Annotated in this window: 49 protein-coding genes and 1 other RNA gene (2 of these 50 cut by a window edge); 32 read left to right on the forward strand and 18 right to left on the reverse strand. The window is 45.9% G+C overall.

Annotation, left to right across the window (positions count from 1 at the left end; translation table 11 throughout):
* Positions 1–562 carry the start of a 2-isopropylmalate synthase gene (gene leuA, locus OCU60_RS02345; RefSeq protein ID WP_074372691.1) on the reverse strand. The gene continues 986 nt to the left of window position 1, outside the view, so only the first 562 of its 1,548 coding nucleotides appear in the window; the start codon lies at positions 560–562; the stop codon falls past the left edge of the window.
* Positions 563–1,022: 460 nt separating this feature from the next.
* Here leuA and OCU60_RS02350 point away from each other — a divergent pair, with 460 nt between their 5' ends.
* The 5 genes from OCU60_RS02350 (at position 1,023) to ilvN (ending at position 6,694) form a co-directional block, all read left to right on the forward strand.
* Positions 1,023–1,556 carry a phosphatase PAP2 family protein gene (locus OCU60_RS02350; RefSeq protein ID WP_074372692.1) on the forward strand — a complete coding sequence of 178 codons (534 nt, stop codon included), beginning with the start codon at positions 1,023–1,025 and terminating at the stop codon, positions 1,554–1,556.
* On the forward strand, positions 1,553–2,596 hold the full coding sequence (locus tag OCU60_RS02355; protein WP_074372886.1) for an MJ1255/VC2487 family glycosyltransferase: 1,044 nt from the start codon (positions 1,553–1,555) through the stop codon (positions 2,594–2,596). Before OCU60_RS02350 ends, OCU60_RS02355 begins: the two co-directional genes overlap by 4 nt.
* 421 nt (positions 2,597–3,017) lie before the next feature.
* Positions 3,018–3,986, forward strand: coding sequence for a transcriptional regulator LeuO (gene leuO / locus OCU60_RS02360; protein WP_074372693.1), 969 nt, complete (start codon positions 3,018–3,020; stop codon positions 3,984–3,986).
* 492 nt (positions 3,987–4,478) lie between these two features.
* A complete protein-coding gene (locus tag OCU60_RS02365; protein WP_074372694.1) occupies positions 4,479–6,200 on the forward strand; it encodes an acetolactate synthase 3 large subunit in 1,722 nt (573 codons plus the stop codon).
* The gene (gene ilvN, locus OCU60_RS02370) at positions 6,200–6,694 is read left to right on the forward strand and encodes an acetolactate synthase small subunit (RefSeq protein WP_074372695.1); all 495 of its coding nucleotides are present in this window, start codon (positions 6,200–6,202) and stop codon (positions 6,692–6,694) included. Before OCU60_RS02365 ends, ilvN begins: the two co-directional genes overlap by 1 nt.
* A gap of 53 nt (positions 6,695–6,747) precedes the next feature.
* Here the strand turns inward: ilvN and pdxR are convergent, their stop codons facing one another.
* The 3 genes from pdxR to OCU60_RS02385 all read right to left on the reverse strand — a co-directional run bounded on the left by pdxR (position 6,748) and on the right by OCU60_RS02385 (position 11,439).
* Positions 6,748–8,547: a MocR-like pyridoxine biosynthesis transcription factor PdxR gene (gene pdxR, locus OCU60_RS02375; protein WP_074372696.1), complete on the reverse strand. Its 1,800-nt coding sequence runs from the start codon at positions 8,545–8,547 to the stop codon at positions 6,748–6,750.
* Positions 8,548–8,690: 143 nt separating this feature from the next.
* Complete coding sequence (gene gabT / locus OCU60_RS02380; protein WP_074372697.1) at positions 8,691–9,968, reverse strand: 4-aminobutyrate--2-oxoglutarate transaminase; 1,278 nt, start codon at positions 9,966–9,968, stop codon at positions 8,691–8,693.
* A gap of 43 nt (positions 9,969–10,011) precedes the next feature.
* Entirely contained in the window at positions 10,012–11,439 is a 1,428-nt protein-coding gene (locus OCU60_RS02385) for an NAD-dependent succinate-semialdehyde dehydrogenase (protein ID WP_074372887.1), read from the reverse strand.
* 219 nt (positions 11,440–11,658) lie between these two features.
* Between OCU60_RS02385 and OCU60_RS02390 the strand changes: the two genes are divergently transcribed.
* Genes OCU60_RS02390 through OCU60_RS02400 form a run of 3 tightly spaced genes read left to right on the forward strand, consistent with a single transcriptional unit; the run spans position 11,659 to position 14,690 of the window.
* Positions 11,659–12,678 (forward strand): TRAP transporter substrate-binding protein, encoded by a 1,020-nt coding sequence (locus OCU60_RS02390; protein ID WP_074372698.1) that lies wholly within the window; start codon positions 11,659–11,661, stop codon positions 12,676–12,678.
* Between the two features lie 55 nt (positions 12,679–12,733).
* A complete protein-coding gene (locus OCU60_RS02395; RefSeq protein ID WP_074372699.1) occupies positions 12,734–13,381 on the forward strand; it encodes a TRAP transporter small permease subunit in 648 nt (215 codons plus the stop codon).
* Entirely contained in the window at positions 13,371–14,690 is a 1,320-nt protein-coding gene (locus OCU60_RS02400; protein ID WP_074372700.1) for a TRAP transporter large permease, read from the forward strand. The genes OCU60_RS02395 and OCU60_RS02400 overlap by 11 nt, the downstream gene beginning before the upstream one ends.
* Positions 14,691–14,866: 176 nt before the next feature.
* Here OCU60_RS02400 and serA read toward each other — a convergent pair whose 3' ends face one another.
* The 5 genes from serA to OCU60_RS02425 all read right to left on the reverse strand — a co-directional run bounded on the left by serA (position 14,867) and on the right by OCU60_RS02425 (position 18,262).
* Positions 14,867–16,096, reverse strand: coding sequence for a phosphoglycerate dehydrogenase (serA, locus tag OCU60_RS02405; protein ID WP_074372701.1), 1,230 nt, complete (start codon positions 16,094–16,096; stop codon positions 14,867–14,869).
* Positions 16,097–16,345: 249 nt separating this feature from the next.
* The gene (gene rpiA, locus OCU60_RS02410) at positions 16,346–17,002 is read right to left on the reverse strand and encodes a ribose-5-phosphate isomerase RpiA (protein ID WP_074372702.1); all 657 of its coding nucleotides are present in this window, start codon (positions 17,000–17,002) and stop codon (positions 16,346–16,348) included.
* Between the two features lie 154 nt (positions 17,003–17,156).
* A complete protein-coding gene (locus OCU60_RS02415) occupies positions 17,157–17,753 on the reverse strand; it encodes a 5-formyltetrahydrofolate cyclo-ligase (protein WP_205410484.1) in 597 nt (198 codons plus the stop codon).
* Position 17,754: 1 nt separating this feature from the next.
* Positions 17,755–17,938, reverse strand: a non-coding RNA gene (gene ssrS / locus OCU60_RS02420) — 6S RNA.
* Between the two features lie 15 nt (positions 17,939–17,953).
* Positions 17,954–18,262 (reverse strand): cell division protein ZapA, encoded by a 309-nt coding sequence (locus tag OCU60_RS02425; protein ID WP_074372703.1) that lies wholly within the window; start codon positions 18,260–18,262, stop codon positions 17,954–17,956.
* Positions 18,263–18,521: 259 nt separating this feature from the next.
* On the opposite strand from OCU60_RS02425, the gene OCU60_RS02430 reads away from it, so the two are divergent.
* From OCU60_RS02430 to OCU60_RS02440, 3 genes are all read left to right on the forward strand, one after another.
* Positions 18,522–19,100, forward strand: a complete 579-nt coding sequence (locus tag OCU60_RS02430) for a YecA/YgfB family protein (protein ID WP_074372704.1) — start codon at positions 18,522–18,524, stop codon at positions 19,098–19,100.
* A gap of 173 nt (positions 19,101–19,273) precedes the next feature.
* Positions 19,274–20,452, forward strand: a complete 1,179-nt coding sequence (ubiH, locus tag OCU60_RS02435; protein ID WP_074372705.1) for a 2-octaprenyl-6-methoxyphenyl hydroxylase — start codon at positions 19,274–19,276, stop codon at positions 20,450–20,452.
* An 11-nt stretch (positions 20,453–20,463) separates the two neighbouring features.
* Positions 20,464–21,684 (forward strand): FAD-dependent 2-octaprenylphenol hydroxylase, encoded by a 1,221-nt coding sequence (locus tag OCU60_RS02440; protein ID WP_074372706.1) that lies wholly within the window; start codon positions 20,464–20,466, stop codon positions 21,682–21,684.
* 42 nt (positions 21,685–21,726) lie between these two features.
* Here the strand turns inward: OCU60_RS02440 and OCU60_RS02445 are convergent, their stop codons facing one another.
* The 3 genes from OCU60_RS02445 to ygfZ all read right to left on the reverse strand — a co-directional run bounded on the left by OCU60_RS02445 (position 21,727) and on the right by ygfZ (position 24,064).
* Entirely contained in the window at positions 21,727–21,933 is a 207-nt protein-coding gene (locus OCU60_RS02445) for a DUF1107 domain-containing protein (RefSeq protein WP_074372707.1), read from the reverse strand.
* A gap of 678 nt (positions 21,934–22,611) precedes the next feature.
* Positions 22,612–23,103 carry an aminoacyl-tRNA deacylase gene (locus tag OCU60_RS02450; RefSeq protein WP_370738672.1) on the reverse strand — a complete coding sequence of 164 codons (492 nt, stop codon included), beginning with the start codon at positions 23,101–23,103 and terminating at the stop codon, positions 22,612–22,614.
* Positions 23,090–24,064: a tRNA-modifying protein YgfZ gene (ygfZ, locus tag OCU60_RS02455; protein WP_074372709.1), complete on the reverse strand. Its 975-nt coding sequence runs from the start codon at positions 24,062–24,064 to the stop codon at positions 23,090–23,092. The genes OCU60_RS02450 and ygfZ overlap by 14 nt, the downstream gene beginning before the upstream one ends.
* Positions 24,065–24,390: 326 nt before the next feature.
* On the opposite strand from ygfZ, the gene OCU60_RS02460 reads away from it, so the two are divergent.
* Positions 24,391–24,651, forward strand: coding sequence for an FAD assembly factor SdhE (locus OCU60_RS02460; protein ID WP_074372710.1), 261 nt, complete (start codon positions 24,391–24,393; stop codon positions 24,649–24,651).
* A 31-nt stretch (positions 24,652–24,682) separates the two neighbouring features.
* Positions 24,683–25,030 carry a hypothetical protein gene (locus OCU60_RS02465; protein ID WP_074372711.1) on the forward strand — a complete coding sequence of 116 codons (348 nt, stop codon included), beginning with the start codon at positions 24,683–24,685 and terminating at the stop codon, positions 25,028–25,030.
* A gap of 56 nt (positions 25,031–25,086) precedes the next feature.
* Here the strand turns inward: OCU60_RS02465 and nadB are convergent, their stop codons facing one another.
* Positions 25,087–26,700 (reverse strand): L-aspartate oxidase, encoded by a 1,614-nt coding sequence (gene nadB, locus OCU60_RS02470; protein ID WP_074372712.1) that lies wholly within the window; start codon positions 26,698–26,700, stop codon positions 25,087–25,089.
* 448 nt (positions 26,701–27,148) lie between these two features.
* Here nadB and rpoE point away from each other — a divergent pair, with 448 nt between their 5' ends.
* The 11 genes from rpoE to acpS all read left to right on the forward strand — a co-directional run bounded on the left by rpoE (position 27,149) and on the right by acpS (position 36,500).
* Positions 27,149–27,721, forward strand: coding sequence for an RNA polymerase sigma factor RpoE (rpoE, locus tag OCU60_RS02475; RefSeq protein WP_072960220.1), 573 nt, complete (start codon positions 27,149–27,151; stop codon positions 27,719–27,721).
* A gap of 32 nt (positions 27,722–27,753) precedes the next feature.
* Positions 27,754–28,416, forward strand: a complete 663-nt coding sequence (locus OCU60_RS02480; protein ID WP_074372889.1) for an RseA family anti-sigma factor — start codon at positions 27,754–27,756, stop codon at positions 28,414–28,416.
* Positions 28,413–29,396: a sigma-E factor regulatory protein RseB gene (gene rseB, locus OCU60_RS02485; protein WP_074372714.1), complete on the forward strand. Its 984-nt coding sequence runs from the start codon at positions 28,413–28,415 to the stop codon at positions 29,394–29,396. Before OCU60_RS02480 ends, rseB begins: the two co-directional genes overlap by 4 nt.
* Complete coding sequence (locus tag OCU60_RS02490) at positions 29,393–29,881, forward strand: SoxR reducing system RseC family protein (protein ID WP_074372715.1); 489 nt, start codon at positions 29,393–29,395, stop codon at positions 29,879–29,881. The genes rseB and OCU60_RS02490 overlap by 4 nt, the downstream gene beginning before the upstream one ends.
* A 125-nt stretch (positions 29,882–30,006) precedes the next feature.
* Positions 30,007–31,800, forward strand: a complete 1,794-nt coding sequence (lepA, locus tag OCU60_RS02495; RefSeq protein ID WP_074372716.1) for a translation elongation factor 4 — start codon at positions 30,007–30,009, stop codon at positions 31,798–31,800.
* A 139-nt stretch (positions 31,801–31,939) separates the two neighbouring features.
* The gene (gene lepB / locus OCU60_RS02500) at positions 31,940–32,836 is read left to right on the forward strand and encodes a signal peptidase I (protein ID WP_074372717.1); all 897 of its coding nucleotides are present in this window, start codon (positions 31,940–31,942) and stop codon (positions 32,834–32,836) included.
* 82 nt (positions 32,837–32,918) lie between these two features.
* The gene (rnc, locus tag OCU60_RS02505) at positions 32,919–33,596 is read left to right on the forward strand and encodes a ribonuclease III (RefSeq protein ID WP_074372718.1); all 678 of its coding nucleotides are present in this window, start codon (positions 32,919–32,921) and stop codon (positions 33,594–33,596) included.
* Positions 33,589–34,554, forward strand: coding sequence for a GTPase Era (gene era, locus OCU60_RS02510; RefSeq protein WP_074372719.1), 966 nt, complete (start codon positions 33,589–33,591; stop codon positions 34,552–34,554). Before rnc ends, era begins: the two co-directional genes overlap by 8 nt.
* Positions 34,555–34,644: 90 nt before the next feature.
* Entirely contained in the window at positions 34,645–35,376 is a 732-nt protein-coding gene (gene recO, locus OCU60_RS02515; protein WP_074372720.1) for a DNA repair protein RecO, read from the forward strand.
* Positions 35,373–36,104, forward strand: coding sequence for a pyridoxine 5'-phosphate synthase (pdxJ, locus tag OCU60_RS02520; RefSeq protein WP_074372721.1), 732 nt, complete (start codon positions 35,373–35,375; stop codon positions 36,102–36,104). Before recO ends, pdxJ begins: the two co-directional genes overlap by 4 nt.
* Positions 36,105–36,107: 3 nt before the next feature.
* A complete protein-coding gene (gene acpS, locus OCU60_RS02525) occupies positions 36,108–36,500 on the forward strand; it encodes a holo-ACP synthase (protein WP_074372722.1) in 393 nt (130 codons plus the stop codon).
* 2 nt (positions 36,501–36,502) lie between these two features.
* Here acpS and barA read toward each other — a convergent pair whose 3' ends face one another.
* Positions 36,503–39,283 (reverse strand): two-component sensor histidine kinase BarA, encoded by a 2,781-nt coding sequence (gene barA / locus OCU60_RS02530; RefSeq protein ID WP_074372723.1) that lies wholly within the window; start codon positions 39,281–39,283, stop codon positions 36,503–36,505.
* A gap of 346 nt (positions 39,284–39,629) precedes the next feature.
* Here barA and rlmD point away from each other — a divergent pair, with 346 nt between their 5' ends.
* The 5 genes from rlmD to eno all read left to right on the forward strand — a co-directional run bounded on the left by rlmD (position 39,630) and on the right by eno (position 47,385).
* Entirely contained in the window at positions 39,630–40,949 is a 1,320-nt protein-coding gene (gene rlmD, locus OCU60_RS02535) for a 23S rRNA (uracil(1939)-C(5))-methyltransferase RlmD (RefSeq protein ID WP_074372724.1), read from the forward strand.
* A 110-nt stretch (positions 40,950–41,059) separates the two neighbouring features.
* Positions 41,060–43,279 (forward strand): GTP diphosphokinase, encoded by a 2,220-nt coding sequence (gene relA / locus OCU60_RS02540; RefSeq protein WP_074372725.1) that lies wholly within the window; start codon positions 41,060–41,062, stop codon positions 43,277–43,279.
* A gap of 85 nt (positions 43,280–43,364) precedes the next feature.
* Positions 43,365–44,174 (forward strand): nucleoside triphosphate pyrophosphohydrolase, encoded by an 810-nt coding sequence (gene mazG, locus OCU60_RS02545; protein WP_074372726.1) that lies wholly within the window; start codon positions 43,365–43,367, stop codon positions 44,172–44,174.
* Between the two features lie 201 nt (positions 44,175–44,375).
* Positions 44,376–46,016 (forward strand): CTP synthase, encoded by a 1,641-nt coding sequence (locus OCU60_RS02550; protein WP_074372727.1) that lies wholly within the window; start codon positions 44,376–44,378, stop codon positions 46,014–46,016.
* Between the two features lie 73 nt (positions 46,017–46,089).
* A complete protein-coding gene (gene eno / locus OCU60_RS02555; protein WP_074372728.1) occupies positions 46,090–47,385 on the forward strand; it encodes a phosphopyruvate hydratase in 1,296 nt (431 codons plus the stop codon).
* Positions 47,386–47,458: 73 nt separating this feature from the next.
* Here the strand turns inward: eno and OCU60_RS02560 are convergent, their stop codons facing one another.
* The 4 genes from OCU60_RS02560 to OCU60_RS02575 form a co-directional block, all read right to left on the reverse strand.
* Complete coding sequence (locus tag OCU60_RS02560) at positions 47,459–48,673, reverse strand: multifunctional CCA addition/repair protein (RefSeq protein ID WP_205410486.1); 1,215 nt, start codon at positions 48,671–48,673, stop codon at positions 47,459–47,461.
* Positions 48,674–48,742: 69 nt separating this feature from the next.
* On the reverse strand, positions 48,743–49,351 hold the full coding sequence (locus OCU60_RS02565) for a TIGR04211 family SH3 domain-containing protein (protein WP_074372729.1): 609 nt from the start codon (positions 49,349–49,351) through the stop codon (positions 48,743–48,745).
* 156 nt (positions 49,352–49,507) lie between these two features.
* Positions 49,508–50,767, reverse strand: a complete 1,260-nt coding sequence (locus OCU60_RS02570; RefSeq protein ID WP_074372730.1) for an inorganic phosphate transporter — start codon at positions 50,765–50,767, stop codon at positions 49,508–49,510.
* Positions 50,768–50,898: 131 nt separating this feature from the next.
* Positions 50,899–51,579, reverse strand: a complete 681-nt coding sequence (locus OCU60_RS02575; RefSeq protein WP_074372731.1) for a TIGR00153 family protein — start codon at positions 51,577–51,579, stop codon at positions 50,899–50,901.
* 223 nt (positions 51,580–51,802) lie between these two features.
* Between OCU60_RS02575 and OCU60_RS02580 the strand changes: the two genes are divergently transcribed.
* From OCU60_RS02580 to glnE, 3 genes are all read left to right on the forward strand, one after another.
* Complete coding sequence (locus OCU60_RS02580; RefSeq protein ID WP_074372732.1) at positions 51,803–53,323, forward strand: CYTH and CHAD domain-containing protein; 1,521 nt, start codon at positions 51,803–51,805, stop codon at positions 53,321–53,323.
* Positions 53,324–53,651: 328 nt separating this feature from the next.
* Positions 53,652–54,908, forward strand: a complete 1,257-nt coding sequence (locus OCU60_RS02585; protein WP_074372733.1) for a methyl-accepting chemotaxis protein — start codon at positions 53,652–53,654, stop codon at positions 54,906–54,908.
* 164 nt (positions 54,909–55,072) lie between these two features.
* Positions 55,073–57,671, forward strand: partial view of a bifunctional [glutamate--ammonia ligase]-adenylyl-L-tyrosine phosphorylase/[glutamate--ammonia-ligase] adenylyltransferase gene (glnE, locus tag OCU60_RS02590; RefSeq protein WP_074372734.1) — the 5' portion only. The gene runs 248 nt beyond the window's last position; 2,599 of the gene's 2,847 nt are visible here — the first part of the coding sequence; the start codon lies at positions 55,073–55,075; its stop codon lies beyond the right edge, outside the window.

Here is a 57,671-nt window from a genome sequence, read left to right on the forward strand (position 1 = left end):
ATAATGTCTGAATGATACCACCGAATTCTCCCGGGACAGTATAACCAACTGTGTCGGGGATATTAATTGTTCTGGCACCAGCCTCAATTGCGGCTTCAACCATCCGGCATAAGTTGTCGATTGGTGTCCGACCAGCGTCTTCACAAGAGAATTCAACATCATCGGTATAACGACGTGCATGTTTGATCGCTTTGACCCCCATCTCTACCACTTGGTCATAGCTACGACGAAGCTTGTCCTGAACATGAACGGTTGAGGTTGAAATAAACGTGTGAATTCTGAATGCTTCAGCAACTTTCAAGGCTTCTGCTGCAGCATCAATGTCTTTTTCTACTGCGCGGGCAAGCGCACAAACTTGGCTGTTTTTGATGTTTTTCGCGATGGTTTGTACCGATTCGAAATCACCTGGCGAGGAGACCGGAAACCCTGCTTCAATCACATCCACGCCCAGTCGTTCCAGAGCGTAAGCAATTTGTAATTTCTCTCTCTCCGTTAAACTAGCAGATAATGCTTGTTCTCCGTCCCGTAAGGTTGTATCGAAGATAATGACCTGATCGTTCATATTGGCTGGCTCCTAGATCGATAAGTGGTTGTGTTTGCTCACTTGATGTTTTCTTTTGTAAGTGTTTTTAGCTATAAAAAAACCCGCATTTCGATGCGGGTTTTTGTGATTCTTTGTGGTGTTTTCTATCCACTGGCTACCCGCGCGATTGATACACGATAAGGAGGAGGCCTAGTAGGAGAGAAGTTTTCAATGTCATATTCATTTACTTTCCACAAAATTCAATAACAAATTAGTACCGCACCTGATACATCACGTCAACCCAAAATTGTATATTTATTGGTAGTACCTCTTTCATTATGCCCATCGGCTTACTAGCCGAGGGTATTTATTAGTTCAATAGCTTTCATATTTCCGACAACAACAATCTTCATACTTTCGACAACAAATAGTCACACCGCTGTCATCTGGACTGATTAGTGTCTTGGATATAAAGGGGTTGAACTACAGGAATGCAGTCATGAGAGTTATTGAACCGATTGTGAAATTTGATCTGGCCTTGTCACTGTTCTGTCTGCAACATAGATTCAGTTATCCATTGGCACGTATCAGCCGAGCGGTATCCCATACTGGAGACGGTCATTTATATGTTGTCATCGGTGGTGCTGCTTTTTTGGTTGATGAGATTGCAGGTCAGGCATTACTCGTCACTGGATTGATCTCCTTTCTGATTGAGCTGCCGCTTTACTGGTTATTGAAAAACCTTTTTCAACGGCGTCGTCCTCAAGAGTTCTCCTCAAGAGTCATTGCTTATATTACGCCTTCTGATCGGTTTAGCTTACCCTCCGGGCATACAAGTGCCGCTTTTCTGATGGCAACACTCATTGCTTCCTTTTATCCATCATTGTCAGTGATGGTGTTTCTCTGGGCGGGGTGTATTGGCGCTGCTCGTATTTTGTTGGGGGTTCATTTTTTCACGGATGTACTGATTGGTGCCTTACTTGGTATGAGCTGCGCACAAGCTGGCCAACTGGTCATGGAGTGGATGATTTGAAAATTCTCTATGGTGTTCAGGGAACCGGAAACGGTCATACAGCACGAGCCAGAGCGATGAGCCATGCACTCCGGCAATATCATGTTGATGTCGATTTTATTTTCAGCGGCAGAGAGCAAGATAAATATTTTTCAATGGATAGCTTTGGCAATTATCAAACCCGCCGTGGGTTGACGTTTATGACTGAAAAAGGACGGGTTAATTATTTAAAAACCGCCAGAGAGAATCGTTTCGGTCAATTGATTTCCGATATCCGCCAGCTTGATCTCAGCACTTATGATTTAGTGATCAGTGATTTTGAACCGATTACGTCGTGGGCCGCAAAATTACAGCACAAACCCTGTATCAGTCTTAGTCATCAGAATGCTTTTCGTTATCCGGTACCGTTAAAGGGGGCCAACTGGCTCGATAAGAAGATTATTACCAATTTCGCGCCTGCAGATCATTATCTTGGGTTGCACTGGTATCACTTCGAACATCCGATTTTACCGCCGATTATCCATACCGGAGGGGCGGCAGCAGAAAACCAACCTTTCGTTTTAGTCTATCTCCCATTCGAATCTCTGGAATCCATTATGGATCTGTTCTTTCGTTTCGGTCACTATCAGTTTGTCTGTTATCACCCCATGGTTGATGAAATGAAACAGACAGAGAACATGACATTTCATCCATTATGCCATGAGCTCTTCCAAGAGCATTTACGTTGCTGTGCCGGCGTGATTGCCAATGGTGGATTTGAGCTCCCTTCTGAAGCCATGTCATATGGCAAAAAATTACTACTCAAACCTTTGATTGGCCAATTTGAGCAGCAGAGTAACGTGGCAACACTTGAAATTCTGGGGCTCGCTTCTGCGATGGAATCGCTTGATGTCGCCGTGATTCGGCAGTGGCTCGATGAACCGAATGCCGAGCGAGTCGTTTATCCCGATGTTGCTCAAGCCATTGCTGAATGGGTGGTTCAGGGGCGTTGGGATAGTCATCAGCAACTGTGTCAGTCACTCTGGAAACAGGTCAACTTTCCTGACTATGTCATGGTGTAACCCGCATAAAAGTGTAACCCGCATAAAATCATTGATCACAATTAATCTATTTTGCTTGTCATATATGAGATGAATGATTATAGGTTTTCTGTCGCAAACCTATAACTCACGTCAATTAATTTTGTGAATACGATAAAAACCGCGGTTTTATCTTTTTTGATGTTTTTTTAACGACATGATTTTTAAGTATATTTTTAAAAATGAGGTAAAATAAACTGACTTTTTATCAATCTAGTTGCCTTTTGTACATCAATTAAAAGATAGTGAATTGCACAGCCTACTTATACGAACTATCAATAGGTTGTTCAAAATAGAATCACGTTGAGTCACTTTATCTGATGTATGTCACGTCGCCTGACAAGAGTGCTATTCCGAGAGGGATAACGAAAGTGATGACTGAAGCAAAATAAGAGGCATTTTAATGTTAGAAAAAAAAGAAGTTATCCAACCAGTCGCCAGCTATCGGATGGAAAGTACGCTACGAGGCGTTGATTTGAATTTGCTCACCGTGTTTGATGCGGTCATGCAAGAACAAAATATTACTCGGGCAGCTCATAATTTAGGAATGTCTCAGCCAGCAGTAAGTAACGCTGTGGCACGTTTGAAAGTGATGTTTAATGATGAACTGTTCATGCGGCAAGGGCGAGGCATTCAGCCGACTCAGCGCGCCCGACAGCTTTTTGGCCCGATTCGCCAAGCATTACAGTTAATTCGTAATGAACTACCGAATTCTGTCTTTACACCTGAATCTTCAACCAGGCAGTTTAACTTAGCGATTTGTAGTCCGAATGATTTGCGCTTCGCACCGAAGGTTTTCTCTTCAATTCACGATCAGGCGCCTCAAGTGCAACTCCATTTGGAAGCGGATTCGAACCAACAACTTGCTGAGCGGTTGCGTTATCAGGAAGTCGATTTTGTGATTGACTATGCGCGTTTTGAAGAATCCGGTTTCTGTAGTACCGAAATTTTCCAAGATGAGCTGGTGATTGTTGCCTCTAAACAACACCCTCGAATTCAAGGCTCGATTACCCCAGCACAGGTCATAGAAGAGCAACACGCGAAGCTATCTCAGGCACATGGTATCCGGAGTTTCAGTGAACAGGCTTACCGAGATATCGATTGCCATTCCCACTATGAGGGGACAAGCTTAAGCAATGTGCTTTATGTTGTCAGTCAGTCAGAACTGATTACCATCGCACCACGTTGGTTGGTGGAAGCGTCACCTAACAGAGAGCAACTTCAAACGATTGCTTCACCATTTGAACGTAAACAGATCAGTGGTTACCTGAGCTGGCACGAATCGAATGAAAAAGATAAGGGACACGGTTGGCTGAGAGAGCAGCTCATGATGATTTGTGGTGAAATTGTCAGTGCTTCTGTAACCCATTAATATTGTGTTTCATCCTGATGTTGCCGACCCGATGAAAATCAGGGAAGGCAACATCTGTTTATTTCTGCCTTTCTCTTTTCTCTTCCTGCTCCGAATTTTCCCTGATAATCATCATTGGTTAGAACACTTACCTAATATCAACAGATTCGCTTCTTATTTAGCATTTTGATGACCTTTGTTACATAAAATAAATATTTTATGTCTTTTTTATTCTTGGATTTAACATGGTCATCTGTATTTAAATGTTTTTTTCATATATAGTTCTGAATAAATGCCTGTGTACAACATATTCGGTAAATTGCAGTCAGAAACTGAATAGACCAATCTTTCTGAAGCGAGTAAAGTTGCTCTATCCCTTGCGGTGTTATGACTCTGCAAGGACATAGCCATTAGCGAATCGATTTCGATTAGGCTACGAATAAGCCCTAGACTATGTAACCAACCAGACTGTTGAACTGACCTCGGGATACAGTGACTGGTAAGGAGAATAATATGGTAATGCTATCCGGTGCAGAGATGGTTGTTCAGTCTCTGATCGAAGAAGGTGTCGAGCAGATTTTTGGTTACCCCGGTGGATCCGTGCTTGATATCTATGATGCCCTTCATGAAAAAACCGACCAAATCAAACATGTCCTTGTTCGTCATGAACAGGCGGCAACTCATATGGCTGACGGTTATGCCCGCTCGACCGGTAAACCCGGTGTCGTGCTGGTTTGCTCTGGCCCGGGGGCAACCAATACCGTGACCGGTATTGCGACAGCCTATATGGATTCCATTCCGATGATCGTTATATCAGGCAACGTCCCTAACAGCTTGATTGGCAATGATGCATTTCAAGAGTGTGATATCGTTGGGGTTTCCCGGCCGATTGTGAAACATAGCTTTTTGGTTAAAAAAGCTGAAGATATTCCCGAAACGATTAAAAAAGCATTCTATATTGCTTCGACCGGTCGTCCTGGCCCTGTGGTCATTGATTTGCCGAAGGATATCATGAATCCTCAGGTTAAATTGCCTTATCAATATCCGAAAACCATCAAGATGCGCTCTTATAATCCGACAACAAGTGGACATAAAGGGCAGATAAAGAAAGCACTCAAAGCGCTGTTAGATGCGAAAAAACCAGTTTTATATGTTGGTGGTGGTGCGGTTATTTCTGAGGCGGATAAGCAGATTATTCAGTTAGCGGAAACCTTGAATTTACCGGTGGTCAGTACCCTGATGGGATTAGGCGCTTTTCCCGGCACTCACGCAAATGCGCTGGGGATGTTGGGAATGCACGGTGTTTATGAAGCCAATATGGCGATGCATCATGCCGATTTGATTTTTGGTATCGGTGTCCGGTTTGATGACCGCACGACGAATAATCTGGAAAAATACTGCCCTAACGCCAAAATCATGCACATTGATATTGACCCGTCTTCCATTTCAAAGAATGTCCCAGCGGATTTACCCATCGTCGGCTCAGCAGAAAAAGTTTTGGAAACCATGTTGAAGTTGCTGGTTGAGCAGGGGGGCTCGAATGATGCCAACGCGTTGGAACAATGGTGGCAAGAGATTCAAGTGTGGCGGGAGCGTCAGTGCCTTGCTTATCAGAAATCCAATGATCGGATCAAACCGCAGCAAGTGATCGAAACGCTCCATCGGTTGACCGAAGGGAATGCCTATGTCGCTTCTGATGTCGGGCAACACCAAATGTTCGCGGCACTTTATTACCCGTTTAACAAGCCGCGTCGCTGGATCAATTCAGGTGGCCTTGGCACGATGGGATTTGGTTTACCTGCCGGGATGGGGGTCAAATTCTCTCATCCGGAAGAAGAAGTGGTTGTGGTGACTGGAGACGGGAGTATTCAGATGAATATTCAAGAGCTGTCAACCGCACTTCAATATGATATTCCAGTCAAGATCATCAACCTGAATAACCGTTTCTTGGGGATGGTCAAACAGTGGCAGGATATTATTTATCAGGGACGTCACTCGAATTCATATATGAGTTCTGTGCCGGACTTTGCTGCAATCGCAGAAGCTTATGGGCATGTCGGTATCCGTATCTCGACACCGGATGAATTAGAAGCCGGATTGAAGAAAGCACTGGATCTGAAAGATCGTCTGGTGTTTGTGGATATCAATGTCGATGAAACAGAGCACGTTTACCCGATGCAGATTAAAGGCGAAGGGATGGACAAAATGTGGTTGAGCAAAACGGAGAGAACCTGATGAGACACATTATTTCAGTATTAATGGAGAACCAACCCGGTGCTTTGTCTCGTGTGGTCGGATTGTTCTCCCAGCGTGGTTTCAATATCGAAACGTTGAATGTATCCCCGACTGACGATGAGACGTTATCTCGTCTTAACATCACGACGAAAACCAACGCGATGGAGCTGGAGCAGATTCAGAAGCAGCTTCACAAGTTGATTGATGTATTGAAAGTTCAGGAAGTATCAGAGTTTGAACATATAGAACGGGAGTTGATGCTGGTGAAAGTGAGAGCCAGTGGTGCAGTCCGGGCTGAGGTGCAACGGACGACGGACATTTTCAGAGGTCAAATCGTCGATGTTACCAGTAGTCAGTATACCATTCAGATGGGTGGAACAACCGATAAACTGGATGCATTTATCGAGGCGATCTCAGAAGTGACGGAAGTGCTAGAGGTTGCTCGCAGTGGTGTTGTGGGGATCGCCCGCCGTGAACGGGCACTGCGCGCGTAATATCTTGTATCTCGTGGCAAAACGCAATAAAAAACCGGCATCAGCCGGTTTTTTTACGGGTATCCAATTTGATTGGATATCAGCTGCGCCTCGCCAATAAAGTAGCCATCTTCATCAAATCGTTTCACTGCTCCGTTCTCTACAACGATGGTGATTTTTCGGATATCTGAAAACTGCCAATTACGCCATTGGTAAACAAACTGATCGTGTTCAACCCACCAATAGCCCTCATCCATATCATTAGGGCGGTCAGAAACCCCCGTCATTTTGCCATCGGCCTGAAAGGTGATTCGGTAAGGAATATTAAAACAGTCTTTGGTTAAGAGGGTCTGATTTTTCAGCAGATGACGAATCGCTTTACTACGGAGTGGCGGTTGCTGACATTCCTGAAGGGTTTCGATTGGCATGACTTGTTTAGCGATTTGGGAAAGAAGCGCAATCCCTTCCCGAATCTGTTCCGTTCTGATAGATTGGAAACACAGCCGGAAGCTATTGGTCCGTTCATCACAGTAATAGTATTTGGCGCCATTGTTAATCAGAATACCATGTTGTTCGGCCAGTTCTTCAAATCTCCCGGCATCGAATCCCTGTTTATAGTCGATCCAGAAAGCCGTCCCTGCCAATGAAGGTGTCACACCTGACTGCGGAAAATAGTAATTCAGTGCCTTCTCCATCGTCAGCCATTTTTCCCGATAACGTTTGAGCATTCTTTGAGCCAGCGCATCGTAATATCCAAGGCTGAGAAACAACGCAAGGGTTTGACAATTATTCTTCGGAGGTAAGCTATGTGTTCTGAACTGAAGGGCCTTTATTTGTGAGATCAAGGGGGCGGGAGCAACGATATACCCGAGTCGTAACCCCGGAGCAATTGTCGAAGAAAAACTGGAGATATAGATAATACGCTCACTGGATGATTCACTTTTCAGTGGCGGACAAGTGTCTTCGATAAAATTAATATCATGTTCAAAGTCATCTTCAATGATCAAGAAGTCATGTTCCTCAGCCAGCGTAAGGAGCTTCTGGCGACGACTGGCAGACAGACGTACAGTCGTCGGAAATTGATTGCTTGGCGTGGTATAAACCAGTTGGCAGTCGGTCAGTCGTTCATCAATCATCATCCCTTCTTGATCCACATTGATCGGCACGATCTCTGCGCGTCTGGCCTGAAACTGGTGTAATGCCTCGGGATAACCGGGATTTTCAACCGCAATTGAGGAGTCAGCCGAGAGGAGCAGTTTTGACAGATAATAGAGGCTGTTCTGACACCCGAGTGTGATAGCGATATTGTCTCGATTGACGAATATGCCACGCTTGGTCAACACGCGGATGCGGATCTGTTCAATCAGCTCATCATAGTCTGAGTCATTTGATGTCCAAGTACGATGATTGATGCGATTGAGAGACTGAATACTGCATTTGCGCCATTCAGAAACTGGGAATAAGTCCTCATCAACAACGCCACTGACAAAGAGATAAGCATAATTTTTGAGCGCTTTGGCTTCGCGTTCCGAAACACTGTTTTCAGAGATCAGATAACGGCTCCAATCAAGCTGGGTTGATTGTTCTTGTGGGGTTGTCGAAGCGAGTGGTGTGACGGAGATGTCCAGAGCTGGGTTGACAAAATAGCCTTTGCGCTCAATGGAGACAAGGATCCCTTCTTCGGTCAGTAGCTCGTAAACGCGCAAAATTGTGTTTCTGGAAACATTGAGATCTTTTGCTAACTTCCGTGAAGAGGCAAGGGGAGATTGCTTAGGAATGAAGCCATCGAAGATTGCTTTGGCAAGACTGCTTTTGATTTGATCTTGCAGGGTTTTGGAATCCTGCGGATCAAGGTGGATATACTGGCTTAGCATACGGCTCCTACAACTGTTTCTTGTGCCGCTGACTAATCCGAGTGAAGCAACGAAGATACGGACATGCAACGTGACCGCATCTTCGCTGGAGGTACTTTTCTCTGGATGTACCTTTCTCTGAATGTACCTTTCTCTGAATGTACTTAGTGAGCGAGCAACGCTTGTAATTCTGCTTTGATGATTTCAAGGCCTTTGACGATCAGTTCTGGCTCAATCGTCAATGGTGGCAGGAAGCGAATCACATTTCCTTTTACCCCACAAGATAACAAAATCACACCGGCATGGTTACTTTTTACCACAAGCTGTTTGGTCAGATCAGCAAGCGGTGCACCATTGTCAGGATCATTGAACTCGATTGCAATCATGGCACCGACTTGGCGAATATCACCAATTTGGGGAATCTCTTTTTGCAATTCAGTCAATTGTTCCTTAAATTGCAAGCCAATATGTTGCGCTCTTTCACAGAGATTTTCTTTTTCAATGATATCGAGCACTTCTAACGCCGCAACACAAGCAAGCGGTGAGCCTGCATAAGTTCCGCCGACGCCCCCGGGATTGGCTGAATCCATAATTTCTGCTTTACCGACAACCCCGGACAGTGGGAATCCCCCTGCAATACCTTTGGCCATGGTGAACAGATCTGCCTCAATGCCTAGGTATTCTGTTGCAAACATTTTGCCAGTTCGGGCAAAGCCGGTCTGAATTTCGTCACAAATTAAAACGATACCGTGTTTATCACATATTTCGCGGATTTTCTGTGCCCAGGATGCGGGAGCCTGATAGAAACCACCTTCTCCCTGAATCGGTTCGAAAATGATTGCCGCGATACGGCTTGGCTCGATATCACAGGTGAACAAATCGTCCAAAGCACTCAGGCTTTGCGCTTCAGTGACCCCATGATAATCATTCGGGAATGGCAAGTGATAGATTTCGTTTGGAAACGGCCCAAAACCAGCTTTGTAGGGTGCGACTTTTCCGGTGAGTCCCATACACATGTTTGTCCGTCCATGGAAGCCGCCTTTAAAGGCAATGACGCCTGAACGGCCCGTATGTGCCCGTGCAATTTTCACCGCATTTTCTACCGCTTCAGCACCGGTGGTCACGAATGCCGCTTTTTTCTCAAAATTTCCCGGTGTTTTCGCCACGATTTTTTCAGCCAGTTCAACAAAGCTCGTATAAGGCGTGACCATTGAACAGGTATGACTGAAGCTGTCTAACTGCTTTTTCACGGCTTCAATAATCTGTGGGTGAGAGTGCCCGGTATTATTCACGGCAATCCCAGCGGCAAAGTCGATATACGTTTTGCCTTCAATATCTGTGATCATCGCATTTTTCGCACTTACTGCATAAACTGGCGCCAGATTAGCCATCCCTTTTGCGACGACTTTTTCCTTACGGGCTTGCCATTCCATATTTGTCATGAGTTTTATTCCTTCACATTCAAACAGTCGTTATTGTGAGATATCAGAAGCCGCCGAAGCAGAGATATTTGACATTGAGGTATTCATCAATCCCTTGTTTGGCACCTTCCCGGCCAAAGCCGGATTGTTTTACACCACCGAATGGTGCGACTTCATTGGAGATAATGCCTTCATTGATCCCAACCATGCCGTATTCAAGCTGTTCGGCAATACGGAATGCACGATTCAGCGTACTGGTGTAGAAGTAACTGGCTAATCCGTAAATCGTATCGTTGGCCTTTTCGACCAAGTCATCATCGTTGGAAAAGCGAACAATCGGAGCGACCGGACCGAATAGTTCGGTATGTACAATCTCCATATCTTGAGTGACTTCAGTCAGAATGGTCGGTTCAACGAAGAGACCTTCCAGAGAGCGGCCGCCAAATGCGATTTTTGCGCCTTGTTCGACGGCTGTATTGATATAGCCCAACACACTGTTTTTCGCTTTCATATCGATCAGCGGACCGATAATCACACCGGGTTCCACGCCATTACCGACTTTCAGATCTGCCGCGGCTTCGGCAAATTTTTCAACGAATTGGTCGTAAACGCTGTCCTGAACATAGAAGCGGTTTGCGCACACACAGGTCTGCCCGGCATTACGGAATTTTGAGGCGATGGCACCTTTGACTGCTTCATCGATATCTGCATCATCAAAGACGATAAATGGTGCGTTGCCGCCTAATTCCATTGAGGTACGCTTGATCGTTTCTGCACACTGTTTGATCAGGTGACTACCAACTTGAGTCGAGCCTGTGAAAGACAACTTCTTGATATCATCGTGACTACAGAAAATATCACCAACGGCCACTGAAGAGTGGTTGTTCACCACGATTAAGAGCTCTTTTGGCAATCCTGCTGCGTACGCTAATTCTGCAATGGCATAGGCAGAAAGCGGGGTTTGGTTGGCGGGTTTGACGATAAAGCTACACCCTGCCGCCAGCGCGGGGGCTGCTTTACGGGTGATCATTGCGATAGGAAAATTCCAAGGCGTGATCGCCGCTGCCACACCAACCGGTTGTTTAATCGTCATTAAACGTTTGTTTGACGCCGGTGCCGGAATTGTATCACCGTAGGTGCGTTTCCCTTCTTCTGCAAACCACTGAATGAAAGAGGCACCATACATGACTTCCCCTTTGGCTTCCGCTAAGGGCTTGCCTTGTTCGAGGGTCATAATCCGGGCGAGATCATCACTGTTTTCAACCACGAGATCATACCAGCGCTTTAAGATGGTCGAGCGTTCTGCGGCTGAACGTTGTTGCCAAGCTTGTTGAGCCTGCTTTGATTTCTCAATCAAAGTGAGGATATCCGTTGTCTGAACCGAAGGAATATAAGTTAGCGTTTCATCGGTTGCCGGATTGAGGATTGCAATCGCATCTTCACTGAAAGGACACGTTGCTTTGAGTAGGTTTTTGTTAACAATTTGGTCCATCATTGTGTCTCTTTTGTTAGCTGTAAGGAGAATGGTAGATCTAAAAATGACACCACCCGAAGTACCAGTTAGATCAATTATGTGGTACCAGCGATAAGTTGCTGGCTGGTACCATACAAATTGTCTTTCTGGTTCTATTGCTTTGGTTTTGCTTTCTTCATATTAACCTGTGAAACAAATCAGTAACAAACAAGTAACGACACAGGAAGAGGAATTTCTATGTTTGGGTTAAAGGGAAAGAAGCTTGCGAAGACATTACTGGCAGTCACGCTGGGTGTCAGCGCACTTGCGAGTTCTACGGTCAGTTTTGCCGCTGAATATAATTGGCGTTTTGCAAATTTATACGGCCGCGGTACTGCATTTGGTGCCGTTTATGAAGACTTGGCAAAAAATATTCAAATCATGTCCAATGGCCGCATTGCGGTGCAAGTTCTGTACTCCGGAGAAGGCGTAGGTACCAGTGGTATCTTAGGTGCTGTACGTTCCGGTCTGATTACAATGGGAGCCCCTTTCCAACCGATGCATGCGGGTGAGTTTCCGGCTGGGGTTGTGGAGGTCGGTTTGCCTGGTGGCACATCGGATGCCAGTGAACTCATGACATTATTTCATGAGCGGGGCTGGGGCGATGTGTTGAAAAAAGCCTATGCCTCTCAAGGGATCGTCTGGCTGGAACCTTATATTCAGCCCCCGGTTTATATCATTACCAAAAAACCAATTAACTCGATTGCTGACTTTAAAGGCATGAAAATTCGTGCACCGGGTGCCTATGGTAAGTTCCTGCGTAACCTCGGTGCGGCACCTGTTTCTCTGTCTTGGAGTGAAATCTATACTTCACTGGCAACCGGTGTCATCGATGGTTCTATCGGTTCAAATATGATTGATCACCGCGATGGTAACCATGTGGAAGTTGCAAAATACATGTATCCTCTACCCATTGCCGGTGCTCAGGTGTTACCGATTATTGTGAACCAAAAAGCATGGAATAAATTGCCGAAAGATCTGCAAGCGATTGTGAAAGGTGCGACGGCTGAACATGCGATTGAGCAGTTGACGAAGTCAAAACTGTGGGAGTCACAGGCTGTGGCGGAAATGGAAGCAAAAGGACTGAAATGGAGTCCTGAGCCATCTGAAGCAGACAAAAAAGCCTGGAAAGCCGCTGGGGTGTCACTTGCACAGGAATATGCCAGTGCCGACCCTTATTCAAAACAGCTTGTTGAGATCCTCAATAAGAAGCAGTAACAAGGAATAATCAAGGTGAGTCTGATGACTCACCTTGATTGGTTTGGGAGTATATATGGTTGAACCAATTCTAAGAGGATATTGCCAGTTTGTCAGATATGTTGTTGGCCTAATCGGGCGTTCGGTATCATATCTGCTTCCTGTACTAGCCACGATTGTTGCCTACGAAGTCTTTGCTCGTTATGTGATAGATAAACCCACCATTTGGGGGTATGACACTTCGCTGTTTCTGTTTGGATATATTGCCGCCTTAGGCGGTGCATATGCGCAGCAACGTGAAGCACACATTAACGTCGACATCGTACACGGTAAAGTCTCGGAAAAGACTCGCCGGATTTTTGACCTGATCACTGCGATTCTGGCGATAGGATTTTTAGTGGTCATGATCAAAACTTGCTATGGCATGTTTCTGGAAAGCCTTCAATATCATTACAGAACCAAGAGTGAATGGGCCCCGCCGATGCATCACTTTTGGCTGATGATCACCGTCTCTGCGAGTATTTTTGTTGCCCAATATTCAACTGAATTGATCAGTAATCTATTTTTCCTTTTCACCGGACGTGAATTGAGCGGAACGGTGCATCCGCATGTCAGCTTAGATGAGCAGCCTTTCCATGTCAGTTTAGATGATGAGCCGTTTCGGGCTGAGGATCATCCCGTAGAGAAGTCCGTTTTTGACAAGGAGAATTCAAATGGGAATTGAGATGTTAACCCTTGTTTTGCTGGCATGTATTCTGACCGCTTTTGTGTTAGGTGCGCAGGTGGGACTGGCATTGGGTGGCATTGCCATGGGCGTCGGTTACTTGGTTTGGGGAGAGACGCTGTTTAATATTGTGCCGACCACCGTTGAGAGCACATTTTTCAATTTTATTCTGTTAGCGATTCCGCTTTATATTTATATGGGACAGATCCTCACCCGGTCCGGGATTGGGGATGCCATGTTTAATGCCAGTCAACTGCTGATCGGCCGGTTGCGCGGTTCTTTGGCCATTAGTGTCATTGGGGTTTGCTCCATGATCGGAGCCATGGTTGGCATCATCGGTGCCGGTATCATGACTTCCAGTAGTATTGCACTCAAACCAATGCTTGATCGTGGCTATGACAAGAAGCTTGCGCTTGGGGTCATTATGGCTGGTGGCTCTTTGGGAATTCTTATTCCACCGAGTATTCCAATGATTATGTTTGCTTCTGCGACCCAAAACTCAGTTGGCAAAATGTTCTTGGGAGCCATGATTCCAGCATTGATTACGATAGTTCTGTTGATCACTTACGTGGTGATCTCTTGTAAATTGAATCCGGAACGCGCCCCGCTTGATTCTGACAACGATATTCAGGTGCCGAAAGGATACGAGCGGTTTAAAACCATCCGAGACGGTGCGTCGTCACTTGCTCTGATTGTGGTGGTTCTCGGCAGTATTATCGCCGGGATTGCAACACCGACTGAATCTGGTGCTTTGGGGGTGATGGGGGCGATCCTGTTATCGATCCTGTTTAAGCGATTTAAACCGGAGATGTTAAGACGTTCGGGAATGCAAACCGCGCTGCTGGTGAGTGTAGCAATGTGGATTATTCTCGGTGCATCGGTTTTCAGTAATTTCCATTTATTGATGGGAATTCAAGGGATGGTGTCCGGGTTTGCCCAAGGGTTGGATTTACCACCGATCATGATCATTATTATGTTCCAATTGATCATGCTGTTACTGGGATTCATCATCGATGAATTTATCATTGTGCTGATGTGTGCACCCATATTTACGCCGGTTGCGGTGTCACTTGGCTACGATCCGATTTGGTTCGGTGTGTTGATGATCCTGAATATTGTGATTGCTGTTCAGACACCGCCTTACGGTTTTGCGTTGTTCTATCTGAAAGGGATTGCCCCGAAAGGTGTGACAATGTTGGATCTGTATAAATCGGTATTACCGTTTATTACCGTACAGTTTATTGTGCTGGTTATTTGTATGGTTTTCCCGGATCTGGTGACTTGGTTACCGAATCTGGTCATTCATTAGAGGTCTGTATCACGGACGATTGTTTACCCGTGTTAGTCGTTTAATAAAAACCTGCCTGAGGCAGGTTTTTTTACCGTGTTTTTGGCTGTCAGTATCGGTTTGCGTAATGGCGACGGCCAAAAAGAAAAGCCCTTTCCACAGAGAAAGGGCTTTGAACCTGAGATACTAAGATGGGATTAATGCAGAATCCGAGCGCGGATAGTCCCTTCGATTTTCTTCAGTTTACGCAGCGCTTCTTCTGAGCGGGCTGTTTCAACGTCAATGACCACATAACCGACATCAGCAGATGTTTGCAGATACTGTGCGGCAATGTTGATACTATCCTCAGCGAAAATCGTGTTGATTTGATTGAGGATACCCGGACGGTTTTGGTGAATGTGAAGCAGACGAGAACATTCTCTGAGTTCTGGCAGTGATACTTCTGGCAGGTTGACGCTGGATACTGTCGAGCCATTATCAGAGTATTTGACAATCTTGCCTGCCACTTCGATCCCGATATTTTCTTGCGCTTCTTGCGTTGATCCACCGACATGTGGTGTTAGGATAACGTTGTCGAACTGAAGCAGTGGCGATTCGAACGGGTCTGCATTGGTTTTTGGCTCAACTGGGAATACGTCAATTGCAGCCCCTGTTACTTGTTTTGATTCCAATGCACCACATAGGGCATCAATATCGACGACGGTTCCCCGTGCCGCATTGATGAAGATTGAATTCGGTCTCATTTGAGAGAATTCTTTACTGGAAATCATATTCTTGGTGTCTGCTGTTTCAGGCACATGCAGAGAGATGACATCACATTTGCCTAGCAGTTCTGCCAGAGAGGCGACTTGAATGGCATTGCCCAGAGAGAGTTTGTTCTCGATATCGTAGTAATAAACCCGCATCCCCAAGTTTTCAGCAATAATCCCCAACTGAGTACCGATATGGCCATAACCGATGATCCCGAGGTTTTTCCCGCGAGCTTCGAAGCTCTGGTCTGCACTTTTTTTCCAGATACCGCGGTGCGCAAATGCATTTTTTTCAGGCACGCCCCGTAGTAGCAGCAAAATTTCACCCATAACCAGTTCGGCAACACTACGGGTATTGGAGAAGGGAGCATTGAAGACCGGAATCCCGCGTTTTGCTGTCGCACTTAAATCAACTTGATTGGTCCCGATACAAAAACAACCGACACCAACCAGTTTCTTCGCTGCGTTGATAACATTCTCCGTCAGGTTGGTGCGGGAACGAATACCGACAAAATGAGCATCCTGAATGGATTCTAATAGTTCTGCTTCGGATAATGAACCTTTGTGATATTCGATATTGGTATAGCCAGCTTCCTGAAGCACTTCTACTGCAGAGTTATGCACACCTTCAAGAAGTAAAATTTTAATTTTGTTTTTTTCCAATGAAACCTTGGCCATTATTTTTGTCCTTAACGATGGAAAGATGAAGAAATGAGGTGCACGGTGGCCAAAACAGAGAATTTAGCATTTTATTAACAAGCAAACGTTTGCCTAGTGCATCATCTCACCATAAAGTAACAAAAAAAATCTCCAATTGGTAAGAAATTTCCGTCATAAGGAATAATTTTTCTATAGCTAATAAAAAAACGGCACGCAATGTACCGTTTTTCACGATTTATCCATATTGGTGCAAATGATTTTAATGAGTTACTCAATAAATTGGGGGCCTTCTGGCGTCCCGATAATCACAATATCTGCTCCACGATGTGCAAATAAGCCATTGGTGACGACACCGGGAATATTATTGAGGGTTGATTCCATGGCTTTGGGCTCAGTAATCTGCATATTGTGTACATCGAGGATGATATTGCCATTATCTGTCAGCACTCCGTCACGATAAACCGGTTCTCCCCCAAGTTCTTTCAGCGCTCGGGAAACCTGCTCCCGGGCCATTGGAATGACCTCGATAGGCAGCGGGAATTTACCCAACACATCAACGGTTTTGGTGCCGTCAACAATACACACGAATGTATCGGAGATTGCAGCAACGATTTTTTCCCGTGTGAGGGCTGCACCACCGCCTTTGATCATATCCCGCGTTGGATTGATTTCATCGGCACCATCAATATAGACATCCAGTTTTTCAACATCATTACAGTCGTATACCTGAATCCCTAATGCTTCAAGTTTCTCTGTCGATGCTTTTGAGCTGGAGACCGCACCTTGAATATCATCTTTGACTGACCCTAAAGCGTCGATAAAGTGATTGACGGTTGAGCCGGTGCCTACTCCGATAATGCCACCTTTGACGACATATTTGAGTGCTGCCCATCCCGCCTCTTTTTTCATTTCGTCCTGGGTCATGTATTGATCTCCTGCTGATTGCGCGTAAATGCCATCTGAATATGTAATCGATATTTCCGCGAAGGATTATATACTCATCTTCACAGGAGTTGCAGCGTCAATCTTTCTTTTCCTCTGTCTTGCATCACATCGTGTTGCACCGTTATATGCCCGTTTATTCCCATGACCATATTTTGTCGGGCGTAACGATCTTTGGCAGTGGCACATCCCAGGATTCAACCGGAAGTCGTTCGACAAACTGACACGAGTGGGCAAGCCCGAGCGGTTTGGCACCGCTTCGGCTTTTAAACCAAGGTTCTAACGTTCGATCATAATAGCCGCCTCCCATACCGAGACGGTGTCCTGATGCATCGAAGCCAACCAATGGGGTAAAAATAAGATCAAGCTGCCGCGTCGGAAGAATCAGCTGTTGATTCAGTCGTGGTTCGGCAATACCGTAATGGTTCTGAACCATGGCTGTATCTGGTGTATAGCGTAAGAAAAGAAGTTGCCCTGTTGAAAAAGGGTGAATCACGGGGAGATAAACTGACTTGTCTTGTTGCCAGAGCCATTCGATCAATGCATGGGTTGAGAGCTCCCCGTCGGTTGATAAATAAATGGCAATATGTTGGCTGGTATCCAGTTCGGGTAAGTGGGAAAGCTGACGAATTATCTGCTCACTGGCAGCTTGCTGAAACGCGTCAGAGAGTTGTTTTCTTCTGGCGCGGATCTGCTTTCTGAAATCAGCGCGAGTCATGTTGTTTTGGTGCATAGGGAACCCCAAAGTGCCGTTGCAGATGTTTGACCCTTGAACCAGCTGGTTCAAGGCGGATTAGTAATGTTGACCGTAGGCTTCTCGGTGCGTGCCGAGCTTGCTCAATAGCCAACAAATACCAACCCTTATGTATTGCTTATCGGCTCAGGGACGTAATCCGCTGACGAACACTTCAGGGTAAATTTTGTGGCGCTGAGTTACAACTTCTCTTGCTCGACTTGATGAATCACCTGATCCAGCGATGTGGAGAGGCGCTCTATCCGTGTCGCCAGATGAGACGTCGTCTGTTGATTCTCTTTTATCTGGCTTTGTAACTCATAACAAATATTTAAAGCAGCAATCGTGAGTAACTTCACTTCATTTGTCACCTTAGTTCTTTCCGTCATTTCTTTCAAACGATTATCAAGCTCTTTTGCCGCCTGAATCAGAGAGTCTTCTTGACCCGGGGGGCAATTCACTCGTGTTATTTTTCCTAGAATCTCAACATCAACCGCTTGGTTACTCATGACTTATGAACTCGCAACATGCCACTGTGAATGATACGTTGACGGTATCATCAAGACGGAAACTATAGGAAAAGCATCGATAAGATTCAAGTCTTTCCCTTGATATCAAGGTCAATGATTGGTTAAAAACACAGATCTTAGACAATTCGGACAAAACCTAGGCTATTGTTCGGGACTGTTTAACAGATTTGATGTTTTGAATATTTCAGCAATGAGACTGAGGTGGTAGGATTAGTTTTATTTTTCTTTAGGCAGCCCTATGAGTGACAATAAGTTTCCTAAATATGAGTCTTTTGCTGAGACGCTAAAGTCTGTTTCCCTCTCTGTAACACCAGCAGAACTACATGGACTGTTAACCGGTATGTTATCTGGTGGTTTGAGCCCGGAAGATGGGCGTTGGCAGCCGCTCTTATTTGATTATACCAATGATGGCATGGGCTGGCCGATGGCAGCATTAGGTTTGGCTGGTGAGCTGATGGCCCATACAGCGGAAGAAATCACCCAGAATCATTTTCAGTTGTGGCTGTTTCTACCGACAGGCGATGGTGAACATGGTCTGTTTGAATTAGCCGATGCCGTTTCTGAATGGATTAATCACTTTATCTCCGGTCTGGGATTAGCGCATCCAAATGTCAATAAGTTATCGAATGACGCCAAAGAAGCTTTGGCTGATTTGGAAGAGATGGCTCGGCTCGGGATTGATGAAGATGATGATCTTGAGGAACAGGCGCTACTACTTGAGCAGGTCATCGAGCATGTGAAAGCTTGTGTCTTGGCGATCCATGCTGAATATGGCATTCAAATCAAAACCGAAAACAAGCGTCCCACAATTCACTAAATCGGTTTGATTGTCGGACGTTGGGTTGATACCGATAATCATATATCAGTGATTCAGCCCACGTTATGAGGTGTGAATGTCTCACTCTGCAACTGTCTTACTGAGGCGAGCTTGATTGCTGAAGGTTTTATGGCAGAGTCATACCGGAACCTATACAAACGGAAAGCAGTTGAATGAAAATGTTTGATGTCATTATCTCTGGTGGTGCAATGGCTGGCGCGACACTGGCACTGGCATTAGATGCCAGTTTTGGTGGAAAACTTCGGATCGCTGTGGTTGAATCGTGTGATTTTTCGACGCAAGCGCATCCCGGATTTGATGCACGCTCAATTGCACTTTCTGACGGAACTGTTCAAATACTTCAGGCATATCAGCTCTGGGATGCTATCCAACCTTATGCGACACCGATTTCTAGCATTCATATCTCTGATCGGGGACATGCCGGGATGACGGACCTCGAAGCCAACCGCCTTGGGATGTCTGCACTGGGGTATGTGGTTGAGTTGGCTGATGTTGGTCAGGTTTATCATCGTTTGTTGCAGGAACGTGCCGCGATTTCTCTGTTTTGTCCGGCAACGATCCAAAGCGTTGAGCGAACCACTGATGAAGTGCAAGTGCAGCTCGCTGATCAATCAACGCTCCGTGGTAAATTATTGATTGCCGCCGATGGCAATACATCGACCTGTTGCCATCAGCTCGGAATCACTTCTGAGGTGCGTGACTTTGAACAGGTTGCGGTGATTGCGAATGTTGAGTTGGATCAGCCTCATCAGGGGCAGGCTTTTGAACGTTTCACGACTTCCGGACCATTGGCCCTGCTGCCCATGTCGCGTCAACGGATGGCAATGGCGTGGTGTGTCAGACCTGATTCCTGGGCCGAAATGCTCTCTCAAGACGATGATACATTCTTAGCCAAGCTTCAGCAGACATTTGGCTGGCGGTTGGGCAAAATGAACCGTGTCGGAACACGGGCGGCTTATCCGCTCAAGCTGACTTATCGCTCTCGCGCGGTGTCTCATCGGTTTGCCATTATCGGTAATGCAGCTCAAACGCTTCACCCGATTGCCGGTCAGGGATTTAATCTGGGCATTCGGGATATCGCAACCTTGGTTGAAGAAGTGCGACGCCATCCGGATGACGTCGGATGTTATGCTGCGCTCTCTGCATTCCAACAACGTCGCACCCCCGATCGACAAAAGACGATGATAATGACTTCCACTCTGGTCCACACGTTCTCTAATGCGTGGTTTCCTGCGGTTGTGGGAAGAAATTTAGGATTGATGGCCATTGATAACCTCCCTGTGCTCAAACAACCCTTGTTGACTCGGACACTGGGATACGTATCTCGTTAGAAGGTTTTTATATGATGCAAAGTTTTGATATAGCCATTATCGGTGGTGGTATGGTTGGGTTGACATTGGCCGCAGCACTGAAAAATACAGATTTGAGAATCGCTGTGATTGAAGGACATACACCGGATTCAACATTAGGTGACATGCCGGATGTCCGCGTGTCAGCCTTGAGTCGGGCCAGTGAGCATATTTTAAAGAATGTTGGGATCTGGGAAGGTATTGTCCGACGTCGAGCATCGCCTTATAGTGAAATGCATGTTTGGGAAAAAGACAGCTTTGCCCGGATTGAGTTTGACTGTCAACAGCTTGCTCAGCCAGATTTAGGTCATATCGTTGAGAATCGAGTGATTCAGCTGGCGGCTTTGGATGTCGTTCAATCTCAGCAAAATGTCACCTTTTTTATGCCGACGCATTGCCAGAGTTTGGTTGTGGGTGAAAGTGAAGCTTGGTTGACTCTGGATAATGGCAGTGCTTTGACCGCGAAGCTGGTTGTGGGAACGGACGGTGCAAACTCTTGGGTTCGTCAGCAGCAGGATATTCCGTTAACGCATTGGGATTATGGCCATACTGCTTTGGTCGCGAATGTCATGACGGAAGAACCCCACCAGCACATTGCACGGCAGATTTTTACACCACAGGGGCCGCTGGCATTTTTGCCGCTGGCTGATCCGCATATGTGTTCGATTGTCTGGTCTACAGATCCTGAGCGAGCAGAAGCATTGCTAAATATGACAGCAGAGCAGTTCAACCGCTCACTCTGTACTGAATTTGACCGGCATCTTGGTTTATGTAAATTGGTCAGCGAACGAGCGGTCTTCCCTTTGAAAATGCGTTATGCCCGAAACTTCGTCTGTGAGCGTATTGCATTAGCTGGGGATGCAGCCCATACCATTCATCCACTGGCAGGGCAGGGGGTCAATCTTGGACTGCTTGATGCAGCATCATTAGCTCAGGAAATCAAGATGTTATGGCAGCAAGGGAAAGACATTGGATACCAGCGAAACCTGCGCCAATATGAACGCTGGAGAAAAGCTGAAGCTGCTAAGATGATTGCGGCAATGCAGGGATTTAAGACATTGTTTTCCGGAGATTTTCCGGTGAAAAAATTAGTTCGGGGGATGGGCATGTCGGTGTTAAATCAAGTACCGAATGTCAAAAATGACATGATGCTACGGGCTTTGGGGATTCGGGGTCACTTACCGGAGCTTGCCAAAACAGGGATTATTGAGTGACACCTATGAAGGGCAACGAATTTCGTTGCCCTATGATTCTGCTTATGCACATACGCATTTTAGCCGCATGATTTCCTGATTAATTTCTTTGACCGTTCGATAATGACGTTGTTCTGCTTGTTCCGGAAGCATCAGTTTTCCCTGATCGAACTCAAACTTACCAATACCGTCAATGTAGATTCTACCTTTAAATAGCCGACTAATATGTTTAGCAATCATACTCGGTGTATAGCGCTTAAACAGTCTCATATTATCGTCCTTTTCTGAATATCTGAGGTGATTATTAACCTGATGACTTCACAGCCAGCAAACCTCAACATCAACCTTGTGAGAACTCAACTCGCTCTAACGATTCTATTTTATTTCGTTCTTCATGTTGTGATATTTGTAGTGAAATAATCATGACATGATGAGTCAATTGAATTTTTGTGCTGTCATCTACATATTTAACAGAATGAACTGCATCGTTTGTATCGGTTCTGTTAACTTTGAGACAGCTTACACACATCATTGCAACGATGTGTAGCCCCGTTCTCGGTGGACCATTAGGCCCGAACATTGTGACACTTTTATAACAAAATTGCTGAGCTATTGTTAAATTTTATGATGCTTATCCATCACTATAGTTTTTGACCGATGGCTGTCAAAAAAAATCCCTGACTTTGATGAAAAAAAGCCCGCATCTGTTTAGATACGGGCGAAATAGTCACAGATGCATTACACAAAAAGTGGATGTACTGACTTGAATCAGTGTCACTTTTTAGTCGATCCAGGTGCGATTTCTGGTGAAAATGCATGACTGAACCAACATCAACAGATTACGTGAAAAAACAGCAAATGACTATTTATGTTTTATTTTTGCTTAATAATTCACTCATTGGTTTGCTTATATTTGAAATTGATCACACATTTTTGCAATAGATTACACTAACAGGCAGAAGGTTCGCGATGAATGGAGAGGATGGCGGGCTGAACAAGCTTAAGTAAGTCTTTGACTTGCATTGCGATACCGGCATGCAGGTCACCGCTACTGATAGTAATTTCTGATTGTTGGGAGATTTCAGGATCAAACAGAATCGGCATATTGGTTTTAAGTCGTAAGGGGGGAACCGCGCCAACAGGATAGCCTGTTACCTGCAAAACTTGCTCGCTTGTTGCACATGTCATTCTTCGCCACCCGAGGTAGGATCTGACTTTTTTAGGGTCGACGGACAGGTGGCCCGGCACACAAGCCAATGCATAACGCTCGCTCATATCTCTCAGTAGGACACACTTGACCATTTGAGCTGGGCGAATCCCACGTAAAATCGCCACTGCTTCAATCGTGACGGCTGCTTCTTGTTGCAACAGCAGCCGGTGTGGTACCTGCTGCTGTCGAAGGCATTCAAGGACTTGAGTATCGAGTTTAGGATTCATCATCCAGACTATAAGGAAGTGGTTGTATCGTCCACTCGGTTTGTGGTGCTCCCACGATTCTGAAGCGGGTATCTTCTTCCAGATTGTTTGGCAGGATCATGAGACCGATTGCGGAATGATCACTGAATGGATAGACCGCAAGAAAGCGGCCGACGCTGCGCCAGTTTTCCCCGACGGAACGTTCCAATTCAAGTGGTTGTTCGCTGTTGAGTGGCGCGTCGATGTTTCCTTTGAGGATGCACATGGCGCGCTTGTTGGTGCCACGATATTTTGCTCGCGCGACAATTTCCTGCCCTGTATAACAGCCTTTGCTAAAGCTAATTCCACCGAGAGCCTGAAGATTCAGCGCTTGAGGAATGTGTTGCTCTTGCTCATCTGCCGTCACAATCGGTAGGGCTTCTTCAATGTCAAAGCAGGTCCATAAGCTTTCGGTGACTTTCTCACCCTGAAAAGCGGCTATGAATGATTGGGCTGCCGGTTGGTTGATGATAAATAGCCAGCGTTGTGCAGAAATTTTGACTGCGGTGCCCCCCTCAATCTCTCGGACATCGCCACGAGTATCACTGAGAGTATTGATATAATTTTCAGCATCTTTTCCCATCACACCGAGGAGTACGTCATCGCCTTGTGTAAGCTCGATCTTGGAAAATACCGCATACTTCTTGAGAGCTTTGAGTTCGGCATCAATTGCACTGGTTGGTTGGAACATGGCGTAGCCATGGTTGTGTCGGAAAATTCGAAATACCGACCAGACTTTTCCTTTCGGATCACAATGCGCCCCGAACGTTGATTGATCTTTCGCGAGCGAAACGATGTCACAGGTAATCTGACCCTGCAGATAAGATTTCTGATCCGCGCCGATGGTGGCAATATATCCCCATGACGAGAGATGCGTGAGGAGTAAATTCGGTAATGGGGTCTCTGGCGTATGTTCGAAAGGGTGAAAGTTGTTTTCTTGTGTCATGTCTGTATCACCTTGTGCCGATTGAATGGAGATATTCTATACATAAATCTTTTGATTCCCAAATCACTGTTGGGGCGAGCTTTCCTGTGTTGCAAGGATGACACGCGATACTATTTCATGATAGATATTTATTCATGATAGATATTTACCGACAAATACGGGCGAGTTCAAATCATGCTATCGTTTTCAGATAAATGGTTTGCTAATCGTCAGAAAGGTATGTTAGATCGGATAAGTTTTGTCGCTGACTGGACTGTGACCCACTTAGTAGCGGGTTGAGTGCTCCCTTGATACACTAATAAAAATTAAATCAATGAGGTTTTAGAATGTATACCGACGAAGAGAAAGCCCGTATTAAGTGGGCATGCCGACGTGGTATGTTGGAACTAGATGTGGTGATTATGTCATTCTTTGAAGAATGTTTTGAGCAATTGAGTGAATCCGATCAGCAGGATTTTGTTTCGCTACTGGAATGTGATGATCCGGATCTCTTTTCTTGGCTGATGGGGCACAAACGGAGTGAAAATCTCAGTCATGCATCGATGGTTGATAAAATAGTCGCTTATAACCTTGGTAAAGTTCGTTAATCTTTACGCCTCAGTCTCTTTGAATGCCTATATGGTTCAAGGGTTGATTGTTCAACTTTCCATCTGGGCATTAATTTCTACCAATTTTCCCCTGATTCCCTCCATTATTTGTATCGGCTGGCTGTTGAATCTCTGGCATGAACAAAGACTCTTATTGCCTGTGATTTCTGAACCATGCCGATATACGGATACGGGCATGTTGATCGCTGGCGGTCAGCAGCAGAGGATTGAGCAAGTTCAACTCTCATTTGCAATCTGGTTCGTGATTTTCGTCGGAGAACATGGCAAGCGGCAGATTCTGTGGCGTGATAGCTGCCGGGATCATGCATATCGGCAGCTTTTGGTGATGGAAAAACGAAGGCGTTATCACCTCCGTTGACAAGCAGCGCGCCGAAACGCGTTCTAGACATTACTCAGACTCAGGAAAACTCAGACTCAGGAAAAATCTTTAGGATCAAGGATGCTTGGACCACTATTCTCTAATGGCTCAGGATAATCCAGCGTGTAATGCAATCCGCGGCTCTCCTTGCGTTGCATTGCGCAACAGATCATCAATTCGGCAACCTGAAGTAAGTTTCTGAGCTCGATGAGATTATTGGAAACTCGGAAATTACTATAATATTCATGTGTTTCCTGTTGAAGCAGGTGAATCCTTCTCAAAGCGCGTTCTAAACGTTTATCTGTGCGAACGATGCCCATATAATCCCACATAAAGAGCCGCAGCTCATGCCAGTTATGTTGAATGATAACTTCTTCATCGGAGCAGGTGACTTGGCTCTCATCCCAAGGGGGAAGAGACTTGGCAAGTTGGGCATGTTCAAGTTTTTCGAGAATATCTTGTGCCGCAGAACGGGCATAAACCACACACTCCAGTAATGAATTGGATGCCATTCTGTTCGCACCATGTAAGCCGGTGTAGCTGACTTCACCAATCGCATAAAGTTGCTTGAGGTCGGTTTCCCCTTGGCGATTTACCATCACCCCGCCACAGGTATAGTGTGCTGCAGGAACAATTGGAATCGGCTCTTTGGTCATGTCTATGCCCAGACTTTGGAGGCGGGTGTAAATTGTCGGGAAATGTTTTTCGATGAAGTCCGCAGGTTTATGACTGATGTCCAGATACATACAATCCGCACCAATACGTTTCATCTCGTAGTCGATTGCTCTGGCGACCACATCCCTCGGTGCCAGCTCCGCTCGCTCGTCAAAATCCGGCATAAATCGAGAACCATCAGGACGGCGTAGGAAAGCGCCTTCCCCCCTTAAGGCTTCTGTCAGCAAAAAGTTGCGTGAATCCGGGTGGTACAGGCAGGTGGGATGAAACTGGTTGAACTCTAGATTGGCGACTCGGCAGCCAGCGCGCCAAGCCATGGCAATCCCGTCTCCTGATGAAACATCGGGATTGGACGTGTATTGATATACTTTGGACGCGCCACCGGTTGCCAGAATAATAAATTTCGCTTTAATGGTTTCGACATGCTCATCGTTACGGTTCCAGACATAGGCTCCGATCACTTTCTTCGGGTCACCGCCGATTTTGTCTTCAGTGATCATATCAAGTGCGTTGTGGCGTTCCAGTACTTTAATATTCGGGTGATTGATGACGTTATCTTGTAAAGATGTCTGCATCGCCATGCCTGTTGCATCCGCAGCATGGAGAATCCTACGATGGCTATGTCCGCCTTCCCGAGTCAAATGATACTTAGGATGGTTCTGGTGGCTGCCTTCGTCCAGATCAAATGGCACACCGCCATCAATCAGCCACTGAACGCACTTTTTAGCATTTTCAGCAATAAAGCGAACAGTCTCTTCTTCACAAATGCCACCACCGGCAATCAGCGTATCCTGAACATGTGATTCGATACTGTCGGACTCATCGAATACCGCTGCAATACCACCTTGTGCATAATAGGTCGCACCTTCACTCCAGGGCCCTTTACTCAGAACAATGACCTGACACTTTTTTGCAACCCGTAGTGCGAGAGAAAGTCCGGCAGCACCGCTTCCGATAACGAGTACATCACACTGATGTTCTTGGTTTACACGCATAGTTTTATTTTTCCCAACAATTCCTAATCTATTTCTCTTCCGTTCATGTCGTTTTCTGTCATGAACAAGCTCCCTGAAGTGACAACCTGAAGTGACAATTGGACCTTAAGTATTGAAACATCGTGGCGATATAATGGATCAGTCCGATAAAAATGAATGAATTCCCGATTTCGCTTGTTTTTCACTTTCACTACATGCAATGCTTTAATAAACACGGTTGACATCGATGAAATTTTACCTCATTTAAGGAAAGTGACGAAGCGCTGATTTGTACGGCGACAGATTCACCACTAATATGAAGAAAAATTTCACCGCAGGGAGGAACTATTTTCCTGTGCATGGGTCTCACTATACTGCTCATGTAAGCGGTGGTGTCAATACTACATTTTGAAGTATTAATACCCATATCTGAGAAGGTAAGGGATGAACGATAGGAGTATACGCTCGAATGCACGAGCAGTTGACTGATCAAGTATTGATTGAGCGCGTTCAGAGTGGAGATAAGCAAGCCTTTAATCTTTTGGTGGTTAAGTACCAGAATAAAGTTTGCAACCTCATCGCCAGATATGTAAACAACAGCGGTGATGTCGCTGATGTCGCTCAGGATACTTTTATTAAAGCCTACCGGGCTATTCCTTCATTCCGGGGAGAAAGTGCATTTTATACGTGGCTCTACAGAATTGCCGTGAATACAGCAAAGAACCATATAGTTGCACAAAGTAGACGTCCTCCTGCAAATGATGTGGATGCCGAAGAGGCTGAATATTACGAAAGTGGTCATGTTTTGAAAGAAATTTCGAACCCAGAGAATATTACGCTGTCAAAAGAATTGAAACATGCTGTATTTGCGGCAATTGATGCGTTGCCTGAAGATTTGAAGACCGCAATGACTCTGAGAGAATTGGAAGGATTAAGCTATGAAGAAATTGCGGTGGTGATGAATTGCCCTGTCGGAACGGTAAGATCACGAATATTTCGAGCACGAGAAGCGGTAGAAAAGCGGATTGGTTCGCTTTTGTAATGTCTGGAGTTGTCTAGATAATGGTGAATAAAATGGCTGATAAAGAGAAACTTTCGGCGCTTATGGATGGCGAATTGATCGATAAATCGTTTATTAGCGATCTATCGCAAGATCATGAAGGTTTAGATACATGGCGTAACTATCACATGATTGGTGATGTGATGCGTGGTGATACACCTCAAGGGGAATGGGATATTGCCTCTCGGGTTGCGTTAGCGCTGGAAGATGAGCCAATCCATCGTAAAGATTTGGCATATGAACAACATAATACTGAGAATCCGGACACTTTGACGATTACACCTTTGGAATCTCAGCCATCGCCAGAACAGTCCAGAAGACAGTTACCTGCATGGTTAGGTCAATTGGGACAGGTTGCTGTTGCAGCTTGTGTTTCCCTTGTCGTCATTGTCGGTGTACAACAGTATCAGACGGGGGATGGCGTTGATGGAGAGGGTGTTGCTGACAATGGGCAGCTTCCCGTGTTACAAACGGTCCCCCTGGCCGGAACTGCTGAGCCCGTAAGTCTGACGCGTGATTCGATGATGAGACATACGACAGAAAATAGTGCTCAGGAACAACGTCGTCGCGTCAATGCGATGTTGCAAGATTATGAGCTACAGTTAAAACTTTATAGCGAACAAAAACGGGACTCATCTGATCATTCAGGTGAAAACCAAGAGTTAGTTGTTGAATGAAAAAATTTCTGGTCAGTGTTGTAACTGCGCTGTTCAGTTTGAATGTATCATTAGCCTTTGCAGATGAACCCTCTGCAGAGGCTTTGTTGCATCAGATGAGCCGCGCCAGCCAAAAATTAAATTATGAGCTTTCCTATATTCTGATTAAGAAGAATGGGATTGAGCCATTGTTATATCGGCATGCGGTCGAAGATGGTTATTCTTTGGCGCATTTGGTTTATTTGAGCGGACCTGTTCGAGAGGTTATCCGTCGTGGTGACGAGGTTAGCTATATCGAGCCGGGAATTGAACCATTTACCATCGAATCCAACAAAATGGTGGCACCGGTTATTCCGTTACTCCATGGCGACATGACCCAACTGAGTCATTATTATGATTTTGTGAAAATTGGCCGTGGGAGAGAAGCCGGCGCTGCGTGTCAGGTTATTCGAGTTGTTCCGAAAGATGGACTGCGTTATTCCTATGTCTTGTGGATCGATGAGCGAAGTCATCTGCCACTCCGCGCTGATCTGGTTGATCGTGACGGTGAAGTTCTGGAGCAGTACCGGACCATTTCTTATTCCCTGAGTCATAAATTGGCTGAGCTCATGCTGAGCTTAAATAAAGCGCAATTGCCACATGTACTTTCATTGCCTGAAAATCCTGTGAAGAAATCATTCTGGAGCGTGAGTTGGGTTCCTAATGGATTCTCTTCTAAAGAGTTGAACCGTTACCGGATGGCAATCACGGATCGTTTGGTCGAAAGCCAGATCTATACTGACGGTCTGTTTAGTTTCTCGGTTTATGTGGCTGATAGTGACAATCTTTCATTGAAAAATCAGTTGATCCGTCAAGGTCGGCGGACATTACAAACTGTCGTGAAAGGAAAAACTGAAATCTCAGTGATTGGTGATATTCCGCCGTCCACTGCAAAACGAATTGCTCAATCCGTCACGTTTGAACGGCGTTCGAAAACCACACCCGAGGAAAGTCAGCCATGATGACGGCTTTGGCAACGGTTGCTCGAGTGCACGAAGACACGAATGATTATCAGGTTGAACTGAGTTGTCAGCAGCAGACCAGTTGTAGCCACTGTGCGTCTTCTTCCAGCTGTGGTACCGGGATGGTTTCTAAAGCTATCGGTAAGAAAGTGCTGACTTGGCAGCTGCATACGTCCCAGCAAGTCAAAGCCGGCCAGGTTGTGGAAATCGGATTTCCTGAAAAAAGTCTGTTGCAGTCTGCTGCTATTGTTTATCTTTTTCCTTTGTTGATGATGATTTTAGGCGGTGGAATTGGGCAGCTTTGGCTTGCACCACTGCTTGGTGGCGGGGAGCCGTGGGTGATTGCCTGCACCGTCTTATTCACTGCTGGTGGTGTCTGGATCGCTAAAATTCTGGCCCGTCGCATGGAAAAATTATCTCTGGAAGAAGTTGTTTTGCTCCGGGTTTTAGGAGAGCCAATTGTCAGTCATGATGTCTCGAAGTGATTTATGATGCGAATCCCTTTTAAATTGGGTAGAATCTGCCAACTTAAATGGAATAGAACCTGTATCTTTGAGACGGTTTGTTCTTTTTCTTTTCAATATTAAAAGAGTTTAATCATCCCAAACCTATGAAGCACATTCGTAACTTTTCGATTATCGCCCATATCGACCACGGTAAATCCACGCTTTCCGACCGCCTGATTCAGGTGTGTGGCGGCTTAACGAACCGTGAAATGGCAGAACAGGTTCTAGATTCAATGGATCTTGAGCGTGAACGTGGTATTACCATTAAAGCTCAGAGTGTGACTCTGGACTACCTCGCCAAAGACGGAGAAACATACCAGCTCAACTTTATCGATACTCCCGGACACGTTGACTTCTCCTATGAAGTATCCCGTTCTCTCGCTTCGTGTGAAGGGGCGCTGTTGGTCGTCGATGCCGGACAAGGTGTTGAAGCTCAAACGCTCGCCAATTGCTACACCGCGATTGAAATGGACTTGGAAGTTGTTCCGGTCCTGAATAAGATCGACTTACCAGCGGCAGAACCAGAACGGGTAGCTGAAGAAATCGAGGACATTGTCGGCATTGATGCGATTGATGCTGTGCGTTGTTCTGCGAAGACCGGAATTGGTGTCGATGATGTTCTGGAACGCATTGTTTCAGATATACCACCACCGGAAGGGGATGTTGATGCCCCTTTGCAAGCCTTGATTATCGATTCTTGGTTTGACAATTATTTGGGTGTCGTGTCGCTGGTGCGAATTAAAAATGGGATTCTGAAAAAGAACGATAAGATCAAAGTCATGAGTACCGGACAAACTTGGGGCGTTGATCGCATCGGGATCTTTACACCGAAGCAGGTGGATACCGAGAAGTTAGGTACTGGCGAAGTGGGCTGGGTTGTCTGTGGTATCAAAGACATTCTCGGTGCACCGGTCGGGGATACGTTAACCCATGCAAAATATGGGTGTGAGAAAGCTCTCCCCGGATTTAAAAAAGTCAAACCGCAGGTTTATGCCGGATTATTCCCGATTTCGTCGGATGAGTATGAAAACTTCCGTGATGCGCTAGGCAAGCTCAGTCTCAATGATGCATCGTTATTTTATGAGCCGGAGACATCGGCAGCACTTGGTTTTGGTTTCCGTTGTGGTTTCCTTGGCATGCTGCACATGGAAATTATTCAGGAGCGTTTAGAGCGGGAATATGATCTTGATTTGATCACAACCGCGCCAACGGTTGTTTATCAGGTAGAGCAAACGGATGGTGAAGTAATTCATATCGATAGTCCGGCCAAATTACCAGCGATAAACGATATTAATGAAATTCGTGAGCCGATCAGTCGTTGTAATATTCTGGTACCTTCCGATTATCTGGGGAACGTCATTACACTCTGTGTCGAAAAACGGGGTGTGCAGGTTGATATGGTGTACCACGGTAATCAGGTGGCTTTGACTTACGATATTCCGATGGCTGAAGTAGTTCTGGACTTTTTTGATCGCTTAAAATCAACCTCTCGCGGTTATGCTTCTCTGGATTATTCTTTCCAGCGTTTTGAAACATCAAACATGGTGCGTGTTGATGTGTTGCTCAACAACGAGAAGGTTGATGCTCTGGCGATTATTACCCACAAAGATCAAGCCCAGACACGCGGACGCCAGTTGGTTGAAAAAATGAAGGAATTCATTCCTCGCCAGATGTTTGATATTGCGATTCAGGCTGCAATCGGTAACCACATCATTGCACGTTCGACCGTGAAACAATTACGCAAAAACGTGCTGGCAAAATGTTACGGTGGTGACGTCAGCCGGAAGAAAAAACTGTTGAAGAAGCAGAAAGAAGGTAAAAAGCGGATGAAACAGATTGGTAACGTCGAGTTACCTCAAGAAGCGTTTTTAGCCATTCTTCATGTCGGCAAAGATTAATTGACGTTCGGTCTGTTGCACAGATATATCTCCATGAACTCAACATGTCGTTTTAACATGTTGAGTGACTTGGATATACACAGCTCAAGTGAAAGAGTCTCGGTTCTTTCACTTTCGTATTTTTAACAAAGGGAAGTTCATGGCGAATACATTTTCACTCATACTAGTCATTGTGACGCTTGTGACCGGGATTATCTGGGCTCTCGAAAAGTTTGTTTGGGCGAAAAAACGCCAGCAAAAGCGCGATGAGATTCTGGCTCAGACCAAAGAGCTCGACCCATCCCTACAGCATCAAGTTTTACCTCAGCCATGGTGGGTAGAAAATAGTGTTTCTATTTTTCCCGTTATTGCGTTGGTTCTGATTGTTCGGTCATTTATTTTTGAACCGTTTCAAATCCCATCAGGGTCGATGAAACCGACCTTGCTTATTGGTGATTTTATACTGGTTGAGAAATTTGCGTATGGCTTGAGAGATCCGGTGACACATACCGAGTTTTTGCCTATCGGTAAGCCTAAGCGTGGCGATATCGCTGTGTTCCGTTATCCACCGAATCCGAGTATTGATTATATTAAACGCGTTGTCGGATTACCGGGTGATATTGTTCGTTACAGTTCCGATAAGCGTATTTGTATTCAGCCAAAAGGTGCAACAAAATGTAAGGTCGTGTCACAGTCAAATCGTGTGCGGAGTGACCTGAAATCGAATGTAGCACCGATGGAGCAACTCGATGAGCAATTGGGTCAGGTGAAGCACCATATTTTGATTAATCCATGGCGGATGGATAACCCGATAAATTATAAACCTCGTCCGGGGGTGAATGAATGGGTTGTTCCTGAAGGGCACTATTTTATGATGGGTGATAATCGGGATAACAGTGCTGATAGCCGTTACTGGGGATTTGTTCCTGAAGCCAATCTGGTCGGTAAGGCCGTTGCTATATGGATTAGTTTTGAGTTTAACCGCTCGCCTGATAGCGTGTTACCATCATGGATTCCGACTGGGGTTCGCTTGAATCGAATTGGTCAGATTCATTAATATTTACCGGATAATTGCGATTATCAGGGGCATTTATTTAACCAGGCTGGTCAATAGATCAGCCTTTCAATATTGAGAAATCATGAATTCTCCAACATATAAACTTGAGAAAAAAATAGGGTATCAGTTCAGTGATGGCGCTGTACTGGAGCTCGCACTGACACACCGGAGTGCGAATGGTCATCATAACGAGCGTCTTGAGTTTCTGGGCGATTCAATTTTAAGTTTTGTCATCGCAGATGAGCTTTATCACCGTTTTCCGAAGAGTAACGAAGGTGATATGAGCCGGATGCGTGCGACGCTTGTCCGGGGGAACACTCTGGCTGAGCTGGCTCGGGAGTTTGAGCTGGGAGATTACTTAAAATTAGGTCCAGGGGAACTAAAAAGTGGTGGTTTCCGCCGCGATTCAATTATTGCCGATGCCGTTGAAGCGATTATTGGCGCCATTTATCTGGATAGTGATATCGAGTCGATCCGGCGGATCATTTTAGAGTGGTATCAGACGCGTTTGGACGCGATTCAGCCCGGGGTGTCGCAAAAAGATCCCAAAACTCGGCTACAAGAGTACCTGCAAGGCAGAAGAAAACCGCTTCCTGTTTATACAGTGACTAATATTAAAGGTGAGGCACACAACCAAGATTTTACTGTGTCATGTGAAATAGCGGGTATCGGAATACCTGTTATCGGAAAAGGCACCAGTCGCCGCAAGGCAGAACAAGCGGCTGCAGAGCTAGCACTAGAGCAATTGAATAATGGCTGATAAAGAATTTGATATTGATGCTTTTTTTGCATCAGAAAGTCAGGAAGAGAGTAAACCAGAGAACCAACATTGTGGTTTTGTGGCGATTGTCGGACGCCCCAATGTTGGTAAATCCACCTTACTGAACCAGCTACTGGGACAGAAAATTTCGATAACATCGCGTAAGCCGCAGACGACACGCCATCGAATTATGGGCGTTGATACGGACGGGGACTATCAGGCAATCTATGTGGATACGCCGGGGCTACATATTGAGGAAAAACGAGCGATTAACCGTCTCATGAACCGTGCTGCAAGCAGCTCACTCAGTGATGTTAATTTAGTTCTTTTTCTGGTCGAAGGCACTCACTGGACCCAAGATGATGAAATGGTGTTTACCAAGCTGAATAAAGCGGGGTTTCCGGTCATTCTTTGTGTCAATAAAGTCGATAACGTTAAAGACCGTAATGAAGTGATGTTGCACATGTACGAATTGTCTACCAAGATGAATTTTGTTGATGTGATTCCCATTTCTGCAAAACACGGTAAAAACATTGATGCGATTCGTCAGCATGTTCGCGGCCATCTTCCGAAAGCGGTTCACCATTTCCCGAGTGAATATGTGACTGACCGCTCGCAACGCTTTATGGCGTCAGAGATCCTCCGGGAAAAAATCATGCGTTTTACCGGTGAAGAGCTCCCTTATTCGGTGACGGTCGATATTGAACGGTTTGATTACAACCCGGAAACCGATGGTTTTCATATCAATGGCTTGATTTTGGTCGAGCGGATCGGTCAGAAGAAAATGATCATCGGCAAAGGGGGCGAAAAAATCAAAACGATAGGTCGCGAAGCCCGTCTTGATATGGAAGCGTTATTTGGTCGTAAAGTCTATCTGGAAACGTGGGTCAAAGTGAAATCCGGTTGGGCTGACGATGAAAGAGCACTAAGAAGTTTGGGATATATTGACGATCTATAGTGATATTACTTTCTCTTGTTGCGGGGCCCGAGTGTCATTAGGGATAAGTTCTACAGCCCCTGAGGTTACCACCTCAGAGAGATAGGAATGATGTCAGAGAACCAACTTCAGCGTTGTTTTGTTTTACATCGACGCTCATATAGTGAAAGCAGCCTGATTATCGATGTCTTCACTGAAGAATTCGGGCGAATGACTTTACTGTCTAAAGGTGCACGTCGCATCCGTTCTCCGCTAAAAGCTGTGTTGCAACCCTTTGTACCACTGTTTCTGAAATGGTCGGGGAAGGGGTCGATGCGCACATTGCGTCAGGCCGAGCCGATCAGTCTGGGTTTACCTTTGACTGGCATTCATTTATATTCAGCGTTATATGTCAATGAATTACTGGCACGACTCATCCCTTCAGAAGTTCCCTTACCGGGACTTTTTTATGATTATCTGCAAGTATTGACCGAACTGGCACAGTCATCGAATCCAGAGCCGGCGCTACGGCGTTTTGAACTCTCGCTACTGGCTTGTTTGGGGTATGGCGTCGATTTTTTGCACTGTGCCGGCAGCGGAGAACCGGTTGTTCCGACGATGACTTATCGATATCGGGAACAAAAAGGATTTATCGCTTCCGTTCGCAAAGATAATCTGACGTTTGTGGGAGAAGAGTTGATAGCCATTAGTGAACGACGCTTCACGACACAAGCACAGTTACAGGCGGCCAAACGGTTTACCCGGATAGCACTCAAACCTTATCTGGGGGCCAAACCACTCAAAAGCCGAGAACTGTTCATTTCTCAAATTGGTATTTCGAGAGCACGGAGTAAAGGAACATGAGCGCAATTCTTTTAGGCGTTAATATCGATCATATTGCAACATTACGGAATGCACGTGGGACTAAATACCCTGATCCGGTTCATGCAGCAGAGGTTGCTGAGCGTGCTGGCGCAGATGGGATAACGATTCATTTGAGAGAAGATCGTCGCCATATTCTTGATCGTGATGTCAAAATTTTAAGAGAGACACTACAAACTCGAATGAATTTAGAAATGGCCGTCACGGATGAAATGGTGGCTATCGCATTAGAGGTTTGCCCGGACTATGTTTGTCTCGTTCCTGAGAAGCGTGAGGAACTAACCACTGAAGGTGGTCTGGACGTGTTAGGGCAACTTGAGAAAGTCAAAGCGGCGACTCACAAGTTAACTGAAGCCGGTATCAAAGTGTCGCTTTTCATCGATGCGGATAAAGAACAGATTGATGCTGCTAAGGCCTGTGGAGCGCCTTACGTTGAGCTACATACGGGGCATTATGCAGATGCAGAAACCTCTGCGGCTCAGCAAGATGAGTTGAAGAAAATTTCAGCGGCAGCCAGTTATGCCAGTGATATCGGTCTGATCGTCAATGCCGGTCACGGTTTGACTTATCATAATGTTGCTGCCATTGCTGCAATGCCGGAGATCCACGAACTGAATATCGGCCATTCGATTATTGGTCGTGCTATCTTTGACGGTTTTGCGAAGGCTGTGGCAGATATGAAGTCCTTAATGATAGAGGCCCGACGCTAATTTATGGCAATTGTCGGCTTTGGGACGGATATTGTCGAAATTGAGCGGATCGCGGCTGCGATTTCCAGAAATGGAGATGCTTTTGCGCAGCGTATTCTGAGTGAGCGTGAGTTTGCGATTTATACGCAGAGTAAAAAACCGGAGCGATTTTTAGCGAAACGGTTTGCGGTCAAAGAAGCCGCTTCAAAAGCATTGGGAACCGGGATCGCACAAGGCGTTTCACTACAGGATTTTACCGTGTTGAATGATGAACTCGGTAAACCATGGCTACAGTTGAGTGGCAAAGCCGAAGAATTTGCTCAGTCATTTGGTGTGAATGCCATCCATCTTTCGATATCAGATGAGCGACGCTACGCCGTTGCTTCCGTGATTCTTGAAAACAACACCGGCCATTGATTTCAGGTCATTAAGCGTTGCGCCGCTTCAGCAACTTTTGCCATCTCATCTTGCAATTCAAATAGTTCAGGCTCAAGGTCTTTGATGGCTTTGCCTGAACGCAGTGATTGTTCCAGCGTGGCACAGATTTTTCTTAATCTGGGGACACCGCTATAGGAACAGCTGCCATGGAGCTTATGGATATGATGAAGTAATGCTTCCCGATCGGATTCATCATTCAAAGACAATTCAATGAGCTGATGGACTTCTGGGATAGAGTCAACCAACATCGTCAGCATATCTTTGGCTAAATCTTCTTTATTCGCAGCTTGTTTTAAAGCCATATGCCAGTCAATCACGGATGATGTTGGCTGTGTGACATCAACATCAGTCGATTGCGAATCAACGACTGGCGAGGCATCTTGTTGCGGCCGTTGTGGCTGAGGATTCCAATGCACCAAAACCTGTTGCAACACATGTTCATCTATCGGTTTAGTCAGATAATCGTCCATGCCTTCATTGAGTAAACGATCCCGTTCTCCCACCATCGCATGGGCGGTGACAGCAATGACCGGCGTGGTTGTATTGAGCGGTAATTTCTTGATCTCCTGACAGGCGGTGACCCCATCCATTTTGGGCATCTGAATATCCATGAAGATAATGTCAAACTCCTGGCGAGTGGCGATCTCGACTGCTTCTTCTCCGTTGGTACAGCTAATCACCGTACCCACCCTTTCCTGTAATAGTGCAGTGATCAACTTCAGGTTTGCGGGGTTGTCATCGACAGCCATGACCGTTAACGGCATCTTCTCAATCGAAGTCGAAAGCGTGGTTTCTTCCTGAAAAGCAGACAACTCAGGATGAATATCCAGCATGAGCTGTAACAGTTTTTTACGTGCGAGTGGTTTGGTTAGGCACTTGATCGGATAGTGCGTCATCAGGTTATCAGCCAGTGCCAGTTCGGTGCTCGGGATCCCGATTAAAACATGTTCAGAACATGCTACCGCTCGTTTCACCAGCGCTTCCGCTTCTTCTGATACTAATTTCTGAGTCGGTGAGAAATTGAGAATCACGTAGTCTGACTGAGGCGGATTGTCCGGGAAAGTGGTCATATAATTAACACGTAAGCCAGATTGCGTCAGGGTTTGCTGTAAGATAGAAGCAGACTGCATGTGTGACTCGATCAACAGAACTTCTTTACCCGCCAGTTGTTTTTGAGTGTACCACTCACCCATCATAATATCGGTCGGATGGAGGCGAATGGTGAACCAGAAGGTCGAACCGCGGTGCAAACGGCTGGTCAGACTAATTTCTCCACCCATTTGACTGACCAGTTTTTGGGTGATAACCAATCCAAGCCCTGTGCCGCCATAACGGCGGGAAATACTGGCATCTGCCTGACTAAATGCCTGGAATAACTGTGCTTGTTGTCGTTCGGAAATACCAATTCCTGTATCCCTGACCATAAACTGAAGCTCAACCAAATCATCCCGGACCGACCGAAGCTCGACACTGATATCGATATTCCCTCGTTCCGTAAACTTAATGGAGTTACCGACAAGGTTGGTGATCACTTGCTGGATTCTCAGGGGATCACCGACCAGACCGACCGGAATTTTCTGATCAACTTTTAGATTGATTTCCAGCCCTTTTTCATGCGCGCTGGTTGCCAGCAGATCGACGACCTCTTCGAGATTTTCTTGCAATTCAAACGGAACATTTTCGAGCGCCAGTTTGCCGGCTTCCAGTTTGGAGAAGTCCAAAATGTCATTAATAATCGTCAAGAGGTTATTCGCTGAACGTCCAATCGTTTGCAGGTAATCTTTCTGGCTATTGGTGAGTTGTGTTTTCAGAATTTGTCGGGTAAAACCAATCACACCATTCAATGGTGTTCTTAACTCGTGAGACATATTGGCCAGAAACTCAGATTTTACGCGGGCGGCTTCCTGAGCCCGTTTTTTAGCGATATCCAGCTCAACGTTTTGGATTTCAAGCTGTTCGAGTGTCTCTCGTAGGTCAGAGGTCGCTTGATCAATACTATGCTGCATCTCGACATGGTACTCCGACAGAGAGACCGCCATTGCATTGATCCCTTTTTTCAGTTCATCCAGTTCGCCATGCATTTCTCCCTCAATACGAACATCCAGATGTCCTCGTCGAATCCGGTCCAACATATTTTTCATATGGGTAATCGGTCGGGTGACATCATGGAGTAAACGAAATGCGAAAGCACCGGAAAGTGCCAAGCCCAGAATCAAGACTAAAATCGCGGAAAAAATTTCCTGATACTGTTGGAGCCTCAGTGATGAAAGGTCGAGCTCAATGACAATGTAGCCAAGGACCGGTAAGGTCTCGGCATTGGCTCTACCGTCAATCAGCCGACTTTCCGCCAGAATCGGAGTGCGAAGAATTAAAGTATTGTTATCCTTCATTTCTGAGCTGCCCAAAATTGGAATGGGCTTGTCTTTCGGATAAGTCAGTGATTCGAAATCAGGATGGAAGTTAGACGTGACGAATAGTTCATGGTGCTTGTCGAAAACAGCGATACTCCGGACAAACTGAGAATTTTTACGGTGCGCATAACTGATGATTCGCCTGATCGATTCCCGACTATGCTTTTCCAACCCTTCTTCACTGGCGATAGCCAGCGGCTCGATGATATTTGAGCCTGCATGAATAACCTGAGACTCAAGATCGTGATAACGGTTATAAGAAAAAAATGCACTTAACAGCAGGCCGATGATGAGCGTCGGTGCCAGAGTGAGTGTGATGACGCGAGTGCGCAAGCCATATTTGGTGGTCATTAGTCTCTAATTATCATAATGAAGATCAGAAATAACGCATTGAATCATGCACTTTTCTGCTTTCGGTTGAGGTTTTCTTCCGTCACGGAGAAGCTTTATCTGAGCTGCTAGCTTAATCAAGTCATCAACAATTCACAATTTATTCTTGATAAGAATAGTGATGATTTCACGAAATTTTATGCCGTTTGATTGTGCGCTTTTTTCTCGGTGGATTATTTGCTAAACATCGTGATGTGGATATGGGAAAATAGCAAAAATTTTGCAAGTCTCTTACTGTGATATCGACGGCTCGAACGGGCAGGCGTAACACGGTATTCGGCAATATCACAAGCGGTAATGTATTTATATGGCTCGTTTTTTCCAACCTAAAAAACAATCTACGATCAATAAAAAGCATCAGTTGGTTCAGGTGGCTCGCATGGATCACCATGGTGAGGGCATTGCTTATCTGGAAGGGAAGCCGGTTTTTATCGAAGGTGCTTTGCCGACAGAACAAGTCCTGATTCAACTGACAGAGAATAAAAGTAAGTATGCCCGGGCGAAACTGATCCAAGTTAAACAGGAGAGTGCCGAACGAACCAAACCGTTCTGCCCGCATTATCATCGTTGTGGTGGTTGTAACCTGCAACACCTGAGCCATCGGGAACAAGTGAGATACAAGCAAGAGTCGCTATCACAGTTGCTGAATAAATTTGCCGGATTATCCGTGCCACTCTCTCCGGTTGTTTCTGACGTGGATTTGGGGTATCGACGTCGGGCTCGTTTCAGTTTGAAGTGGGACAGTCAATCGAAACGTCTGGCATTCGGTTTTCGTCAGAAAAATAGTAACCATATTGTCGATATTGAACATTGTGCGGTATTAGCGCCGACGCTAGAGTCACTGATTCCGCAACTCAGAGCGTTATTTGAGTCGATGTCGCAGCCAGAAAAGCTCGGGCATCTGGAATTGATTGCTGCTGATAACGGGACAGTGATGCTGTTGCGTACTATTGGTCCGCTGACTGATTCGGATCAGGCTGATATCGTTACTTTTGCGCAGCAACGGCATGTTTCACTCTATATGATGGCCGAAGCCGGGAACCCTCGTTTACTGAATGGGCATGAACCTGTTTATCGCGATACAGGGATTGAAATTTCTTTCCAGCCCCACCATTTCATACAGATAAACCGACACATCAATCAGAAAATGGTACATCAGGCGCTTGCTTGGCTGGCACTCAGTGAGGAAGATCGTGTGCTAGATTTATTCTGTGGTGTTGGTAATTTTAGCTTGCCGATCGCGCAACAAGTGAAGTCACTTGTCGGGGTTGAAGGGATTGAAGAAATGGTTGTTCAAGCGCGTAACAATGCTGCGCTCAACCAGATTGTCAATGCTGCTTTTTATCAGGCGAATCTTGAGAAAACGTTGATCGACGTCGAGTGGGCACAGGCGAAATTTGATAAGGTATTGCTCGACCCGGCCAGAGCCGGTGCGAAAGGTGTCATTGAGTTGCTGTCTGATTTCGGGGCTCAGCGTGTGGTTTATGTGTCCTGTGATCCCGCGACACTGGCCAGAGATAGTCAGCAGTTGTTACAGCAAGGATATCAGTTAGAGAAAGTGGGGATGCTGGATATGTTTCCTCACACAAGTCATCTCGAATCGATGGCTTTGTTTATCAAAATGTAACGTGGGTTGTGAAACTGTCAGATGAGGTGAACTCATCAGTAGCGATAGGGTCAAAGTCAACGCATCGGCCCTCAATAAACGAACATAAAACTAGGACGAAATAGAGAATAATGGTTGCGGTAAGAAGCGCACATCTGAACTCAGACGAACAATTTGAACCCGATAAGTGGATCGCCAGTATTGTGCGAGACCCAAAACTCGCGGAGCGACTGAAACAGGTCTATCGACAGATGGAAAACTTAGTGGTCGATCATCCGGCCGGGCCACTGTTGCTGTGGCGTGGGCGTGAGATGATCGAAATACTGGTGACGTTATCGATGGATCAGGAAACGTTAGTCGCAGCGTTGTTGTTTCCGATTGTATCTGGCGGATTGCTCGATGCTGAAATTTTACAAGAACGCTATGGCAAGGACATTATCAAGTTGATTGATGGTGTTGAGGAAATGGCTGCTATCGGGCAATTGAATGTCACGATGCAAGGCAGTGAAGCCTCAACGCAAGTGGATAATGTCCGGCGGATGCTACTGGCGATGGTGGATGATTTCCGTTGCGTCGTGATTAAGCTCGCGGAACGAATTTGTAATCTCCGTGAAGTGAAAGATCAACCTGACGAAATCAAACGTCAGGCGGCAAAAGAGTGTGCCAATATCTATTCGCCTTTAGCCAACCGTCTGGGAATCGGTCAGTTGAAATGGGAAATGGAAGACTATGCATTTCGCTATCAACAGCCGGATACCTATAAACAGATTGCCAAGCAGTTGTCTGAACGGCGGATTGTTCGTGAAAGATATATTCAGGAGTTTGTTGAAGATCTGCGTGAAGAAATGCATCTGTCAAACATTCATGCCGAAGTCAGCGGACGTCCGAAACATATTTATAGTATCTGGCGCAAAATGCAGAAGAAGAGCCTGGCATTCGATGAGTTATTCGATGTTCGGGCGGTTCGGATTATCGCCGAGAAACTTCAGGATTGTTATGCGGCTCTTGGGGTGGTTCATACCAAGTATAAGCATTTACCCAGTGAGTTTGATGATTATGTTGCCAACCCGAAACCCAATGGATATCAATCGATTCATACGGTAATTCTTGGCCCTGAAGGGAAAACGATTGAAATTCAGATTCGAACTCGCCAGATGCATGAAGAGTCAGAACTGGGGGTTGCTGCCCACTGGAAATATAAAGAAGGCAGCTCTGCGGGACATCGTGGCTATGATGAGAAGATTACATGGTTGCGCAAGCTGCTTGACTGGCAAGAAGAAATGTCTGATTCCGGTGAAATGCTGGATGAGTTGCGCAGTCAGGTATTTGATGACCGTGTGTACGCCTTTACACCCAAAGGGGATGTCGTGGATTTACCGATGGGGGCAACGTCGCTGGATTTTGCTTACCATATTCATTCAGAAGTGGGACATCGCTGTATTGGTGCGAAGGTTGCAGGACGAATCGTTCCGTTTACCCATAAACTGACGATGGGGGATCAGGTTGAAATTATCACAGCCAAAGAGCCGAACCCATCGCGAGACTGGCTCAATCCGGCATTGGGATTTGTCCATTCCGGACGGGCCCGGGCGAAGATTAACGCTTGGTTTAGAAAGCAAAGCCGAGAGAAGAACCTCGAGGCTGGGCGGGAAATTCTGGAAACAGAACTGGCAAAAATTGGTGCAACACTGAAAGATGCCAGTGTATATGCGCTGAAACGATTTAACGTCAATTCACCCGATGAATTATATGTCGGGATCGGCAGTGGTGATTTGCGGATCAATCAGATCGTCAATCACATTAATGCCTTGGTCAATAAGCCGACTGCGGAAGAAGAAGATCAGCTGGTTCTTGAAAAGTTACAGGAGAAGGAGCTGAAGACGGCAACCCCGGCACCGAGTAAAGATGCCGTTGTTGTTGAAGGCGTCGATAATTTAATGACGCACTTGGCGCGTTGTTGTCGCCCGATTCCCGGGGATGAGATTAAAGGCTACATTACTCAGGGACGGGGGATTTCTGTCCACCGGAGCGACTGTGAACAGCTGGAAGAGTTAAGTCATCATGCGCCGGAGCGGATTATTGATACCGTTTGGGGACGTGGACTGCTTGGTTCTTACGTGTTGACCGTGCGGGTTGAAGCGATGGAGCGGGGCGGATTGTTAAAGGATATTACGACGCTGTTGGCGAATGAGAAAATTAAAGTGACCAGTATGAAGAGCCGAACCGATCATAAACGTCAGCTTGTCTATATGGATTTTGATTTGGAACTGACCAGTGTTGAAGTGCTTACACGAGTCTGTCAACGCATCGATCAGACGAAAGATGTCCTGTCAGTCAAACGGCTGGGATAACGAGTATTGACATGCTCATGGCAGTTCAGTCGTTACAAAAAGCGAGGGTCATTCCTCGCTTTCTCTTTGGAGCAAAAGGAAGGTTATGTCTCATCCAATTGAACAGTTAAAGCAGATCATGGCACAACTCAGAGATCCTGAGTCCGGCTGTCCATGGGACCAAAAGCAGACGTTTGACAGTATTGTTCCTCATACCGTGGAAGAGACGTATGAAGTGATCGATGCCATTCATGCCCGGGACTTTGAAAATCTGCAAGAAGAATTAGGTGATTTTGTTTTCCAAGCCATTTTTTATAGTCAGTTGGCTCAAGAACAAGGGTTATTCGATTTTGATGATGTGATTCGAAGTGTCAATGAGAAACTGATCCGTCGTCATCCACATGTTTTTTCTGATCAGGTTTTTGACAATGAAGCGGCCATTCGGGCTAACTGGGAAAAAATTAAATCAGCAGAAAAATCCAGCGCAGGTCGGCAAGAGCAAAGCATTTTGGATGGGGTGCCTAAATCGCTTCCTGCATTAAGCCGGGCTTATAAATTACAAGCAAAGTGTGCCAAGCATGGGTTTGACTGGGATACTTTGACGCCTGTTGTGGACAAAGTTCGGGAAGAGCTGGATGAAGTGATTGAAGAGGTGCGTTGCTCACCGCAGGATCCTGCTGCTATCGAAGATGAGTTGGGCGATCTGCTATTTGCGGTCGTGAACCTGACTCGACATTTGCAGCAGCATCCTGAGTCTGCGCTTACGCGAGCAAATCAGAAATTTTCCAGACGCTTTCAAGGCGTCGAGGCGCTGGCTAAGCAGGAAGGTCGATCCCTCGATGACTATACACTCAGTGAATTAGATCGTTTCTGGGAACAGGTGAAGCTCCAAGAGAAAAATCAGGGTTCAGATTGAACTCTGGCTTTGGATGAAAGTCTTTATAATGTAGCTCAACCAGAATGAGCTACAACTGTGCTGATTGGATTTGATTTGAAGCAAAAAAGAAAAAGTGGGAGTGTGATAAGTTTCACGTTGTGGCGTTAATGGGGTTCTGGTATATTTACATCCCGTCCAGAAGAAATCCATTTCCCTCATTCAACCAATTTCAGGTTAAACATGACGACAAAGTATATTTTTGTGACTGGCGGGGTCGTATCCTCTCTAGGTAAAGGCATTGCAGCAGCATCTCTTGCAGCGATTTTAGAAGCACGTGGTCTGAAAGTGACCCTCATGAAGCTTGATCCATACATTAACGTGGATCCTGGTACCATGAGCCCGACTCAGCACGGTGAAGTTTTCGTCACTGAAGATGGTGCGGAAACCGATCTGGATTTGGGGCATTACGAGCGCTTTATCCGGACCAAGATGACCAAACGGAACAATTTTACCGCTGGTCGTGTGTATGCGGATGTTTTACGGAAAGAACGTCGTGGTGATTACCTCGGTGCAACGATTCAGGTCATTCCTCATATTACCAATTCGATTAAAGACCGTGTGATTGCCGGTGCTGAAGGGCACGAAGTCGCCATCGTTGAAATTGGCGGTACGGTGGGAGATATCGAGTCGCTACCGTTTATCGAAGCCATTCGTCAGCTTGCTGTAGACATTGGTCGTGAAAATGCAATGTTTATGCATTTAACCTTAGTCCCTTATCTGGCCGCTGCTGGAGAAGTGAAGACAAAACCGACCCAGCATTCCGTGAAAGAGTTACTTTCTATCGGTATTCAGCCAGATATCTTGATCTGTCGTTCTGATCGCATCATTCCCGCCAATGAGCGGAAAAAAATTGCGCTGTTCTGTAATGTGGCTGAAAAAGCCGTCATTTCAATGAAAGACGTTGATTCCATTTATAAAATTCCTCAGCTGATTAAGTCGCAGGGACTGGACGATTTAGTGTGCTCTCGCTTCGGGATTCAAGCCCCGGAAGCTGACCTGTCTGAATGGGAACAGGTGATTTATGAAGAAGCCAACCCGACCGGTGAAGTTGTCATTGGCATGGTGGGTAAATATATCGAGTTGCCTGATGCATATAAATCAGTCAACGAAGCTTTAAAACATGCGGGTCTGAAAAACCGTTTGAGTGTTCAGATCAAGTATATTGATTCTCAGGATCTGGAGAATAAAGGCGTTGAACTGCTGGAAGGGCTGGATGCAATTCTGGTGCCGGGCGGATTTGGCGATCGCGGCATCGAAGGAAAGATCTTAGCCGCTCAATATGCGCGTGAAAATAAGATCCCTTATCTGGGCATTTGTCTGGGAATGCAGGTTGCCTTAATTGAATATTCGCGTCACGTTGTGGGTATGGAAGGGGCACATTCAACCGAGTTTAATCGAGCCACGCAATATCCGGTTGTGGGTTTGATTACGGAGTGGACCGATTCTGAAGGTCAAGTTGAAGAGCGTTCTGAGAAATCAGATTTGGGTGGAACAATGCGCTTAGGTGCGCAGTTGTGCCATCTTGAAGAAGGCAGTAAAGTTCATGCACTATATGGCAGCAAAACCATTTATGAACGTCACCGTCATCGTTATGAAGTGAATAACGTGCTGCGTCCTCAAATTGAAGCTGCGGGACTGAAAGTTTCTGGTTTATCTGCGGATAAAAAACTGGTTGAGGTAATTGAGAATCCGGATCACCCATGGTTTGTGGCTTCTCAGTACCATCCTGAGTTTACTTCAACACCTCGCGATGGACACCCGCTGTTTTCTGGGTTTGTAAAAGCCGCTGGTGAGTATCAGCGTCGCACTATTGAGAAATAAAAGGATACGGGTAACGGTAGGGAATACGGTTACCCTAAGGTTTGACATTTAAATTCAAAGAGAGGAAACATTAATGTCTAAGATCGTTAAAATTCTAGGTCGTGAAATCATCGACTCTCGCGGAAACCCAACTGTAGAAGCTGAAGTTCACCTAGAAGGTGGTTTCGTCGGTATGGCTGCTGCGCCATCTGGTGCATCTACTGGTTCTCGTGAAGCGCTTGAGCTTCGTGATGGCGACAAGTCTCGTTTCCTGGGTAAAGGGGTACTGAAAGCTGTGGAAGCAGTTAATGGCCCAATTGCTGAAGCGCTGATTGGTAAAGATGCGAAAGATCAGGCTGCTATCGATCAGGTCATGATTGACTTGGATGGTACTGAAAACAAATCTAAGTTCGGTGCGAATGCGGTTCTGGCTGTTTCTTTGGCAAACGCAAAAGCTGCCGCTGCAGCAAAAGGAATGCCGTTATATGAGCACATCGCTGAATTGAACGGTACTCCTGGCGTATTCTCTATGCCATTGCCAATGATGAACATCATCAATGGTGGTGAGCACGCAGATAACAACGTTGATATTCAAGAATTCATGATTCAACCGATTGGTGCAAGCACACTGAAAGAAGCACTACGTATCGGTGCAGAAGTTTTCCATAACCTAGCGAAAGTTCTGAAAGCAAAAGGTTTGAATACTGCTGTTGGTGATGAAGGTGGTTTTGCGCCTAACCTTGAATCGAACGCTGCTGCGCTTGCTGCAATTAAAGAAGCGGTTGAAGCTGCAGGTTATGTGCTGGGTAAAGATGTTACACTGGCGATGGACTGTGCTGCTTCAGAATTCTATGAAAACGGCGTTTATAACATGAAGGGTGAAGGTAAGACTTTCTCTTCTGAAGAGTTCTCTAAGTATCTGGAAAGCCTGGTTGCAGAATACCCTATCGTTTCTATCGAAGACGGTCTGGATGAGTCTGACTGGGACGGCTTCAAGTTCCAAACTGAGCTGATGGGCGACAAAATCCAGCTGGTTGGTGATGACTTGTTCGTTACCAATACTAAGATCCTGAAAGAAGGGATTGAGAAAGGTGTTGCTAACTCTATCCTGATCAAATTCAACCAGATTGGTTCTCTGACTGAAACACTGGCTGCAATCAAGATGGCAAAAGACGCGGGTTACACTGCAGTTATCTCTCACCGTAGTGGTGAAACTGAAGATGCAACAATTGCTGATCTGGCTGTTGGTACTGCTGCTGGTCAAATTAAGACGGGTTCAATGAGCCGTTCTGATCGTGTTGCAAAATATAACCAACTGATCCGTATCGAAGAAGCACTGGGTGAACGTGCGCCTTTCAACGGTCTGAAAGAAGTGAAAGGCCAAGCTTAATCGCGGCTTTATCATGAATTAAAAAACGCCTCTTCATGAGGCGTTTTTTTTGGTCTTGCTGATTGGACAACCCCTATAAAATCGCTTTGATTGCTGCGATTCTGCGTTTGTCTAACTCATCCCGGATCGCGGAACCTTTCAACCCTTCGGCAATGATCGATTGAACATCAATCGCAAGTGCAGCCTGATAGGCGGTTTCAAACTGTGATTTTTGTGGATAGGGTATTTCTTCATAGCCCAAGCGCCCCTGATGATCGGCCTGACAACAAAGCAGCACACTTTCAAGTCGCTCTGGCTTGCGCCATACATCCATTTTATTCAGTATTTTGAGATAAGTTGCCGGCTTCAAAATCGCAGCATTGTGAACATTGCTATGTTGTTCACAGACGATTAATGCTAAATCCCGATATTCCGCCGGGACTCGAATGCGTTCGCAAAGCGCACGGATACAGGCTAAGCCAGTGTGTGTATGCATTTTATGGCTTGGCCATTCACTTGGCGGCGTCTTCCCTTTGCCGAGGTCATGAACCATCGCTGCAAACCTGACCGGAAGCGATGTTGAGAGACGTGTCGATTGACGCAGAACCATTAATGTATGCTCGCCTGTATCAATTTCAGGATGCCACTGCGGGGGTTGTGGCACCCCGAAGAGACAGTCTATTTCAGGGAAAATGACGGCGAGTGCGCCACACGCTCTTAAGACGGACAGAAAGATGTCGGGGTGGTCTGTTGCGAGTGCTTGATGGAGTTCTTGCCAAACACGTTCTGCGGTTAAGTGAGCGACTTCTCCGGACTGAACCATTTGACGCATTAAGGCCATTGTTTCCGGTGCGATGGTAAACCCAAGTGAAGCGAATCTGGCTGCGAATCTGGCAACGCGGAGAATTCGCACCGGGTCCTCAGCAAAGGCGCTTGATACGTGACGAAGTATTCTCTGTTCCAAATCGGCTTGACCATGATAAGGATCAATGCGTTGTCCTTGAGCATCTTGTGCGATCGCATTGATGGTTAAATCTCTACGCATGAGATCATCTTCAAGCGTCACTTCCGGTGAGAAAAAGCATTCAAAGCCATGATAGCCTGAACCACTTTTCTGTTCGGTTCTGGCGAGTGCATATTCTTCTTTGGTTTGTGGATGAAGAAACACCGGGAAATCTTTTCCGACGGATATAAAACCTTGTTCAAGCATGAATGAGGGGGAACTACCGACGACAACCCAATCTCGATCTTTGATAGGAAGACCGAGTAACTGATCACGAACGGAGCCACCGACGAGATAGACCTGCACAGCTTGCCTCTTTTGGAACGCGTGGTTGAAATCGTTGAGAGAAGGCCGGAGGCCGGCCTTCTTCATCGGTCAGAGCCAGTTTGAGTGTGATTTCTTCCGTCTTGGAATCAGATGCGGCAGGATGATTCCCAGTAGAATACCACCGAGAGCAACACCGCCACCGTACATAAAATATTTCATTAACAGATCTTCTTTCTGAGTGTCCAGCTTCGCTCTCAACTCACGCGTTTCACTTTGTGCGGTCGCGAGTTTCTGGCTGATCCCACTGTAGTTTTCTTCCAACTCAGAGATCTGTTTGTTACGCACTTCAAGAGACTCGACTAGCCCGGCCTTTTCTTGGCTGGCCGTATGTTCTGCATCAGATAACTGTCCCTTCACGTCTTTGAGCTCTTTTTCTAAACGGGGAAGACGGGAGGCCATACTCTCTGTGGTGGTAACAAACTTGTCTTGTACCCAACCCTGACGCCCTTTGCTATCGAGTATTTCACTATAACCAGTTTCTTTATTGGTTTTCAGCAGTTGCACTTTCTCACCTGCATTGATACTGCCAATAATTCGATACTGGTTGCTCGGGCCTGAATGCATATAGGTAAACAAGTCATCTGCTATGTAATGTACTTGTGCAAAAACGGGCGTGGTCAGAAGCGAAAGCAGCAACATGAATAACAGTTTTTTCACGATAAATCCTTTAACGATAAGGTTGAAAAGTAAATCTCTCCAAATAGTAAAAAGTTTCTTTATATGGTGCAACAAAGAAGGGAGGCTTGGCCTCCCTTTGTGCAGATTTGAGTCAATAATCACATGGTTCTGACAAACGTCTGACGGTTGCATACCCTAAATGAAGATTTTTTCTAGCATATAATAGAAAATAACAGCCAGTAGTGCGCCAGCCGGCAAGGTCACGATCCATGAAGCGACGATGTTACGCACAACACCAAGGTTCAATGCTGCAATACCACGGGCGAAACCGACACCGAGAACGGCACCAACCAGGGTTTGAGTGGTTGAAATCGGTAGTCCGGTTCCCGACGCCAGAACAACAGTTGATGCTGTTGCAAGCTGTGCAGCAAAACCACGGCTTGGGGTCAGTTCAGTGATCCCGGTACCGACCGTTGCCATGACTTTATGCCCCAGTGTTGCGAGACCGACGACAATTCCAAATCCACCTAGCGGTAAGATCCACCACGCTATCTGGCTTTTTCCTGCAATCTGACCAAAATTCTCAATGGTGGAAACCACGGCTGACAATGGACCAATGGCATTCGCGACATCGTTGGAACCATGGGCGAATGCCATCGCACAGGCTGTCACGACCATCAGGACACTGAAAATACTTTCTACACCAGAGAAACTATGGTCTTCTTCCCGTTTTGAGAAGCGCTTTTGAATGTACAGGTAGCCTCCGACCATGACGAGCGCGGAAACAAAAATAGCGGCAAGCCATGCTTCACCAGTACTCAGGTGAAGACCTACGTGTTTCAGACCTTTTTTAATGGTTACCAGCGCAATGACCATGGTGGTGATAAACATATAAACCGGAACAAAACGCTTGGCATTTTGTAGCGGATTTTCTGTATCGAATATCAGACGTTGAGCACTGACGAAAATGACATAGGCGAAGAAACCCGAGATAATCGGTGTGATAATCCAACTGCCGACAATCCCTTGAACCGAATGCCAGTCAACCGCTCCTGTTCCGAGCGTGATACAGGCAAAACCGATAATCGCTCCGATAATGGAGTGGGTTGTTGACACCGGCCATCCCATATAAGAAGCCAGCAGTAACCATGTACCGGCAGACAGCAGGGATGACATCATGCCATACACCAGAATTTCAGGTTGTGCGGCAAAGAGATTTGTCTCGATGACACCTTTACGAATTGTGTCTGTTACTTCGCCACCGGCAAGATAGGCGCCGGCGAACTCAAAAACCATCGCAATAAAGATAGCTTGTTTTACGGTCAGTGCTTTGGAGCCAACCGATGTGCCCATCGCATTTGCTACATCATTTGCACCTATGCCGATCGCCATCAAGAAACCGAAGGCTGCTGCCACAAGAATCAAGATAGATCCGTAATGTACAAGGATATCCATCATAATACCTAGTTGTTGATAACTAGCGGAGCACGCGCGACTTTACTATCGTGGCATGTTATTCAGCCACAATCATTAGATTCAGAGACGCAATGTGTGAGTGCCCTTAGTTATTGTGAAAATCTATAATCTTAGGAACGAGAGAGCATTAGCTCTAAGCGAGCTCCCACACGTTGAGCTTGGTCAGCGATACCGCCCACCCACTCTAGAATTTTGTATAAGAACATCATGTCAATCGGATTATATTTTGACTCGATAGCCATCAACTGCTGACGCAGGTGAATTTGCATCGTGTCGGTATCATCCTCAATGGCGTCAAGTTGGTTGATCATCTCCGCAACCAGAGTGACTTCCCGGCCTTTAAACCCGGTTTCAAGGAGTTCATCCAGTTCACCGATGACTTTCTGGGCTTGAGTCGCCGCATCTAGACAACGTTTAACATAGGCGATGAAATCTTGTTGAAGTAGCTCTGGAATCATCAGCTCTCGACCATAAACCCGACCTGAGATATCTTTTGCGAGATTCGCAAGTTTGTCTTGTTGGGTCAGTAGTTCGAGCATGTCTGTTCGATCAACAGGAAGGAATAATCCGCGCGGTAGTTTCAGACGGATTTCACGTTTGAGTACGTCGGCTTCTTTTTCCAGATGAGAGATTTGAGCCCGAATTTCGGCTGCTTTTTCCCAATCTTTCTGGAAAGTAACTTCAAAGAAGCTGATCAAGTAAGAACAGCATTCATTGACACAGACAACGTGTTTCTGCAAAGGCTTTATTGGGGACTTTGCAAATAACCCCATAATTGTATTCACTGGCATGTGACTCAATCCAAAGATATAACCTTAAAAGAACATACAACATTATGATGAAATGTTGAACATTGGCTATAAAGGCGCGCATGGTAACTCATTCGACGGTGCTTTAAAACCATTTTAGCGCACCAATGATATGTTATTTCTCACTTAATGATATGTTATTTCTCACTTGCTCCTGTCCGGAATTGGCAATATCCTGTCGCTATCTGCCACGAAAGGTTTTGTTATGGAAACTGAGATAGAACTGAAGTTTTTCGTTTCTCCTGAATATTCAGATGTTTTGCGTCGTAAGATTGCCCAGACCAAAGTTTTACAGCATCGTTGCCGTGAATTAGAGAATATATATTTTGATACGCCTGATAACTGGCTGCGTCAACATGATATCGGCCTGCGAATCCGATGTTGCGATGGTGTGTATGTGCAGACGGTGAAAACCGCTGGACGGGTTGTTGCTGGTTTGCATCAGCGACCGGAATACAATGCCGAACATGACAGCAATACACCTTCTATTTCCCTTCATCCTCAAGATATCTGGCCCGAAGACCGCACTACCGAGCAACTGGAAGCTGAACTTCTCCCTCTTTTTTCAACCGACTTTACACGTGAACAGTGGCTTGTCGGTATGCCTGACGGCAGTCAAATTGAAGTCGCTTTCGATCAGGGGAAAGTGGTCGCCGGAGAGTTGGAAGACCCGATTTGTGAGGTTGAACTGGAACTGAAGTCAGGTCAGACCGATGCGCTGTTTTCTCTGGCAAGAACATTGAGTGATGAAGGTGGCGCTCGTCTCGGAAATTTAAGTAAGGCGGCCAGAGGGTATCGACTGGCTTTCGGATATATGGGAGATGAAACGAAACCTTTGGCTTTGGTTGAAACGATTGCCAGTGACACGGTTGAATCTTGTTTTATCCATTCTTTGGAACATGCTTTAGAACATTGGCATTATCATGAACAGATTTATGTTGAGAAGGCATCGATCGAAGCGTTGCATGAAATTCGTTATGCGATTTGTTTTATTCGTCAGACGCTTGCTGTTTATAGTGATATTGTGCCCCGGCGCGCCAGTGCCATCCTGCGTCAGGAACTTAAATGGCTGGAACAAGAGTTGTCTTGGCTGAAGAAGTCCAATTATCTCGACTATCTTTGTGAAGACAAAGGTCATATTTTGCGCAAGCTGGATGCCCGGAAGTTTTTACTGGCGGAGCTTCGGACCTTACAGGACGACTTACCCTCAACAGAAGATATGTTGAAGCTATTTTATGGCTCCCGTTATGTCGGTTTGATTCTCGACTTGAGTCGTTGGATTTTGACCAAAGGGTGGCAGCCTTTTCTGAACGAGAAAACCCGAGTCATGATGGCGGAGTCGATTGAGCCGTTTTCAGCCGAGCAGCTGGAACGAACCTGGAATGAGTTGTTAGCCGCTTTTCCCGCGGATAAGCAGTTTTCCAAACAGGATTATTTGATTCAGCAGTATTGCCTGATGAGAAATTTATACACCGGCATTGGATTTGCCAGCCTTTATAATGAGAGTGAACGCCAGTCGTTTCGATTGCCATGGGCTGACTTGTTGCAAGGGATTGATGATCTTTTAACGCTTGAACCATTAGAGCAGCAGGTCGATAAGCTTGAAGGCGAGCAGCAAGAGCAATTAAAACGATGGTTGATTCGTCAAGAAAACTCGATCCTTCATGCCATGGAGCAAACCAGAAACATCAGTATGGGCGTGACCCCTTATTGGAAACATGTATAACCTGAGAAAAACCGAATGGCTGCGTCGGGATGGCGCAGTCGATGATCCCCGCCTCTGGTCTTTTGTCATATTTAACATGAAGAAAAGACTATAGAACAGCTCCGATGAGTCGATATAATGGCTATCGTTTGAGCACCAATTTAATCTGCCAGTATGGAGCACCGGAAATATAAAGGTATCTACGCTGTTGTTGATGGCCTTCATAATGTTTGAAGATGAATTTTGATATGCTCTTTATGATTGCAATCATAAAAATAATACATAGTGATTTAGTGAGAATGATTGAATTGGAAAAATTAGGAAAATTAGGACTTAGTGGAGACGGATCATGACAAAACTGGCCTTTAAGCCTTGGGAACGAGTAATTACGGATATTCGTCTTGTTCCCAAGATGGTGATGCTGATGGTATTCAGCACGATATTGATAGTTGCAAAACAGCTCTGGGATGCCAGTGTATTTTACTCAGCTCTTTTAGATGCCACAAATAATGTTCAGCTTGCACAACATCACTATGAAGCCTATATCACACAAGTTGTTTGGCAAACGTTACTGTTAATCATTGTGTTTATTGTACTGTTACTGTTTGCAGCAAGAGTGATGTTAAGACAGACGCAGTATATCAGCGATTCAATTAAGACCATGGCCAACCGGGATTTATCTGAACCAGTTTTGATGGAATGTAAAGATGAATACGGTGATGTCGCCAGAGAACTTGAGAAAACGCGTCGTCAATTGCAGGAGATGATTAAACTTCAAATCACCAGCTCTCAGGAGTTATCCGGGCTGACAGAAGTGATGACAATCAGTATGTCCGAGACAAAAGACTCTGCACAAGAAGAGTTCAGTGAAATAGATCAGTTAGCGACAGCCATGAGTGAAATGTCTTCTACGGTCCATACGGTTGCTGACCATGCGCAAAGTGCTTCATCGTTGACTGAAGAGGCCTCCTCTCGCGCTAAAACGGGTCAGGAATTTGTTCAGGGGACCGTCTTGAAAATGCGTGATCTCTCCTCTGATATTTCTGAATCGGCACAAGCAGTCAATCAGGTTGAGGAACGTGTGGTGGCCATTAGTAGTGTCGTCGGTACGATCCAAAGTATTTCTGAACAGACTAATTTATTGGCACTGAATGCTGCGATTGAAGCCGCTCGTGCCGGTGAAGCTGGCCGGGGGTTTGCTGTGGTTGCAGATGAGGTCCGTAATCTTGCTCAGAGAACGCAACAGGCAACCGTTGAGATTCAGGATATGATTTCTCAGCTGCAAAGCAGTGCGAATTCTGCCGTAGGGCTGATGGAAAAAAGTGTGGTTGAAGCGGCTGACGGTGTGGAATTGGTCGTGAATGCGGGCAATGAACTGGATGGTATTGTTGAACAAATTCAACAAATCAATGATATGAATTTCCAAATCGCCAGCGCCGCCGGTCAACAGAGTGGTGTTGCTGAGGAAATGAATCAGAATCTGACCAATGTCCGTGAGCTGGTAGAAGCTTCAGTCTCCGTGGTCGGTGAGTTGTTGGAAACATCCGAAATTATGCAGAGCAATGCCGAGGAACTGGATCAGAAGATTACTTCATTCAAAGTATGATCCTGTTGTGAAACTGTAAGCGCTCACTGAGAGGCTGTTGAACTTTCGTGGTTTAATCACGTTAGGGCAATCCCTTCAAGTGGGCGTTTTTTTTGCCATCATTTTTTCAAGCGGGCTGTTTCTAATCACCAGTTTTGTGGGGCACCAATCATAAGAGGCTGCGAATGCAATTACCATCCGAACTTCAAGCACTATCCGATTTTAACTATCAGCAGTTGACGGAAAAACATCCGGTGATCTTATCTTGGTCTTCACCGCTGACCGAACAACTGAAATATGTGTTGGGATTGAGTGACTTCCTTTATGAAGCGTTAATGCGTGACGCGCAATTGTGTGAGCTCTTTCCGTGTATGATTGAGTGTCAATCCCGGGCTGATAGTTACCGGCAGCAGTTACAACAACAGCTAGTCGCAGAACCGGATGAAGCCGCGGGGGAATATATACTTCGTGCGCAGAGGAATCGGGAAATGTTTTACATTGCTTGGCGCGATTTTCTGGCTGACTGGTCACTTGAAGAGAGTTTGCAGCACCTCTCTGAATTAGCGGAAGCACTGATCTTTGAAACATATCAATGGCAATACACTCTTTGCTGCAAGCTTTGGGGAACACCGGTCAATCAAGCAGGAGAGACCCAGCCGATGTTAATTATCGGCATGGGGAAACTGGGTGGTGGTGAACTGAATTTTTCATCCGATATCGATTTGATTTTTGCCTACCCGGATAACGGTGAAACACACGGGGTGCGAAAAAGTATTGCGAATGCCCAATTTTTTACACGACTGGGACAAAGAATTATTAAAAGTCTTGATCAGCAGACCGCCGATGGTTTTTGTTACCGCGTTGATATGCGACTCAGACCTTTTGGCGATAGCGGCCCGCTGGTGATGAGTTTTGCAGCATTAGAAGACTATTATCAGGAACAGGGAAGAGACTGGGAGCGCTATGCGATGGTGAAAGCACGCGTGATGGGGCGCGAAATGTATGCGTGCTATCAGGCGCTGAGACAGATGCTACGTCCTTTCGTGTTTCGTCGTTACATTGATTTCAGTGCGATTCAATCGCTGCGCCGGATGAAGTCGATGATTCAAAGCGAAGTCCGTCGGCGGGGATTGGTGAATAATATTAAACTCGGTGCGGGTGGCATTCGGGAAATCGAGTTCATTGTCCAATCATTTCAGCTGATCCGGGGAGGGCGCGAACCCGGGCTACGAAAACGCGGCTTATTAGAAACGCTGGACGCCATTCTGACGTTAGGGCTGCTTGGTGAGAGCGAAGTAACTTCGCTGCAACAGGCCTATTTATTTTTAAGACGCGTGGAAAATCTACTTCAAGCCTTGGCGGATAAGCAGACGCAGACTTTACCTGACGATTCATGTTCCCAGCAGCGTCTAGTGATTGCTTTAGGGATGGATAGTTGGGAGGCACTCTTGCAGAATATTCAGGCGCATATGAATCATGTGCATCAAATTTTCAGAGATTTGATCGGTGATGAAGACGATAGCGAAGAAACACCGGTTGAGCCGGTGTATCAAGAGCTTTGGGATATGGCGAATAAACCGGAAGTCGTCGCCGATATTGTCCAAAAAGATCTCGCCTTAACGGCTGAAAGCAACGTGGCGGATGTGCTGCTGCAATTTAAAACCGAATTGGCTAAAAAAACCTTAGGACCTCGCGGCCGGGAAGTGATGAATCATTTAATGCCGAAAGTGTTTCAGGCCATTTTTCGTCACCCTGACGCTCAGTTTGGTTTTCCCCGGGTTTTGTATCTGTTACAACGGATTGCCACCCGAACCACCTATCTGGAATTGCTTGATGAGCATCCCGCTGCATTGATGCGATTAACTCGCTTATGTACCGCGAGTCCGATGATTTCTGAACAGTTGGCTCGTTATCCCATTTTGCTCGACGAATTACTCGATCCCCATCAGCTTTATCATCCTATTCCACTGGATCAATATCGCGTGGAACTACGAGATTTTTTAGCCCGTATTCCTCAGGATGATATGGAGCAGCAAATGGAAGGACTGCGTCAGTTTAAGCAGATCTGTCTGCTACGCATTGCCGCAGCCGATATTGCGGACGTGATGCCGGTGATGAAAGTGAGTGATCACCTCACTTATTTGGCTGAGGCGATTGTTGAAGCCGTTGTTCATCAGGCATGGGAACAGTTAAAAGAGAAATATGGTGAGCCGACGCATCTGAATCAGCGTGATGGCAAAGGGTTTGCGGTGATTGGGTATGGTAAAGTTGGTGGCTGGGAGTTGGGTTATAACTCCGATCTGGATTTGGTTTTTCTTCATGACTGCCCGGCGAATATTAATACCGATGGTCACAAAGAAATTGATGGTCGCCAGTTTTATTTACGTCTGGCACAACGCATCATTCATATTTTCTCGGTGCGAACCGCTTCCGGTATTTTATATGAGGTTGATATGCGCCTCAGACCCTCAGGCGCCTCAGGGTTATTAGTGGCACCGGTCAACGCTTTTGCCGAATATCAGCATCAGGAAGCGTGGACATGGGAGCATCAGGCACTTGTTCGGGCGCGCATGATTTATGGCGATGAACCATTGGCGGAGGCATTTGTGCAAACGCGTCATCAGGTGTTAAGTCTTGTCAGAGATGAAGCCGTCCTGAAACGAGACGTGGTTGAGATGCGAGAGAAAATGCGTCAGCACCTCTCAGAGAAAAAAGCAGGCCGTTTTATGCTTAAACAGGATCGAGGCGGTATCACGGATATTGAATTTTTAGCGCAGTATCTGG

This window comes from Vibrio spartinae, assembly GCF_024347135.1.
Classification (GTDB): domain Bacteria; phylum Pseudomonadota; class Gammaproteobacteria; order Enterobacterales; family Vibrionaceae; genus Vibrio; species Vibrio spartinae.

Coding starts and splice junctions, on each gene's coding strand:
- OCU60_RS02350 (WP_074372692.1), top strand. CDS start 1,023: ATGAGAGTTATTGAACCGATTGTGAAATTTGATCTGGCCTTGTCACTG.
- leuO (WP_074372693.1), top strand. CDS start 3,018: ATGTTAGAAAAAAAAGAAGTTATCCAACCAGTCGCCAGCTATCGGATG.
- OCU60_RS02365 (WP_074372694.1), top strand. CDS start 4,479: ATGGTAATGCTATCCGGTGCAGAGATGGTTGTTCAGTCTCTGATCGAA.
- ilvN (WP_074372695.1), top strand. CDS start 6,200: ATGAGACACATTATTTCAGTATTAATGGAGAACCAACCCGGTGCTTTG.
- pdxR (WP_074372696.1), bottom strand. CDS start 8,547: ATGCTAAGCCAGTATATCCACCTTGATCCGCAGGATTCCAAAACCCTG.
- gabT (WP_074372697.1), bottom strand. CDS start 9,968: ATGACAAATATGGAATGGCAAGCCCGTAAGGAAAAAGTCGTCGCAAAA.
- OCU60_RS02385 (WP_074372887.1), bottom strand. CDS start 11,439: ATGGACCAAATTGTTAACAAAAACCTACTCAAAGCAACGTGTCCTTTC.
- OCU60_RS02390 (WP_074372698.1), top strand. CDS start 11,659: ATGTTTGGGTTAAAGGGAAAGAAGCTTGCGAAGACATTACTGGCAGTC.
- OCU60_RS02395 (WP_074372699.1), top strand. CDS start 12,734: ATGGTTGAACCAATTCTAAGAGGATATTGCCAGTTTGTCAGATATGTT.
- OCU60_RS02400 (WP_074372700.1), top strand. CDS start 13,371: ATGGGAATTGAGATGTTAACCCTTGTTTTGCTGGCATGTATTCTGACC.
- serA (WP_074372701.1), bottom strand. CDS start 16,096: ATGGCCAAGGTTTCATTGGAAAAAAACAAAATTAAAATTTTACTTCTT.
- rpiA (WP_074372702.1), bottom strand. CDS start 17,002: ATGACCCAGGACGAAATGAAAAAAGAGGCGGGATGGGCAGCACTCAAA.
- OCU60_RS02415 (WP_205410484.1), bottom strand. CDS start 17,753: ATGCACCAAAACAACATGACTCGCGCTGATTTCAGAAAGCAGATCCGC.
- OCU60_RS02425 (WP_074372703.1), bottom strand. CDS start 18,262: ATGAGTAACCAAGCGGTTGATGTTGAGATTCTAGGAAAAATAACACGA.
- OCU60_RS02430 (WP_074372704.1), top strand. CDS start 18,522: ATGAGTGACAATAAGTTTCCTAAATATGAGTCTTTTGCTGAGACGCTA.
- ubiH (WP_074372705.1), top strand. CDS start 19,274: ATGAAAATGTTTGATGTCATTATCTCTGGTGGTGCAATGGCTGGCGCG.
- OCU60_RS02440 (WP_074372706.1), top strand. CDS start 20,464: ATGATGCAAAGTTTTGATATAGCCATTATCGGTGGTGGTATGGTTGGG.
- OCU60_RS02445 (WP_074372707.1), bottom strand. CDS start 21,933: ATGAGACTGTTTAAGCGCTATACACCGAGTATGATTGCTAAACATATT.
- OCU60_RS02450 (WP_370738672.1), bottom strand. CDS start 23,103: ATGATGAATCCTAAACTCGATACTCAAGTCCTTGAATGCCTTCGACAG.
- ygfZ (WP_074372709.1), bottom strand. CDS start 24,064: ATGACACAAGAAAACAACTTTCACCCTTTCGAACATACGCCAGAGACC.
- OCU60_RS02460 (WP_074372710.1), top strand. CDS start 24,391: ATGTATACCGACGAAGAGAAAGCCCGTATTAAGTGGGCATGCCGACGT.
- OCU60_RS02465 (WP_074372711.1), top strand. CDS start 24,683: ATGGTTCAAGGGTTGATTGTTCAACTTTCCATCTGGGCATTAATTTCT.
- nadB (WP_074372712.1), bottom strand. CDS start 26,700: ATGCGTGTAAACCAAGAACATCAGTGTGATGTACTCGTTATCGGAAGC.
- rpoE (WP_072960220.1), top strand. CDS start 27,149: ATGCACGAGCAGTTGACTGATCAAGTATTGATTGAGCGCGTTCAGAGT.
- OCU60_RS02480 (WP_074372889.1), top strand. CDS start 27,754: ATGGCTGATAAAGAGAAACTTTCGGCGCTTATGGATGGCGAATTGATC.
- rseB (WP_074372714.1), top strand. CDS start 28,413: ATGAAAAAATTTCTGGTCAGTGTTGTAACTGCGCTGTTCAGTTTGAAT.
- OCU60_RS02490 (WP_074372715.1), top strand. CDS start 29,393: ATGATGACGGCTTTGGCAACGGTTGCTCGAGTGCACGAAGACACGAAT.
- lepA (WP_074372716.1), top strand. CDS start 30,007: ATGAAGCACATTCGTAACTTTTCGATTATCGCCCATATCGACCACGGT.
- lepB (WP_074372717.1), top strand. CDS start 31,940: ATGGCGAATACATTTTCACTCATACTAGTCATTGTGACGCTTGTGACC.
- rnc (WP_074372718.1), top strand. CDS start 32,919: ATGAATTCTCCAACATATAAACTTGAGAAAAAAATAGGGTATCAGTTC.
- era (WP_074372719.1), top strand. CDS start 33,589: ATGGCTGATAAAGAATTTGATATTGATGCTTTTTTTGCATCAGAAAGT.
- recO (WP_074372720.1), top strand. CDS start 34,645: ATGTCAGAGAACCAACTTCAGCGTTGTTTTGTTTTACATCGACGCTCA.
- pdxJ (WP_074372721.1), top strand. CDS start 35,373: ATGAGCGCAATTCTTTTAGGCGTTAATATCGATCATATTGCAACATTA.
- acpS (WP_074372722.1), top strand. CDS start 36,108: ATGGCAATTGTCGGCTTTGGGACGGATATTGTCGAAATTGAGCGGATC.
- barA (WP_074372723.1), bottom strand. CDS start 39,283: ATGACCACCAAATATGGCTTGCGCACTCGCGTCATCACACTCACTCTG.
- rlmD (WP_074372724.1), top strand. CDS start 39,630: ATGGCTCGTTTTTTCCAACCTAAAAAACAATCTACGATCAATAAAAAG.
- relA (WP_074372725.1), top strand. CDS start 41,060: ATGGTTGCGGTAAGAAGCGCACATCTGAACTCAGACGAACAATTTGAA.
- mazG (WP_074372726.1), top strand. CDS start 43,365: ATGTCTCATCCAATTGAACAGTTAAAGCAGATCATGGCACAACTCAGA.
- OCU60_RS02550 (WP_074372727.1), top strand. CDS start 44,376: ATGACGACAAAGTATATTTTTGTGACTGGCGGGGTCGTATCCTCTCTA.
- eno (WP_074372728.1), top strand. CDS start 46,090: ATGTCTAAGATCGTTAAAATTCTAGGTCGTGAAATCATCGACTCTCGC.
- OCU60_RS02570 (WP_074372730.1), bottom strand. CDS start 50,767: ATGGATATCCTTGTACATTACGGATCTATCTTGATTCTTGTGGCAGCA.
- OCU60_RS02575 (WP_074372731.1), bottom strand. CDS start 51,579: ATGCCAGTGAATACAATTATGGGGTTATTTGCAAAGTCCCCAATAAAG.
- OCU60_RS02580 (WP_074372732.1), top strand. CDS start 51,803: ATGGAAACTGAGATAGAACTGAAGTTTTTCGTTTCTCCTGAATATTCA.
- OCU60_RS02585 (WP_074372733.1), top strand. CDS start 53,652: ATGACAAAACTGGCCTTTAAGCCTTGGGAACGAGTAATTACGGATATT.